49 protein-coding genes and 1 pseudogene (2 of these 50 only partly in view) are annotated in these 57,671 nt (G+C 58.2%); 27 read left to right on the top strand and 23 right to left on the bottom strand.

Annotated elements, in window-relative coordinates:
- The 8 genes and pseudogenes from N018_RS19710 to N018_RS19745 form a co-directional block, all read left to right on the top strand.
- On the top strand, window positions 1-300 hold the 3' portion of the coding sequence (locus tag N018_RS19710) for a PAS domain-containing sensor histidine kinase (protein ID WP_025390541.1). Its footprint begins 1,431 nt before the window's first position; the window shows 300 of its 1,731 coding nt (coding positions 1,432-1,731); the start codon falls outside the window, past its left edge; its stop codon occupies window positions 298-300.
- Entirely contained in the window at window positions 285-674 is a 390-nt protein-coding gene (locus tag N018_RS19715; RefSeq protein ID WP_024645615.1) for a response regulator, read from the top strand. The genes N018_RS19710 and N018_RS19715 overlap by 16 nt, the downstream gene beginning before the upstream one ends.
- A 9-nt stretch (window positions 675-683) precedes the next feature.
- Window positions 684-2,801, top strand: coding sequence for a putative bifunctional diguanylate cyclase/phosphodiesterase (locus N018_RS19720; protein ID WP_025390542.1), 2,118 nt, complete (start codon window positions 684-686; stop codon window positions 2,799-2,801).
- A 48-nt stretch (window positions 2,802-2,849) separates the two neighbouring features.
- Window positions 2,850-3,092, top strand: a pseudogene (locus tag N018_RS19725) (TolC family protein); the annotation flags it as partial.
- Between the two features lie 348 nt (window positions 3,093-3,440).
- Window positions 3,441-3,824: a glycine cleavage system protein GcvH gene (gcvH, locus tag N018_RS19730; protein WP_024645618.1), complete on the top strand. Its 384-nt coding sequence runs from the start codon at window positions 3,441-3,443 to the stop codon at window positions 3,822-3,824.
- Window positions 3,825-3,834: 10 nt separating this feature from the next.
- Window positions 3,835-6,699 (top strand): aminomethyl-transferring glycine dehydrogenase, encoded by a 2,865-nt coding sequence (gene gcvP, locus N018_RS19735; protein ID WP_025390543.1) that lies wholly within the window; start codon window positions 3,835-3,837, stop codon window positions 6,697-6,699.
- Between the two features lie 69 nt (window positions 6,700-6,768).
- Window positions 6,769-7,893 (top strand): glycine cleavage system aminomethyltransferase GcvT, encoded by a 1,125-nt coding sequence (gene gcvT / locus N018_RS19740; RefSeq protein ID WP_025390544.1) that lies wholly within the window; start codon window positions 6,769-6,771, stop codon window positions 7,891-7,893.
- Window positions 7,894-8,297: 404 nt separating this feature from the next.
- Complete coding sequence (locus N018_RS19745; protein WP_005891387.1) at window positions 8,298-8,510, top strand: cold-shock protein; 213 nt, start codon at window positions 8,298-8,300, stop codon at window positions 8,508-8,510.
- A gap of 163 nt (window positions 8,511-8,673) precedes the next feature.
- Here the strand turns inward: N018_RS19745 and lptG are convergent, their stop codons facing one another.
- Entirely contained in the window at window positions 8,674-9,735 is a 1,062-nt protein-coding gene (lptG, locus tag N018_RS19750; protein ID WP_024645621.1) for an LPS export ABC transporter permease LptG, read from the bottom strand.
- Complete coding sequence (gene lptF / locus N018_RS19755; RefSeq protein ID WP_024645622.1) at window positions 9,722-10,849, bottom strand: LPS export ABC transporter permease LptF; 1,128 nt, start codon at window positions 10,847-10,849, stop codon at window positions 9,722-9,724. The genes lptG and lptF overlap by 14 nt, the downstream gene beginning before the upstream one ends.
- A 318-nt stretch (window positions 10,850-11,167) precedes the next feature.
- On the opposite strand from lptF, the gene N018_RS19760 reads away from it, so the two are divergent.
- The 5 genes from N018_RS19760 to rlmF all read left to right on the top strand — a co-directional run bounded on the left by N018_RS19760 (window position 11,168) and on the right by rlmF (window position 17,729).
- Window positions 11,168-12,658 carry a leucyl aminopeptidase gene (locus N018_RS19760; RefSeq protein WP_024645623.1) on the top strand — a complete coding sequence of 497 codons (1,491 nt, stop codon included), beginning with the start codon at window positions 11,168-11,170 and terminating at the stop codon, window positions 12,656-12,658.
- A 59-nt stretch (window positions 12,659-12,717) separates the two neighbouring features.
- A complete protein-coding gene (locus N018_RS19765) occupies window positions 12,718-13,146 on the top strand; it encodes a DNA polymerase III subunit chi (RefSeq protein WP_025390545.1) in 429 nt (142 codons plus the stop codon).
- Between the two features lie 7 nt (window positions 13,147-13,153).
- Entirely contained in the window at window positions 13,154-13,600 is a 447-nt protein-coding gene (locus N018_RS19770; protein WP_024645625.1) for a hypothetical protein, read from the top strand.
- 153 nt (window positions 13,601-13,753) lie between these two features.
- Window positions 13,754-16,600, top strand: a complete 2,847-nt coding sequence (locus N018_RS19775) for a valine--tRNA ligase (protein WP_025390546.1) — start codon at window positions 13,754-13,756, stop codon at window positions 16,598-16,600.
- A 142-nt stretch (window positions 16,601-16,742) separates the two neighbouring features.
- Window positions 16,743-17,729, top strand: a complete 987-nt coding sequence (gene rlmF, locus N018_RS19780) for a 23S rRNA (adenine(1618)-N(6))-methyltransferase RlmF (protein WP_025390547.1) — start codon at window positions 16,743-16,745, stop codon at window positions 17,727-17,729.
- A gap of 147 nt (window positions 17,730-17,876) precedes the next feature.
- On the opposite strand, the gene N018_RS19785 is transcribed toward rlmF, so the two are convergent.
- Window positions 17,877-18,158, bottom strand: a complete 282-nt coding sequence (locus tag N018_RS19785; RefSeq protein WP_020292090.1) for an HU family DNA-binding protein — start codon at window positions 18,156-18,158, stop codon at window positions 17,877-17,879.
- 393 nt (window positions 18,159-18,551) lie between these two features.
- Here N018_RS19785 and yejK point away from each other — a divergent pair, with 393 nt between their 5' ends.
- Window positions 18,552-19,553, top strand: a complete 1,002-nt coding sequence (yejK, locus tag N018_RS19790; protein ID WP_024645628.1) for a nucleoid-associated protein YejK — start codon at window positions 18,552-18,554, stop codon at window positions 19,551-19,553.
- Window positions 19,554-19,558: 5 nt separating this feature from the next.
- Window positions 19,559-19,909, top strand: coding sequence for a glutaredoxin family protein (locus tag N018_RS19795; protein ID WP_024645629.1), 351 nt, complete (start codon window positions 19,559-19,561; stop codon window positions 19,907-19,909).
- Between the two features lie 111 nt (window positions 19,910-20,020).
- Here the strand turns inward: N018_RS19795 and N018_RS19800 are convergent, their stop codons facing one another.
- The 12 genes from N018_RS19800 to N018_RS19855 all read right to left on the bottom strand — a co-directional run bounded on the left by N018_RS19800 (window position 20,021) and on the right by N018_RS19855 (window position 34,405).
- Window positions 20,021-20,290 (bottom strand): PAAR domain-containing protein, encoded by a 270-nt coding sequence (locus N018_RS19800; RefSeq protein ID WP_025390548.1) that lies wholly within the window; start codon window positions 20,288-20,290, stop codon window positions 20,021-20,023.
- A complete protein-coding gene (locus N018_RS19805) occupies window positions 20,287-21,909 on the bottom strand; it encodes a type VI lipase adapter Tla3 domain-containing protein (RefSeq protein WP_195757150.1) in 1,623 nt (540 codons plus the stop codon). Before N018_RS19805 ends, N018_RS19800 begins: the two co-directional genes overlap by 4 nt.
- Before the next feature lie 65 nt (window positions 21,910-21,974).
- On the bottom strand, window positions 21,975-23,999 hold the full coding sequence (locus tag N018_RS19810; protein ID WP_025390550.1) for a T6SS effector phospholipase Tle3 domain-containing protein: 2,025 nt from the start codon (window positions 23,997-23,999) through the stop codon (window positions 21,975-21,977).
- Window positions 23,996-26,557: a type VI secretion system Vgr family protein gene (locus tag N018_RS19815; protein WP_025390551.1), complete on the bottom strand. Its 2,562-nt coding sequence runs from the start codon at window positions 26,555-26,557 to the stop codon at window positions 23,996-23,998. Before N018_RS19815 ends, N018_RS19810 begins: the two co-directional genes overlap by 4 nt.
- 390 nt (window positions 26,558-26,947) lie before the next feature.
- Complete coding sequence (locus tag N018_RS19820) at window positions 26,948-27,880, bottom strand: glutathione S-transferase family protein (RefSeq protein WP_025390552.1); 933 nt, start codon at window positions 27,878-27,880, stop codon at window positions 26,948-26,950.
- Window positions 27,881-27,944: 64 nt separating this feature from the next.
- Complete coding sequence (locus tag N018_RS19825) at window positions 27,945-28,286, bottom strand: GIY-YIG nuclease family protein (protein ID WP_024645631.1); 342 nt, start codon at window positions 28,284-28,286, stop codon at window positions 27,945-27,947.
- Window positions 28,279-28,770 (bottom strand): nuclear transport factor 2 family protein, encoded by a 492-nt coding sequence (locus tag N018_RS19830; protein WP_025390553.1) that lies wholly within the window; start codon window positions 28,768-28,770, stop codon window positions 28,279-28,281. Before N018_RS19830 ends, N018_RS19825 begins: the two co-directional genes overlap by 8 nt.
- A 73-nt stretch (window positions 28,771-28,843) precedes the next feature.
- A complete protein-coding gene (locus N018_RS19835; RefSeq protein ID WP_025390554.1) occupies window positions 28,844-30,073 on the bottom strand; it encodes an MFS transporter in 1,230 nt (409 codons plus the stop codon).
- A 168-nt stretch (window positions 30,074-30,241) separates the two neighbouring features.
- Window positions 30,242-31,006 (bottom strand): amino acid ABC transporter ATP-binding protein, encoded by a 765-nt coding sequence (locus N018_RS19840; RefSeq protein WP_024645634.1) that lies wholly within the window; start codon window positions 31,004-31,006, stop codon window positions 30,242-30,244.
- Between the two features lie 10 nt (window positions 31,007-31,016).
- Window positions 31,017-32,114: an amino acid ABC transporter permease gene (locus tag N018_RS19845; RefSeq protein WP_024645635.1), complete on the bottom strand. Its 1,098-nt coding sequence runs from the start codon at window positions 32,112-32,114 to the stop codon at window positions 31,017-31,019.
- A gap of 10 nt (window positions 32,115-32,124) precedes the next feature.
- Entirely contained in the window at window positions 32,125-33,306 is a 1,182-nt protein-coding gene (locus N018_RS19850) for an amino acid ABC transporter permease (RefSeq protein ID WP_024645636.1), read from the bottom strand.
- Between the two features lie 70 nt (window positions 33,307-33,376).
- On the bottom strand, window positions 33,377-34,405 hold the full coding sequence (locus tag N018_RS19855) for an amino acid ABC transporter substrate-binding protein (protein WP_024645637.1): 1,029 nt from the start codon (window positions 34,403-34,405) through the stop codon (window positions 33,377-33,379).
- A gap of 483 nt (window positions 34,406-34,888) precedes the next feature.
- Here N018_RS19855 and N018_RS19860 point away from each other — a divergent pair, with 483 nt between their 5' ends.
- A complete protein-coding gene (locus tag N018_RS19860; RefSeq protein ID WP_024645638.1) occupies window positions 34,889-35,548 on the top strand; it encodes an alpha/beta hydrolase in 660 nt (219 codons plus the stop codon).
- A gap of 115 nt (window positions 35,549-35,663) precedes the next feature.
- Window positions 35,664-37,124 carry an ATP-dependent RNA helicase RhlB gene (gene rhlB / locus N018_RS19865; RefSeq protein ID WP_050585967.1) on the top strand — a complete coding sequence of 487 codons (1,461 nt, stop codon included), beginning with the start codon at window positions 35,664-35,666 and terminating at the stop codon, window positions 37,122-37,124.
- A gap of 79 nt (window positions 37,125-37,203) precedes the next feature.
- On the opposite strand, the gene N018_RS19870 is transcribed toward rhlB, so the two are convergent.
- The 8 genes from N018_RS19870 to N018_RS19905 all read right to left on the bottom strand — a co-directional run bounded on the left by N018_RS19870 (window position 37,204) and on the right by N018_RS19905 (window position 43,512).
- Window positions 37,204-37,863 carry a DUF799 domain-containing protein gene (locus tag N018_RS19870; protein WP_024645640.1) on the bottom strand — a complete coding sequence of 220 codons (660 nt, stop codon included), beginning with the start codon at window positions 37,861-37,863 and terminating at the stop codon, window positions 37,204-37,206.
- Window positions 37,860-38,237: a DUF4810 domain-containing protein gene (locus N018_RS19875; protein ID WP_032632837.1), complete on the bottom strand. Its 378-nt coding sequence runs from the start codon at window positions 38,235-38,237 to the stop codon at window positions 37,860-37,862. Before N018_RS19875 ends, N018_RS19870 begins: the two co-directional genes overlap by 4 nt.
- Window positions 38,238-38,264: 27 nt before the next feature.
- The gene (locus N018_RS19880) at window positions 38,265-38,915 is read right to left on the bottom strand and encodes a CsgG/HfaB family protein (RefSeq protein ID WP_195757200.1); all 651 of its coding nucleotides are present in this window, start codon (window positions 38,913-38,915) and stop codon (window positions 38,265-38,267) included.
- A 260-nt stretch (window positions 38,916-39,175) separates the two neighbouring features.
- Entirely contained in the window at window positions 39,176-39,622 is a 447-nt protein-coding gene (gene moaE, locus N018_RS19885; protein WP_024645643.1) for a molybdopterin synthase catalytic subunit MoaE, read from the bottom strand.
- A gap of 2 nt (window positions 39,623-39,624) precedes the next feature.
- A complete protein-coding gene (gene moaD / locus N018_RS19890) occupies window positions 39,625-39,870 on the bottom strand; it encodes a molybdopterin converting factor subunit 1 (RefSeq protein ID WP_024645644.1) in 246 nt (81 codons plus the stop codon).
- Window positions 39,867-40,349, bottom strand: coding sequence for a cyclic pyranopterin monophosphate synthase MoaC (gene moaC / locus N018_RS19895; protein WP_024645645.1), 483 nt, complete (start codon window positions 40,347-40,349; stop codon window positions 39,867-39,869). Before moaC ends, moaD begins: the two co-directional genes overlap by 4 nt.
- A gap of 295 nt (window positions 40,350-40,644) precedes the next feature.
- Complete coding sequence (locus N018_RS19900; protein WP_024645646.1) at window positions 40,645-42,039, bottom strand: PhoH family protein; 1,395 nt, start codon at window positions 42,037-42,039, stop codon at window positions 40,645-40,647.
- Window positions 42,040-42,333: 294 nt separating this feature from the next.
- Complete coding sequence (locus tag N018_RS19905; protein ID WP_038401476.1) at window positions 42,334-43,512, bottom strand: polysaccharide deacetylase family protein; 1,179 nt, start codon at window positions 43,510-43,512, stop codon at window positions 42,334-42,336.
- A gap of 202 nt (window positions 43,513-43,714) precedes the next feature.
- Here N018_RS19905 and yaaA point away from each other — a divergent pair, with 202 nt between their 5' ends.
- The 10 genes from yaaA to N018_RS19955 all read left to right on the top strand — a co-directional run.
- Window positions 43,715-44,494: a peroxide stress protein YaaA gene (gene yaaA, locus N018_RS19910; RefSeq protein WP_025390556.1), complete on the top strand. Its 780-nt coding sequence runs from the start codon at window positions 43,715-43,717 to the stop codon at window positions 44,492-44,494.
- Between the two features lie 812 nt (window positions 44,495-45,306).
- Window positions 45,307-46,623: a nucleotide sugar dehydrogenase gene (locus N018_RS19915; RefSeq protein ID WP_024645649.1), complete on the top strand. Its 1,317-nt coding sequence runs from the start codon at window positions 45,307-45,309 to the stop codon at window positions 46,621-46,623.
- Window positions 46,624-46,723: 100 nt separating this feature from the next.
- The gene (gene alg8, locus N018_RS19920) at window positions 46,724-48,205 is read left to right on the top strand and encodes a mannuronan synthase (RefSeq protein WP_024645650.1); all 1,482 of its coding nucleotides are present in this window, start codon (window positions 46,724-46,726) and stop codon (window positions 48,203-48,205) included.
- Between the two features lie 40 nt (window positions 48,206-48,245).
- Window positions 48,246-49,418: an alginate biosynthesis protein Alg44 gene (locus N018_RS19925; RefSeq protein WP_024645651.1), complete on the top strand. Its 1,173-nt coding sequence runs from the start codon at window positions 48,246-48,248 to the stop codon at window positions 49,416-49,418.
- Window positions 49,419-49,420: 2 nt separating this feature from the next.
- Window positions 49,421-50,833: an alginate biosynthesis TPR repeat lipoprotein AlgK gene (gene algK / locus N018_RS19930; RefSeq protein ID WP_024645652.1), complete on the top strand. Its 1,413-nt coding sequence runs from the start codon at window positions 49,421-49,423 to the stop codon at window positions 50,831-50,833.
- Window positions 50,830-52,311, top strand: coding sequence for an alginate export family protein (locus N018_RS19935; RefSeq protein ID WP_025390557.1), 1,482 nt, complete (start codon window positions 50,830-50,832; stop codon window positions 52,309-52,311). Before algK ends, N018_RS19935 begins: the two co-directional genes overlap by 4 nt.
- 26 nt (window positions 52,312-52,337) lie before the next feature.
- Window positions 52,338-53,945 (top strand): mannuronan 5-epimerase AlgG, encoded by a 1,608-nt coding sequence (gene algG, locus N018_RS19940; protein WP_024645654.1) that lies wholly within the window; start codon window positions 52,338-52,340, stop codon window positions 53,943-53,945.
- Window positions 53,946-53,959: 14 nt separating this feature from the next.
- A complete protein-coding gene (locus tag N018_RS19945; RefSeq protein WP_025390558.1) occupies window positions 53,960-55,399 on the top strand; it encodes an alginate O-acetyltransferase AlgX-related protein in 1,440 nt (479 codons plus the stop codon).
- An 8-nt stretch (window positions 55,400-55,407) separates the two neighbouring features.
- Window positions 55,408-56,553, top strand: coding sequence for a mannuronate-specific alginate lyase (locus N018_RS19950; RefSeq protein WP_025390559.1), 1,146 nt, complete (start codon window positions 55,408-55,410; stop codon window positions 56,551-56,553).
- Between the two features lie 178 nt (window positions 56,554-56,731).
- Window positions 56,732-57,671: the 5' portion of an MBOAT family O-acyltransferase gene (locus N018_RS19955; protein ID WP_024645657.1), read on the top strand. The gene runs 617 nt beyond the window's last position; only the first 940 of its 1,557 coding nucleotides appear in the window; its start codon is at window positions 56,732-56,734; the stop codon falls past the right edge of the window.

The following is a 57,671-nucleotide window of genomic DNA, read 5'->3' on the forward strand; positions in this document are numbered from 1 at the left end:
GTATTTCCGCTGCCACCCGGTGACTACGAGCAGTTTCTGGAACTGAGCGTCAGTGACACCGGTATAGGCATCGCCCAGAGCGACATGAACAAGCTGTTCAAGGCGTTCAGTCAGATCGACAGTGGCCTGGCGCGTAAATTCGAAGGCACGGGGCTCGGTCTGGCGATGGTCAAGCAACTGGCCGAACTGCATGGCGGTAGCGTTGCGGTGGCCAGTGTCAAAGACTTGGGCGCGCGCTTCGTGGTCTGGCTGCCGATTCGCAAACCCGCTCCCAGGGAGGCGCAGTGGCTCACATCATGATCGTCGAAGATAACGCAGCCAACATGCGTCTGGCCCAGTTGCTGCTGACTAGCGCCGGGCATGTCGTGCTGTGTGCAACGGACGCCGAGACCGGCCTGAAACTGGCTCGCGAGCATCAGCCTGATCTGATCCTGATGGACATTCAGTTGCCGGAAATGGACGGCCTGAAAGCCACCTCATTATTGAAGAACGACGCCAGCACCGCAGCAATACCTGTGGTCGCACTGACTGCGATGGCGATGAAGGAAGACGAAGAGAAAATCCGCCTGGCAGGCTGCAACGCCTACATCATCAAGCCCCTGCGCTATCAGGAGTTGTACCGGGTTATCGATGCCCTCCTCGACAAAAGCCCGGCCCAACAGCCAACTACCTGAGCAGACGCCATGACCGAGAGCGCCGCAACGATCCTGATTGTCGATGACGATGTGCATGTACGGGACCTGCTGGAAGTTCTGCTGAAGAACCAGGGCTACCGCACGCTGACTGCAGAGTCGGGGCTAGTGGCGCTGGAGATGGTCGACCTTCATGCACCGGACCTGATCCTGCTGGACATCATGATGCCCGGCATGGACGGCTATGAGGTCGCCGAGCAACTGAAGGCCGGAAAAAACACGGCCAATATCCCGATCATCATGCTCTCGGCACTCGACGAGCAAAGCGCGCGTCTGTCCGGGCTTGAAGCAGGTGCCGAGGAATATCTCAACAAACCCGTGGACAGTGCCGAACTGTGGTTACGGGTGCGCAACCTGCTGAGACTCAAATCGTTTGGCGATTACCTGAAAAGCCACAGCCTGATTCTCGAAGAGCAATTGCAACAGCGCACCATCGATCTGGAACGCTTTCGTACGGTAATGGACGCTTCGGAAGATGCGATCTTCCTGATCAATCGCAACACCATGAGCCTGATCGAATTCAACCGCAGGGCCTGTCAGTTGCTGGGCTATACCGCCGAGGAACTGGCGCACAAGACGCCTGCAGAGCTGGGCGAAACCTCCATGGAGAACCTGGAGGTGGTGTACGACAAGATCATTGCCGGTAAAGGCCCCAGCGAACCGCTGGAAACCCAGATTCGGGACAAAAGCGGTCGCGATGTTGAAGTGGAAATTCACCGCCAGGCGTATCGCACTGGTGAAGACTGGGTGATCGTCGGCATCGTCCGTGATATCACCCGACGCAAGGAAAGCGATCAACGCCTGCTGACCATGGCCCACTACGACACGCTGACCGGCCTGCCGAACCGTGACCTGTTTTTCACCAGCCTGCAGATGGGCCTTACCCAGGCCGCCATAAGTCGCTGGAAGCTCGCGGTGCTGACCGTCAACCTGGACGGTTTCAAGAACATCAATGAAACCTGGGGCCACGTGCTGGGCGATCAGGTATTGCTGGAAGTCAGCCATCGCCTGTCGGAGTGCCTGAATGCCAGCGACACGCTCGGACGCGTGGACGGTGATCAGTTTGCGTTGATTCTGATGATCCGCGTCGGCCAGGCCGATACCCGCCAGACACTTGAGCGCATTCGTAAAGCATTGCGAGTGCCTTTTCTGGTCGAGGGTCAAAGCATCGTAATGACCGCCAGTATCGGCATCGCGCTTTATCCGGAAGACGGCGAAGACGCACACGAGCTGGTCAGACACGCGTACACCGCGATGAACAGTGCGAAGAAGATCGGCCCGGACACCTACCGGTTTTATACCGCGCAGATGAACGCAGACGTCTCGGCGCGCCTGGACCTTGAAGCCGCCTTGCGCGATGCCTTGGAAAAACACGCGTTCGAGATTGTCTACCAACCCAAGCTTAACCTCGTCACCGGCCAGATATGCGGGCTGGAAGCCTTGCTGCGCTGGCCGCGCCCAGGCCAGCAAGGCGTATCGCCGGCGGTTTTCGTTCCGGTACTGGAAAGCCTCGGGCTGATCGGTGAGGTCGGCAACTGGGTAGTCGATCGTGTCTGCGCCCAGATTGCGCAGTGGCAACGCTCGGGGCTGGGGCTGTTCCAGGTGGCAGTCAATATCTCCGGCCAGCAGATTTCCAACAGCAGCCTGGTCGCCGATATCCGTCAGGCGCTGATACGTCATCGGGTCGAACCGCAGTGGCTGGAAGTGGAACTGACAGAAAGCTCGCTGATGGAAAATACCTCTCACACCATTGCGACCCTGGAAACCCTGAGGGCCAGCGGGGTCAGTATTTCCATCGACGATTTCGGTACCGGCTATTCAAGTCTGGCGTACCTGCGCCGATTCCCTATCGACAAGCTTAAAATCGACATTGCTTTCATTCGCGAAGTGACCAGCAACCCACAGGACGCGGCGATTGCCCGAGCAATCATCGAACTGGCACACAGCCTGGGTCTGAAGGTCATTGCCGAAGGCGTGGAAACGCCTGAGCAACTGGCATTTCTGCGGAAAAATCAGTGCGATCAGATTCAGGGTTACCTGATCAGCAAGCCGCTGCCGCTAGCAGAGCTTGAAACGTTTTTAAGTACACCGAAAAAGCAGTTCGGGTAGCACCGCACCCGCCAGCGAACTGTCAGGACGTATCGTTCCTGGCAACGGCTAGGCGAGCTGGATTTGATTCAGGGCGAACTGAACACCCTGCAGGCCGACTTGCGTCGAGACCTGGCGTACGCAGACCTGCGTAACGCCTACGGTCAGATTTTCGCCAGTGCAGGTCTGGATCCGCTGCCGTCAGAGCTGCCGTCCACCAAGGTGCAGTCGATTGCAACCGCGCTGAATGCGCGGGAGTCACAATGGGAAGCAGGCAATATTTCCGTCGTCGCTGCCGTACCCAAGCCGTAGGCTTCTGCGAGATTTGGTATCCCTTCAGTGCCCATGCGCTTCTGGGTGTAACGCCCTCTGCTCTCCTCAGCGCACCCTCACCGCGCGTCTTCTGAAACGAAATCATTACAGCGTAATGATTTCGCTCCAGACCACTGCAACCCCTTGGTATCAAGGCGTTGATCAGAAAGGCATTTTCCACTGGCACTGATCTGTAGCGATTCCGCTACAGACATCAATCGCCCACCTCTCTCGTAAAACTTCAACCATTTGATTTAAAAGGAAAAATCAAATATGGCCGCGAAATTGCTAAGTCAAAGCCATTATGTTTTGCGCCAAGCGCGCCGCCTTATCATCCGAGGAGTCTGTATGAGCGAGTTGCGATTTACCGTTGATCACGAGTGGCTGCGTGCCGAAACCGATGGCAGCGTGACGGTTGGCATCACGCCGTACGCCCAAGAGTCGCTTGGCGATGTGGTTTTCGTACAGCTTCCGGAATTGCAGACCTACACTCAACACGCCGAAGTGTCGGTGGTGGAGTCGGTAAAAGCTGCCAGCAGCATCAACATGCCACTTGACGGTGAAGTGGTCGACGTCAATTCGGCGCTCGACGCTACGCCAGAGCTGGTCAACGAAGACGCGCTTGGCGCAGGCTGGTTCTTTCGCTTCATCCCGCAAGATGCCACGGCCATCAACGGCCTGCTGGATCAGGACGCCTACGACCGCCTGATCAAAGCCAACGCCGAAGCCTGAGGAGCACGCCATGACTGACCCTATTCAACTGACCACTGCCAACGAATTCATCGCCCGCCACATTGGCCCACGCGCTGACGACGAACAGGCGATGCTGCAAACGCTCGGTTTTGACTCCATCGAAGCGCTCAGCGATAGCGTGATTCCGGAAAGCATCAAGGGCACCAGCGTGCTCAACCTGCCTGCCGGACAGAGCGAAGCTGATGCGCTGGCGTCCATCAAAGCCATCGCCAGCAAGAACCAGCTGTTCAAGACCTACATTGGCCAGGGTTACTACAACACCCACACACCGGCCCCGATCCTGCGCAACCTGCTGGAAAACCCGGCCTGGTACACCGCATACACGCCCTACCAGCCAGAGATTTCGCAAGGCCGTCTTGAGTCGCTGCTCAATTTCCAGACCCTGATCAGCGACCTGACCGGCCTGCCGATTGCCAACGCCTCGTTGCTCGACGAAGCCACTGCAGCGGCGGAAGCGATGACGTTCTGCAAGCGCCTGAGCAAAAACAAGGGCAGCCAGCAGTTCTTCGCCTCCAGCCACTGCCACCCGCAGACCCTCGATGTATTGCGCACCCGCGCCGAGCCGCTGGGTATCACGGTTGTTGTCGCAGATGAGGCAGACCTGGGCGATGTCAGCGATTATTTCGGTGCGCTGCTGCAATACCCGGCCAGCAATGGCGACGTGTTCGATTACCGCGAGCTTATCGAACGTTTCCACAGTGCCAACGCGCTGGTAGCGGTCGCGGCGGACCTGCTGGCCCTGACCCTGCTGACCCCTCCAGGCGAGTTTGGCGCAGACGTGGCCATCGGCAGCGCGCAACGCTTTGGCGTACCGCTGGGCTTCGGCGGCCCGCATGCGGCCTATTTCTCGACGCGCGACGCATTCAAGCGTGATATGCCAGGCCGTCTGGTCGGTGTGTCGGTGGATCGCCACGGCAAGCAGGCCCTGCGCCTCGCAATGCAGACCCGCGAACAGCATATTCGTCGCGAGAAGGCCACCAGCAACATCTGCACCGCGCAAGTTTTGCTGGCCAACATCGCCAGCATGTACGCGGTGTATCACGGCCCGCGCGGCCTGACGCAGATCGCCAAGCGCGTTCATCAGTTGACGGCAATCCTTGCCGAAGGCTTGAGCCAGCTGGGCCTGAAAGCCGAACAAGCCTTCTTTTTTGACAGCCTGACGCTCGTTACCGGCAGCAAAACCGCCGCACTGCACGCCGCCGCCCGCGCCCGCCACATCAACCTGCGCGAGATCGACGATCAGCGTCTGGGCCTGTCACTTGACGAGACCACCTCGCAGTCGGCGGTCGAAACGTTGTGGGAAATCTTCGCCAGCGATGGTCAGAGCGTTCCGGACTTCGCCGCACTGGCGGACAGCGTTCAGTCGCGTCTGCCGACAGCCCTGCTGCGCCAATCGTCGATTCTCAGCCACCCGGTATTCAACCGCTATCACTCTGAAACCGAACTGATGCGCTACCTGCGCAAGCTGGCCGACAAGGACCTGGCGCTGGACCGAACCATGATCCCGCTCGGCTCGTGCACCATGAAACTCAACGCGGCCAGCGAAATGATCCCGGTGACCTGGGCCGAGTTCGGCAACCTGCACCCGTTCGCGCCTGCCGAGCAAAGCGCCGGTTATCAGCAACTGACCGATGAACTGGAAGCCATGCTCTGCGCCGCCACCGGTTATGACGCGATCTCGCTGCAGCCCAACGCCGGCTCGCAGGGTGAATATGCCGGTCTGCTGGCGATCCGCGCCTACCATCAGAGCCGTGGCGATCAACACCGTGATATCTGCCTGATCCCCTCATCGGCCCATGGCACCAACCCGGCAACTGCCAACATGGCGGGTATGCGCGTGGTAGTGACCGCCTGCGATGCACGCGGCAACGTCGACATCGAAGACCTGCGCGCCAAGGCCGTTCAGCATCGCGACCAGCTTGCGGCCATGATGATCACCTACCCGTCGACCCACGGCGTGTTCGAAGAAGGCATCCGCGAAATCTGCGCCATCGTTCATGACAATGGAGGCCAGGTGTACATCGATGGCGCGAACATGAACGCGATGGTTGGCCTGTGCGCGCCGGGCAAGTTCGGCGGCGACGTCTCGCACCTCAACCTGCACAAGACATTCTGCATCCCGCACGGCGGCGGCGGCCCTGGCGTCGGTCCGATTGGCGTCAAGTCGCACCTCGCACCGTTCATGCCCGGTCACGCTCGCATGGAGCGCAAGGAAGGCGCGGTCTGCGCGGCACCATTCGGCAGCGCCAGCATCCTGCCGATTACCTGGATGTACATTCGTATGATGGGGGGCGAAGGCCTCAAGCGCGCTTCACAACTGGCGATTCTCAACGCCAACTACATCTCGCGTCGCCTGGAAGAGCACTACCCGGTGCTGTACACCGGCACCAACGGTCTGGTGGCACACGAATGCATTCTTGACCTGCGCCCGATCAAGGACAGCAGCGGTATCAGCGTCGACGACGTGGCCAAGCGCCTGATCGACTTCGGTTTCCACGCGCCGACCATGTCGTTCCCGGTTGCCGGAACCCTGATGATCGAGCCGACCGAGAGCGAATCCCGAGAAGAGCTGGACCGTTTCTGCGACGCCATGATCAAGATCCGCGAAGAAATCCGTGCAGTCGAGGACGGCACGCTGGACAAGGAAGACAACCCGCTGAAGAACGCGCCGCATACCGCTGCAGAAATCGTCGGCCAGTGGAGCCACCCTTACAGCCGTGAACAGGCGGTGTACCCGGTCGCCTCGTTGATCGAGAACAAGTACTGGCCTCCGGTCGGACGTGTCGACAACGTGTTCGGCGACCGCAACCTGGTCTGTGCCTGCCCGTCCATCGAGAGCTATCAGGAAGCCTGATCGCCCCGCTGCCTGCCAGCGCCATTCATCCTGGCGCTGGCGTGTGGTTCGCCTAACAAGGAATTCAACATGTCCACCGATAAGCTGCTCACCACTCCGCTGCACGCCCTTCATCGCGAACTGGGCGCAAAGATGGTGCCTTTCGCTGGCTACGACATGCCCGTGCAATACCCGGCTGGCGTGATGAAGGAACACTTGCACACCCGCGCTCAGGCCGGACTGTTCGACGTCTCGCACATGGGGCAGATTCGCCTTGGCGGTGCAGGTGCTGCAAAGGCGCTGGAAACCCTGGTGCCGGTCGACATCATTGATCTGCCGGTCGGCATGCAGCGCTATGCGATGTTCACTAACGAATCCGGCGGCATCCTCGACGACCTGATGGTCGCCAACCTCGGTAACGATCAGTTGCTGCTGGTGGTCAACGCCGCCTGCAAGGAGCAGGACCTTGCGCACCTTCGCAAGCACCTGGCCGGTCAATGTACGATCGAGCCGCTGTTTGAAGAGCGCGCCCTTCTCGCATTGCAGGGACCGGAGGCCGTGACGGTGCTGGCACGCCTTGCACCCGAAGTCGCGAGCATGACCTTCATGCAGTTCATCAGCGTCACGCTGCTGGGCGTTCAGTGCTTCGTCAGCCGCTCGGGCTACACCGGCGAAGACGGCTATGAAATTTCAGTTCCGGCTGAGCAGGCAGAAGCCTTGGCGCGGCGCTTGCTCGATGAGCCGGAAGTCGCTCCTATCGGCCTGGGCGCGCGTGATTCGCTGCGTCTGGAAGCCGGCCTGTGTCTGTACGGCCATGACATGGACACTCAAACGTCACCGATTCAGGCCAGCCTGTTGTGGGCGATCTCCAAAGTACGCCGCGCTGATGGCGCGCGCGCGGGAGGCTTTCCGGGTGCCGAGCAGATTTTTGCCCAGCAGCAAAACGGGGTGGACAAGAAGCGCGTCGGCCTGCTGCCGCAGGAGCGCACGCCGGTACGTGAAGGCACGCAGATCGTCGATGCACAGGACGCAGTCATCGGCACAGTGTGCAGTGGTGGCTTCGGCCCAAGTCTGGGCGGCCCGCTGGCGATGGGTTATCTGGACAGCCAGCATGCAGCACTGGACACAGAGGTCTGGGCCATGGTGCGCGGCAAGAAAGTTCCAATGCGAGTGACTAAAATGCCTTTCGTTGCGCAACGTTACTTCCGCGGCTAAATAAAGGCGTCAAAAAAATAACAACCTGTAGTGCTCTGCGTTCGCTGTTCCCAACGACTTAATTCCATCGGGAACAGCGAACGGCTTATGCAAAAAATGCACCTATAAAGTGCAAAATATTATAGCGAGCCTGCGCCCGCACTTTATCGGTGAATGCGGACAGAATATTGCTGAAGCCCCCGTAAACAGGGTACGAAGCAGGCAAACGGCGGGGGCTTGTTTTTGTAACTGGAGTTGGCGTAGAGTTTCTGAACTGTGTTTGCATGGGTCGCTGAATCTGGACCTGGGCAGTAGCTCTAGGTTGCTACAACCCGTTCTACGTTTCTTACTTCCTGCAACCAGCCCCAGTACTCTTTCCTGTGAAAGAGGCTGTCATTAATTCAAGCGTCAAAGGAAATAAGAAAATGGCTGAACGTCAGAGCGGTACCGTCAAGTGGTTCAACGACGAAAAAGGTTTTGGTTTTATCACTCCTGAGAGCGGGCCGGATCTGTTCGTGCACTTCCGGGCGATTCAGGGTAATGGCTTCAAGAGCCTGAAAGAAGGCCAGAAAGTTACCTTCGTTGCAGTACAGGGCCAGAAAGGTCTGCAGGCTGACGAAGTTCAGGCTGAAGGCTAAGCGCCGCCTTTTCAGGCTGTACACAAAAAGCCTCTGGCCTCTCTGCCAGAGGCTTTTTTGCATCTGCGTTCAGGTAACGCAGCGAACTTCGGCGTCAACTGGCGTTAACCATCGCCCATGAAAAAGCCGACTCGCAGTCGGCTTTTTCAGTGACGCTCCGCCCCTATCCGGCGCGGCGCAGCAGCAACACGCCTGCCAGCGCGCAGGCCGCCGCAGGTAGCAGCACTGCCAATAGCGGCGGGAAGCCGAACAGCAGACTCGACGGGCCCAGCAGGTCCTGAATGATGCGGAAGGTAAAGCCAACCACAACACCCGTGAATACCCGCTGGCCCAGCGTTACAGAACGCAACGGGCCGAAGATGAACGAAATGGCCATCAGTACCAGCGCCACGGTAACGGCCGGTTGCAACACCTTGGTCCAGAACGCCAGCCAGTAGCGGCCATTGCTCAGGCCCTGATCAGCCAGGTAATGGGAATAACTCCAGAGACCGCTGATCGACAGCGACTCGGGCGGCATGATCACCGTACTGAGCAATTGCGGGCTCAGTGATACATCCCAGCGCTCGTCCGGCGTGTTAACGACTTCGGTGCTGCCTTCATTGAATTTCGTCGTGGTAACTTCCTTCAATTCCCAGTAATCGGTCTTGAAGTGGGCTTCCTTGGCGAAACTGGATGTCAGCATGTGACGCTGATCGTCGAAGCGATAACGCGTCACACCCAGCATCAACCCATTGGGCTGTACCGTATTGATATGGATGAATTCATTGCCCTGCCGGTGCCACAGGCCATGCCGGGCGCTTTGCGCATCGCCCGAGCCCTGGGCCAGAGAACGTGCCGCCTGGGCCTGGTTCTCGGCGTAGGGAGCGACGTACTCGCCCACCAGTACGCCGGAAATCATCAGCAGCAGCATTGGCTTCATGACCGCCCAGACGATGCGCCCGATGGACACACCGGCGGCGCGCATGATGGTCAGCTCACTGCTGCTGGCCAGCGTCCCCAGACCGATCAGACAGCCGATCAGCGCGGCCATCGGCAAAGTGTCGTAGACACGGCGCGGCGCGGTCAGCATGACGTAGCTGAGGGCATCCAGCAGCGTGTAGGTGTCGCTGATGTCGCCCATCTCGTCGATGAACGCGAACAATGAAACCAGGCCCAGAATGATCCCCAGAACCGCGAGGATGGCCAGCAGCACGCTTTTGCCGATGTAACGATCAAGCTTGACCACGAGTCACCTCCGTGACGCTACGACGACTCGCCATCTTCAGCCGTATAGGCTCCCAATAGAACAGCACCAGACCGATAGACAGGTAGATCGCGTGCACCCACCACATTCCCAGACTGAGCGGCAGCTTGCCTTTCTCCAGCGAACTGCGCACCGAGATCAGAATGGCCAGATACGACATATATAGAAGGATCGCCGGAAGCAGCTTCAGGTAGCGGCCCTGACGCGGATTGACCCGTGACAGCGGAATGGCCATCAAGGTCACGATGAACACCGACAGCGGCAGCGATATACGCCACTGCAGCTCGGCGACGGAACGCGCTGCCGGATTGCCGAACAATTCACTGGTCGGGATGGCTTCACGGTCGGTGATTTCTTCGCTGATTTCAGGCTTGGGCAGCGCCGCGCCATAAGTGTCGTACTTGATCACGCGGTAATCAGCAGCGCCTGGAGTACCGTCGTAGCGATAGCCGTTTTCCAGAATCAGGAAACGACTGCCATTGGGCTGGACCTCCTGATGCCCTTTCTCGGCCACCAGCACGGTGATGCCGTTGTCCTTGCTCTTGTCACTGGCCGTGCGCTTTTCAGAAATGAACACGCCCGCCAGTTGCGAGCGATCCTCCGACAGCTCCTTGGTGTAGGTGATACGCGTGCCGTCTCGCAATGCCTGAAAACGACCCGGCACCAGCGTGTCGAATTCGGTCATGGCATCCTGCTGATTGATCAGTTGCGAAAACTGCGCAGCGCCCTGTGGAGCCAGACTGAAACTCAGCCAGGCGACCACCAGACCGACCAATGCTGCCGGGCCCATGGTAATGGCAAGCAGACGCTGCTGGCTCATGCCGGTTGCGGCCAGCACGGTCATTTCACTTTCCAGATACAGACGGCCATACGCCATAAGGATGCCGAGAAACAGCCCCAGCGGCAGAATCACCTGCAGAAAGCCCGGCAGGCGGAAGCCCATGATCATGAACAGCACGCCCGGATCAAGCGCACCGGAAGCGGCCTGCGCCAGGTACTTGATGAACCGCCCACTCATGATAAACACCAGCAGCACGGCGCTGATCGCGCTCAGGGTAAGCAGCACTTCTCGGGACAGATAACGAAAGACAATCAAACCAGACACTCCAGGGTTGTCAGGCTCAGGCGGCCAAACAGGGAAAATTGTGAGCCACGGCAACCGGAAATTCACACCTGCAAAAGGCGTGGGCATCAAAAAATATGCGGCATTATCCTGTGATTGTGCGTTTCTGTCACTGCACACCGGGGATAGTTCGCACATACAGGTAAAGCAGGCGGCTCTGCGGGGTTGTCAGCAGTCGTGCAGCGGGGTCAAACTGCAAGGCTTAGCGCGGCCATCGCCCTTGAGAACACCCAGGCCCTGCCGCAAACATTATTCATATTGCGACTCTCATCGCCTATTCGGGGACCCCACATGGAATTGGTTGTTAAAAGCGTAAGCCCAGAAACCTTGAAAACCGCAACGCTGGTGGTCACCGTCAGTGAAAGCCGTGTGTTGGTCGGCGCTGCCCAGACCGTCGACACCCTCAGCGGCGGCGCTATCTCCGCCGTTCTGAAGCGCGGCGACCTGGCGGGCAAGTCAGGCCAGAGCCTGCTGCTGACCAACCTGCCCAACATCAAGGCCGAGCGCGTACTGCTGATCGGTACCGGCAAGGACGGCGAGCTGTCGGACCGTCAATTGAAGAAACTGGTCGCTGGCGTTCTCTCTTGCCTCAAAGGCCTGGGCGGCAGCGATGCAGCGATTGCGCTTGATGACCTGTCCGTCAAGAACCGCGACACCTACGGCAAGGCTCGTCTGCTGGTCGAGGCGCTGGCCGATGGAGAATACGTCTTCGACCGTTTCAAGACCCAGAAAGCCGAAGTTCGCCCGCTGAAGAAAATCACCCTGCTGACTGACAAGATCAGCGTAGCCGACGTCGAACGTGCCTCAGCTCATGCTCAGGCGATCGCCACCGGCATGGCACTGACCCGCGACCTGGGCAACCTGCCACCGAACATCTGCCACCCGACCTATCTGGGCGAAGAAGCCAAGGCACTGGGCAAGGCACACAAGAACCTGAAAGTGGAGATTCACGACGAGAAGAAACTCGCCGAACTGGGCATGGGTTCGTTTCTCGCCGTAGCACAGGGCAGCGCCCAGCCACCGCGCCTGATCGTCATGAACTATCAGGGCGGCAAGAAAGGCGACCAGCCCTTCGTACTGGTCGGCAAAGGTATTACCTTTGACACTGGCGGCATCAGCATCAAGCCTGCCTCGGGCATGGACGAGATGAAGTTCGACATGTGCGGCGCCGCCAGCGTGTTCGGCACCCTGCGTGCCGTGCTGGAATTGAAACTGCCGATCAACGTGGTGTGTATTCTGGCCTGCGCCGAAAACATGCCGAGCGGCACCGCCACGCGCCCGGGCGACATCGTCACGACCATGAGCGGCCAGACCGTCGAAATCCTCAACACTGACGCCGAAGGCCGTCTGGTGCTGTGTGATGCATTGACCTATGCCGAACGTTTCAAGCCACAGGCCGTAATCGATATCGCGACCCTGACCGGCGCCTGCGTGGTTGCGCTGGGCGGCCACACCTCCGGCCTGCTGGGCAACAATGACGCGCTGATCAATCAATTGCTCGACGCGGGCAAACAAGCGGATGACCGTGCCTGGCAGTTGCCGCTGTTTGATGAATATCAAGAGCAACTGGACAGCCCGTTCGCCGACATTGCCAACATCGGCGGTCCGAAAGGCGGCACTATCACCGCAGCCTGCTTCCTGTCGCGTTTCACCAAGGCCTACGAGTGGGCGCACCTGGACATCGCCGGCACCGCATGGCTGAGCGGCGGCAAGGACAAAGGCGCCACTGGGCGTCCGGTTCCGCTGCTGACCCAATACCTGCTCGACCGCGCTGGCGTTTAAAAACAGCAACCCTGGCGTATCGGCCTGACCGTCGATACGCCACAGGTTCCGGACCGCACATGACTCAAGTCGATTTTTACATCCTGCCAAGCGCAGACCCTACTGCCCGCCTGGACTTTGCCTGCAAGCTCACGGAAAAAGCCTGGCGCCTCGGCCACAGGGTCTACCTGCATTGCAGCGATGCAGCGCAACGTGAAGACCTCGACGCACGACTCTGGCGCTTCAAGGGAGAAGTATTTCTGCCCCATGGCGACGCCGAGCTCGATCACGACGCGCCTGTCGTGCTGGGCCTGGGCGATGACTCGGGCGCGCACGACGATCTGCTGGTCAACCTCGACCTGAACATCCCGGCCTTTTTCACCCGTTTCGCCCGCGTGGCAGAAGTGGTTGTCGAAGACCCGGCCATACGCCTTGCGGCACGCGAGAGCTTCCGCGCCTACCGCGAACAGGGCTATCCTCCGCAAGATCACCGACTGCAGCGTCTTTGAGGACCCGATGGACACTTCAAAAAAAGCTGAATCCGCGCATTTGCTGGACGACCTCGAGTCGATCCGCCAATTGCTCGGCGATGACGCCACACACTCCCCTCTGCTGACCGACACGGTGCATCGTGAAGGGCAAATTCCGCTGCTGTTCGATATGGTGGGCACCCGGCCTGCATCGACACACCCGGAAGACGTTAACGAAGACGACATCCCGACCCTGACGCCGGATGTGCAGGCTGCGCCTGTCGAACAATTACAGCCCCCTCAGCAGGCACCCCAGGCTCAAACGCAGCCCAACCCCGATGCGCTGCTACATATGGACAGCGAACTGCGTGCCGCCGCGCAATTGATCATGCAGGACGTGATCGACGACTTCGCGCCGCACATCGAAACCGAAATCAAGCGTCGGCTCGAAGCGAGAATGGAGCGACTCATCGCGGCAGCCAAAGGCAGTTAAGGCAACGACAAGCCATGAGCTGCAAGCTGCAAGTAAAAGCAACAGCTCTCCTCTTGATGCCTGCAGCTTACAACTGCTTTTATGGCCTGCCACGGCCCGCAAGGGCTATACTTATCGGCTTTCCCGAATTAATGCCACAGGTTCCCCCCGCGCATGGACAAGACCTACCAGCCGCACGCCATTGAAACTTCCTGGTATCAGACCTGGGAGTCCGAGAATTACTTCGCTCCGCAAGGTGCGGGTGACTCGTACACCATCATGATCCCGCCGCCGAACGTCACCGGCAGCCTGCACATGGGTCACGGTTTCAACAACGCGATCATGGACGCGCTGATCCGTTTCCGTCGCATGCAGGGTCGCAATACCCTGTGGCAACCGGGTACCGACCACGCCGGTATCGCCACGCAGATGCTGGTGGAGCGTCGTCTCGAAGCACAAGGCATCAGCCGTCACGAGCTGGGCCGCGAGAAGTTTCTGGACAAGATCTGGGAGTGGAAGGCCGAGTCCGGTGGCAACATCAGCCGTCAGATCCGTCGCCTGGGTTCGTCGGTCGACTGGACCCGTGAGCGTTTCACCATGGACGACGGCCTGTCCGACGCTGTGAAAGAAGCCTTCGTGCGCCTGCATGAAGACGGCCTGATCTATCGTGGCAAGCGACTGGTCAACTGGGACACCAAGCTGCACACCGCGATTTCCGACCTCGAAGTGGAAAACCACGACGAGAAAGGCCATCTGTGGAACCTGCGCTATCCACTGGCTGACGGCGCAAAAACCGCTGAAGGCCTGAATTACCTGATCGTCGCCACCACCCGCCCGGAAACCATGCTCGGTGACGCCGCTGTTGCGGTGAACCCGGAAGACGAGCGCTACAAGGCACTGATCGGAAAATTCGTCGAACTGCCGCTGGTTGGCCGCCGCATTCCGATCATCGCCGATGATTACTGCGACCCTGAATTCGGCACCGGCTGCGTAAAAATTACCCCGGCTCACGATTTCAACGACTACGAAGTCGGCAAGCGCCATAACCTGCCGCTGCTGAACATCTTCGACAAGAATGCCAGCGTTCTGCCTGCTGCTCAGGTGTTCAACCTTGATGGCACGCTGAACGAAAGCGTCGACGGCAGCCTGCCTGCGGCCTACGCCGGCCTTGACCGTTTTGAAGCCCGCAAACAGATCGTTGCTGCATTCGACGCCGCTGGCCTGCTGGTCAGCGTCGATGATCACGCGCTGAAAGTACCGAAAGGCGACCGCTCCGGCACCATCATCGAGCCGTGGCTGACGGATCAGTGGTACGTGTCCACCAAACCGCTGGCCGAACCTGCGATTGCCGCTGTCGAAGACGGCCGTATAGCGTTCGTGCCCAAGCAGTACGAAAACATGTATTTCTCGTGGATGCGTGACATCCAGGACTGGTGCATCAGCCGTCAGCTCTGGTGGGGCCACCGCATCCCGGCCTGGTACGACGAGTCCGGCAAGGTCTACGTCGGCCGCGACGAAGCCGAAGTGCGTGCCAAGCACAATCTTGCTCCCGAGGTTGTGCTGCAACAGGACAACGACGTACTCGACACTTGGTTCAGCTCGGGGCTGTGGACCTTCTCCACGCTCGGCTGGCCGGAAAAGACCAAAGCGCTGGAAACCTTCCACTCCACCGACGTGCTGGTCACCGGTTTCGACATCATTTTCTTCTGGGTCGCCCGGATGATCATGCTGACCATGCACCTGGTGAAGAACGAGGACGGCACACCGCAAGTTCCGTTCAAGACGGTTTACGTCCACGGCCTGGTGCGTGATGGTCAGGGCCAGAAGATGTCCAAGTCCAAGGGCAACGTCCTCGACCCGCTGGACATTGTTGACGGTATCGACCTGGAAACCCTGGTGCAGAAACGCACCAATGGCCTGATGCAGCCGCAACTGGCGAAGAAGATCGAGAAGCAGACCCGTCAGGAATTCGCCGATGGCATCGCCAGCTACGGCACCGACGCCCTGCGCTTCACCTTCTGTTCTCTGGCATCCACCGGTCGTGACATCAAGTTCGACATGGGCCGCGTGGAAGGCTACCGCAACTTCTGCAACAAGATCTGGAACGCTGCACGCTACGTGCTGGACAAGGGCGAAGACTGTGGTCAAAACGGCGAACCCGTCGAGCTGTCGCTGGCTGATCGCTGGATCATCTCGCAACTGCAACGCACCGAAGCCGAAGTGACCCGTCAACTGGATCAATTCCGCTTCGACCTCGCCGCGCAGGCGTTGTACGAGTTCATCTGGAACCAGTATTGCGACTGGTATCTGGAGCTGTCCAAGCCCGTGCTGTGGGACGAAACCGCACCGGTCGAGCGTCAGCGCGGCACGCGTCGCACGCTGGTGCGCGTACTGGAAGTCGCGTTGCGCCTGGCGCATCCGTTCATGCCGTTCATCACCGAGGAAATCTGGCAGCGCCTCGCGCCGCTGGCCGGTGTGGAAGGCAAGACCATCATGCTGCAGCCTTGGCCAGTGGCCAACGAAGCGCGCATTGATCAGGCTGCCGAAGACGACATCGAATGGCTCAAGGGCCTGATGCTCGCCGTGCGTAATATCCGTGGCGAGATGAACATCGGTCCGGGCAAGCCGCTGCAGTTGTTCCTCAAGAATGTCAGCGCCGAAGACCAGCGTCGCCTGAGCGAAAACGATTACCTGCTCAAGAAGCTGGCCAAGCTCGAATCCATGACCGTACTGACCGAAGGGGCCGAGGCGCCGTTGTCGGCCACCGCACTGGTGGGTGACATGGAAGTGCTGGTGCCGATGGCCGGGCTGATCGACAAGGGTGTCGAACTGGCGCGCCTGGACAAGGAAATCCAGCGCCTGCAAGGCGAGGTGCAACGTGTCGGTGGCAAGCTGTCCAACGCAGCATTCGTCGACAAGGCACCACCTGAAGTCATCGCCAAGGAACGCGCCAAGCTGACCGAAGCCGAACAGGCACTGGGCAAACTGGCCGAGCAACACGCACGCATAGCCAGCCTGTAAGGTGGCCAGACAAGCCAGCCCCTATCCGGGCTGGCTTTTTATTATCTGAAGTTCTGCACTGACTTATTCGCGAGCAAGGCGTATCGCCGCCTTGCTCGCGAATAAGCCAGGCCACTCAACAGCACGGCTGAAAATCGAACCCATGACCGATACCCCAAAACCACCGCGCAAAAAACCTCAGCGGGCAGTAAAGCCTGCCGCGCCGCGTGAAAAGGCCACCTTGCACCCACGCAATCGGCATCAGGGGCATTACGATTTTCCGAAGCTGATCAAATCCAGTCCCGAGCTGGCAGCTTTCGTGATTCTCAATCCTTACGGCAAGGAAAGCATCGACTTCGCCAACCCGCAGGCGGTACGGGTATTCAATCGTGCATTACTCAAGTCGTTCTATGGCATCGCGCATTGGGATATTCCGGCGGATTATCTGTGCCCGCCGATTCCGGGGCGTGCGGACTACCTGCACTTTCTCGCTGACCTGCTGGCCGAAGACAACGCCGGTGTGATCCCGCGCGGGCCGTCGGTCAAGGCACTGGATATCGGCACGGGCGCCAACTGCATCTACCCGCTGCTGGGACACAGCGACTATGGCTGGCAATTCGTGGGCTCGGACATCGACACCACCGCCATCGCGGCTGCGACCACCATCGTCAAAGCCAACGGCCTGCACAAGGCGATCACAGTGCGCCAGCAGAGCCATCGCAAACAAATCCTGCTGGGGTTGCTCGACAACACCGAACGCTTCGCTGTGAGCCTCTGCAACCCGCCCTTCCACGCCTCGCTGGATGAAGCGCAGCGTGGCAGCCAGCGCAAATGGCGCGCGCTGGGCAAAGCCGATCCCAAGCGCAAACTGCCGGTGCTCAATTTCGGTGGCCAATCTCAGGAATTGTGGTGCGAAGGCGGCGAGATCGGCTTTGTGACCCAACTGATTCAGGAAAGCGCCAAACTGCCCGGCCAGGTGGTGTGGTTCAGCACCCTGGTCTCCAAGGCAAGCAACCTGCCTCCGATCCAGAGCGCCCTGAAGAAAGCCGGCGCGCTTGAGGTAAAAGTCGTGGAAATGGGCCAAGGCCAGAAACAAAGCCGCTTCGTGGCCTGGACCTTTCTCGACAAGGCACAGCGCACGAAGGTCTGACATTTGACTATCGTGCCAATGCTCTGAAGCGTCGGCATGCCGTTCTGGACGCTCTGCGTCCGATGCTGCGCGAGGCATCTGACCGAGCGCCCACAAAAAAGCCGTGCCCGGTTAACCGGTGCACGGCTTTCTACAGCAAGCGGGCGCTTACTTGTTGATCGAGTCGCTCAGCACTTTGGCTGGTACGAACTTGATAACTTTCTTGGCAGCGATTTCGATGGCGGCGCCAGTCGAAGGATTGCGACCGGTACGCGCTGGACGCTCTGCAACTTTCAGTTTGCCGATACCTGGCAAAGTGATTTCCACGCCGTTTTCCAATTGGTCGGCAACAATTTGGCCCAATTGCTCAAGAGCATTACGCGCGGTGGTTTTTGGCGCGTCGATGGCTTCAGCGATATCGGCGATCAATTGGTCTTTAGTAAGAGCCATGGTGGTGTTCCTTCCCTATCAAATTCATTTGGATTGCAGAGCGCAACGTCGGCCAGTAGCCAGGCAAAAAACCTCACCAACCGCTAGCAGCCACGATTAATCGCGAAAGTGTAGATACTGAAACCGGGTAATGGTTCGGCCTACGTGTACACAATCTGCATGCTTGACGCGCTAAGTGCGCAAGACCGCGCAAAACTAGCACAGAGCCGGGCAAATATCCGCTCCTACCTATCCTTTTGGTCAGGTTTTGATGGCAATTGCACAAAAAACGCTCAGCGAGCGTCGTTCAAACGTGAAAACCAGCCGGATCAAGGCCGGCAGGCACAGGCGTGCGTTACACTTGGCGCATTGCAACGAGCTGCACGCTCTTCACCTTTTTCAGCCGAGAAGCCCATGCCGATCCGCCATTGCATTGTCCACCTGATCGAGAAGAAACCCGACGGTACGCCCGCTGTTCTCCATGCCCGCGACTCTGAACTCGCCGAATCCCAGGCAATCGAAAACATGCTGGCTGACCTCAATGAAAGTTATAACGCCAAACAGGGCAAGGCATGGGGCCTGTTCCATCCCGAGTCTGGCGCGCATCCTTTCAGCGGCTGGCTGAAAGAATACATCGACGGCGGCAGCGACTTCACAGCGTTCTCGCGAGTGGCCGTCGAGCACCTGCAGAAGCTTATGGAAGAATCCAATCTGTCAGTGGGCGGACACGTTCTGTTTGCCCATTACCAGCAAGGCATGACCGACTACCTGGCCATCGCCCTGCTGCACCACAGCGAAGGCGTGGCAGTGAATGCCGAACTGGACGTGACCCCATCCCGGCACCTGGATCTCGGCCAACTGCACCTTGCAGCCCGAATCAATATTTCCGAGTGGCAAAACAACAAGCAGTCCAAGCAGTACATCTCGTTCATCAAAGGCAAGAATGGCAAGAAGGTCTCGGAGTACTTCCGCGACTTCATCGGCTGCCAGGAAGGCGTGGACGGCCCGGGCGAAACCCGCACCCTGCTCAAGGCGTTCAGTGACTTCGTCGAAAGCGAAGACCTGCCAGAGGATTCGGCGCGCGAGAAGACCAAGACACTGGTCGACTACGCCAGCAGCCAGAGCAAGATGGGCGAACCGATGGGCCTCGAAGAGCTGTCCGAACTGATCGACGAAGAGCGCCCGCGCGCGTTCTACGATCACATCCGCAACAAGGACTACGGCCTGTCCCCGGAAATCCCGGCGGATAAGCGCACCCTCAATCAGTTTCGCCGCTTCACCGGTCGCGCTGAAGGTCTGTCGATCAGCTTTGAAGCCCATCTGCTGGGCGACAAGATCGAATACGACGAGACGGCAGGCACCTTGATCATCAAAGGGCTGCCAACCCAACTGACAGACCAGTTGAAGCGACGGTAACCCGCATGCTGATGCGCACCCTCAAGAAGTTTGCCCTGATCATGCTGGTCGTGGTCATTTACCAGAACTGGGGCAGAATCGAGCATTTCGTCAGTCCTCCCCCTGCAGACGTCGTACAAAGCTACAGCCAGGCAAAAGTAGTGATGTACTCCACTGACTGGTGCGGCTACTGCAAACAGACCCGGCGTTTTCTGGACAGCAAGGGGATTGCGTATCAGGAGTTCGACATCGAGAAGTCCGAACAAGGCCGCAAGGCTTATGAGGCACTGGGCGGTAGAGGCATCCCGCTGATCGATGTCAACGGCACCCTGATCCGGGGTTTCGCCCCGGATGAGATATTGGCGGCGTTGAAGTAGGACGAAAACCAGAGTAATGCGTGAAGCACATACATGTGCGCCGTGCAGGTCAGACACTGGAGCGTCAGCCTTCGCTGCTTTGCTTTGTTCCGGCCAACAACGATTTTAGGCCTATAACACCCGCACATCCATAGCATGGCTGGCTACACCCTGACAGCCGCACGCCAGCCGATGGCCGTGCAGCACCATCGGGATGCCGTTCAGTTTTCGGGAGGGGTGGCCTTCGATAAAGGCGAACTCACCCGAATGAAGCGGGCAGGTGGCTTTGTCGCCTAGCACCGCCGGTGGCTTGCCGTTGATGGTGTAGGTGCCTGCCAGTTGGCAGGAGACCACTCGGCCACCACTGCTGGTGGTGTCGCCCAGGTAGACCGGATAGCTCACTTTGCAGATGCCCCGCCGGTTGGCGAGCCGAAGGTGAACGGATCTGCGCCACGGTTCTGGCTGTTCCTCGATTTACGGGCCTCATCGGGCGGGCGGACCATTTGTACGGTCAGGCTGCCATCTGTGCCTGCATATACCACAGCACTGACGCCACCGTCCTTGTAACTGGCGATGGTCGCCAGATTGATCTCGACCAGCGCACCGCTGACACCGGTGTTACCCAGACGACGACCGATGTCGTAACCCTCTTCGACATTGCCCAGTTCAAGACCGTGGCCGTCCTTGTTCAGGTCATGCAGGGCGTTGTTCAGGGCGATTTCGGCTTCCGGGTTGTTCGTGCTGTCGTAGAACACCCGCACAGGTTTTTGACCGTCGGGCAAGGTGTCCAGCGCTTGCACCCAGGCGGCTTGCAGCGCTTTGCCTTGCAAGGCAGGTTTCAGGCGCTTGCCGTTTTCATCCTGCATGGGCGCCTTGATCGGACGATGCAGGTAGCCGAGCACCGGCGCAGCATCGAACTCTTTGACCTGATTCTGACCCCAGCGAATGGGTAACCAGGGGGAGGGCTCGAAATTGCCGGGACCACGGTTGCTGATGGTTTTCCAAAGGGTGGGGAGTTGGGCTTTCCAGTAGGCTGTGGACATGGTGCCGGGGGCGTAGGGGGTTTCAACGCCTTTGGCGCTCTCCGCGCTTTCATACCAGTCCACGAATGCTTTATCACGGTTCCAGTAAAAAGCCCAAAGCTTGCCCAAGTCCGTCCCCTTATTCTGGTTGTCCTCTGCTTCATTGGTGGCGTAAGGACGAATATAGCGGTCTACTCGATCCGAGCGGGTGACAAGTATGCCTGTCATGCTTTCGAATATTGTGGGGACGACTTGGGCGTTTTTTGGCAGGCCGGGGGTACCACGTTTACGGTAAATATCTCGTGTGACATCGCCGTCCTGACTAACGATCAACGCTTGTGGGACCTTCGGATTATCATTGAAGAACTGAAACAGTCGTTCGATCATGGCCTGAGCATGGCTGGTGCTCTCATCGTCTTGCCACAGGAAGAGTGTAACTCCCAGGGTTGCCGCATTACGGCCGGCGTTAATCAGGTTTGCGGCTCTGTAGGGTTTTTCATAGGGGTTAGGAGGGCCGAGCGCAAACACTGGAATTGGCCAGTACGCTACTGATTCGCTCGCTGAATGTTTGAAAGCGACTTTTATCTTTATATCTGCGCTGATCTCTCTTGAGTCCAGCGAAGGGTCATAGTCCATAGGATCTCGTGAGAAGACAGAGATGAAATTGTTGTGTTTCTTTTTTATGACATCCCAGATTTCAGACTGATGATCTTTATAAATGCCTACTCCTGCACCTCGGATCTCCAGCGAATAGGTCCGCTCTCGAGATGCCTGCTGCTCTGCATTCTGAGTAATTACTGTGGATTTGTAAGCGGCCAGTTCCGTTTTTTCGTGAGCGACCGCCTTTCCCCACCAATGTCCGCTGTAAGCCAGCAGAGCGGTACCCAAGATCCCTGCAATACCCAAGCGCAGTACTGAGTGCAGATCACGAAGTTCCATGTTGGTCTCCTGTGCTTTCAAGTAAACAATCAGAACAAAGCCGAACCACAGAGTCAGCATTATTCCGATTGTCCAGAGGTAGGGCTTAAGTTTTGGACGCAGCGAAGATTTTTGTCCTGTAACTCTCACTGCTCAACTCCTTTATCCAGCGAGCCTTTTACTAAGGGCGGGGGGGACAGCGGCACTACACCATAAGGTGGAAATATACCTTTTTTATAATACTGATGACCGGCCTTTACCAATGCCTGGGCTCTTGGGCTAAGGCGCTCCCAGCCAGGGGATTGGGTGGTGGCGAGAAATTTTCTTTCATCCATTTTCCAATCCGCAATCGCCACCAGAACATCACACACCGCCGGATCATCCAGGCATTTGGCCTGACCGATAGCGATGTCCATCGCAGTTACCCACCGGTGGTTTTCCGGACTGCGGAGTAATCCAGAGTGATAGGAGTTGGTTTCCCATTCATCGGGGGCATCCTGCATGCGTTTGCGGGCCTCTTCTGGTGTTTGCTCGCGCTCATGATAAGAGCTGGAGTCCGTGTCAGAGCTTACTTTTCGAACCGCACGCGTGTGCTTTTCCGGGTCGTTGGACAATGAGTTGAATGTGTCGAGTGCCTGCTGCCGAGACATGTTAGGGGCGTCATATTCGGGTGGCATTCTCACCCAAGGAAACTTGGCAGCGTCTTTCCCTAGTGCGACGCCTTTCCCAACGTCGTCAGGTCTGTCTTTGCCTGATGTTGTAGGTGTCCCTTTTATTGCTTCGCCGCCAAACATTTGCGGTTCATGAGGGGGGGTCAATGCCTCGGCATTGATAAGGCGCTCTTGTCCTGAGGACACTGGTGCCTGAGAAGCGAGTCCAACGAAGAAGGAACCGCCTGGGTAACGGCTCTCGCCTTCCGCACGCAGTGGTTCTGGCTGGGGGGGCTTGCCCACCAACACAGGCTCTCCATCGCGATGGCGTTTAGTCCACATCCGCTGATAGAAACGTATTGTCTGCAGCACCATCATTGCCATTCGCCCATCCGGCAAGGCGTCAGGTACGCCATAAGTGCCGATGCCTTGCACGTCGTCCAGTGCGACCGTTGTGTCATCAGGGCAAAAATAAAGATACACCTTGCCGCGATTATCGCGTTCGGGGAAAACAACCAGATTGCCAACCTGATTCTTTCGGGTGCCTTGAGCAGGTGACCATTTAGGGCCGCTTCGGCCGCAATAGGTCTTGACGTTTCTCAGGTCTGACAAGGGTGGCTTTGCATGAGGCGTTTTTGTAACCCCGGTAACGATATTGATCAGTGTTGAGAGTGTGTCTTGATCTTTAGGGGTAGCCTTGGGTAGCACGCTATAAGGCGAGTCGACCATGATCACTGTGTCTGCGCAGCGTTGGCCCTCATCAATCAGCAAGGCTTGCGCCAACAGCGTTATGAGGGTGCCCTGGCTGTGGCCCATAATCGTGATGGTTTCATCGGGAGAAATGCGACGAATTTCACGTACCAGCATGGCCAGGCGGTGTGCCGCCATCACTAAGTAGTGCCGTGGTGGCGCTTTACCGAAATACAAGGAATTGTCCGGTTTCATGAACTCGACAGTGCCTGTTTTAAAGTCTGGCTTGAAACCCTCACCGTACATGTCTTGCAGGTTGTTTGTGGCATTGGCGAAAAAGCCACCGCCTTTGGCAAAGTGACGATCCAGACGGTTGCCGTTGATGTCCTGAAACTGATTACGCATTCTGGTCGGTTCGCCGGCGTCATCGCGCTTGATATCTTCCGGCGCTGCTCGGTATCCCCAGTAAAAAGGTATAAGGAGGCTGCGGGTTTTAGGATCATCTGTGTCGCGCCGGTAAAGGTAGGTGTCAGGATCATCAAGTATGGCTTTCTGATCACTGTCCCTTTGCTCGTAGGGGACTTTTCCGGCTTCTTTGTATTTTTCCCCATACCGCCCCGCCACCAGATCCGGCCGATCCAGCCGCTCATTCACCCCCTGACACAGCCCCGTCTCCACCGACTCATAAGAAGCCCCCGGGTCATTCACACCGTGCAGAAAGATCACCACGCCCGGCAGGTCGGCGGGCACTTCCATTTTGCAGGTGGTGTTGAGGTTGGGGATCAGCCGCGTATTGCCTTGGGCAACGGCGTATTCATCGGCGCCGTTCATTGGGCGCCTCCTTTGGGTGCGCCGCTGCGTAATGCAGAGACTTGTGCCTGATGCATCATTTCGCGTTCCACTCGCTCTGTCAGTCCGCCTGCGTCCGTCAGTCCTTTCACCGTGCTGCCATCTTCCAGTTTGATTTCATAAGAGTGATCCGCCGCTGCCCGCGGGCTTTGTTCGCTGTGGCCGGGGTAGTGGAAGGTGACCTGCTGGGCGGCGGGGTCGCGGCCGAACGAGGGGAGCGCAGCGCTGTCGGTCTTGGGGCCGATCCAGTCGTGTTCGCTGGCGTGTACGGTGACCTTGCCTTGCGAGCCGATTTCGACGCCGCCGCCAATCTTGATGTAACTGCCGTCATCGGCGACCAGGCGAATGGTCGGTGCGGTGATGAGCACTTCGCCGTCAACGGCCGAAACGTGCAGGCTTTTCTGGGCAGTGAGGGCGATGTCGTCTTCCTGGGCCTGCACCAGCACCTTGCCGCGGTTGGCGATGACGCTGATGCCTGCGTCCTGAGCGAAGGCCGACAGCCCTTTGCCCGCTTGCAGGTGCATGGCTGCGCCGCTGGTCAATTGCAGGTTGTTCTGCGCGGTGGTGTCGTGATGTTCGCCGGCATAGTGAACCTGCGAGCGCGGCGTGGCACTGGCGATACCAGCGGCGGCGGTCATTGCCATGACCGGGTCGCCCAGGCCGTTGCCGTCTGGCGCGGGCCACTGATCGAGCGACTGGCGCAAGGCATCTATGCCTTTAACATCCACCGCCTGGCCGCCGCGAGCAGCAGCGGTTTCGCCAAGGGATTTGAACAGTTCGCCGCACTCGGCCAGCAGCTTGAGCAGCTCTTCGCGATCCAGCTGTGAGCCTTTTGCGTCGGTGCGCGCATAGGTGGTCAGCAACATGCCCTGCGCGGCACGCAGCGCAATGGCGGCATCGGTACGCAGCTCTGCGCCGTTGCCACGCGGCTGGGCGGTGCCGTCGGTGCGCGGGTCGGTCAGTTTGCCCAGGTTGAGGGCCGTGGCCTGATGGGTCGTGCCCATGCGTGCGCGCAGCGAACCGGGCGTGTCATCGAACAGCAATTCATTGAAACCACTGCCTTGGTGTTCCTGGGTGCGGATCCCCGACAGCGTGCGGTTGCCCGGCAGCCCCGAGGCCTTGCTGAAGCGCGGCGGCAGGTTATGGTTGTTGTAGAGCACCGAAGTGACCAGAGGCCGGTCGATGTCGCCTGCCAGAAACGTCACCAGCACTTCCTGGCCGATGCGCGGCATGAACTGATGACCGAAGCCGCTGCCCGCGCTGGGCATTGCGACCCTTAGCCAGGTGGTGCCCTGCGGCAGACTGTCGCCGCGCTGCCAATGGAATCTGACCTGTATGCGCGCCAGCTCATCGGTAAACACTTCTTCGCCTTCCGGCCCGACCACAATCGCACTGAGCGGGCCGTGGACCAATGGTCGTGGTGCGGTAATCGGATGGCGATAGGGAATCTTGTGGCGAATGCACTCGAACTCGTTTTTATAGCCCGCGTCTTCATCCGACAGGTAGTTATTGCGGCCCTCGTGCTTGACCGATAACAGCAGAAAACGGCGGTCTTCGACAGCGCCGCGGTCATGGTCGAAATGCTGGGTCAGTTCAAAGGTATGGCCGGGGTACATGGCGCGGCAGTTGCTGTTGCCGGTGAAGGTCTTGCCCTGTACTTCGATGGCTTCCAGGCGCTGACGCACCAGGCGTTCACCGTCATTGAACGTGCCGTGGCTGTAGTGATCAAGCACGTCATACACTTCGTATGAATCGACGTTGCCCTGCTTATTGAGACTGGGCATGCCGACAGGCAACGGGTTACGGGGTTGCTTGTAATCGAATGTCTGAATGGACATGCGCCCCGATTGCAGACGTCGATGGCTGCGCCATTCAGTAATCGAGTCTGCTGTCTCGGTAACGGACGCCGTGTGGTAACGGATTTTCGGCTGTTGCGGCAGCGGCAATAGATCACGGGAGTGATCAAGAATGATCAGGGTGTGTTTTTCTTCGTTGTGATCGAAATAGAAGAAAAGCCCTTCGTGTTCCAGCAGCCTCAGAACAAACGCCAGATCGCTTTCACGGTATTGCGTGATGTAACTGTGCGTCTTGAGCGGCTGGCTGAGTTGGAACTCGAAGTCGGGCAATGCGCCGTAGGCTGCAAATACGGTACGGATAACCGCTTCGATTGTCTGTTCCTGGAAAATCCGCGAGTCGATACGCCGCGAAAGCATCCACAGCCAAGGGCTGAGTGTGGCGCTGTAGCGGGCCAGACCACCGTCGCTGCCTTGCAGGCTGAACATGCTGATGTAGCCATTAATGTAGCGCGCTTCGCCCGTGGTCAGCTCTATTGCCAGTCGCGCGGGTTGGCCGATCTGCGACTTCAGTTCCAGACTGGCGTCGCGACTGATCATTGACAACTCAAAACTGAACAGTTCGGACAGACCTTCAGTGCCGGTAAACTTTTCCAGCAAGAGTTCCTGTTCGTTACGGGCAACAGTTGTGAGCGTAATCAAGCGACGGTTTTGCGGCGAAAACAGGGCTGTTAGATCCATTAACATTTTTGCTCTTCTTATATATACAGCCAGCACCTCTTTCCGGTTGAGCGTGCTTATATAGAGAGGTGCGGAAGTCTATACGCTTCTGTCCGGGCTCACACCATGAAATTACAAGCGTGCGTTACCAAACAAAGGTACTACTTATGCAATGTTGAACGACTGTGCGCTGGAGAGCAGGAGTGTCGGCCATGTCATAAGATGCTGTAGTTCTCTTCTTACGGAGCAATCTCTTGAAAAATATACAGGCTACAAAAAGTACGCAGCCTGAATCAACAAGGGAAACCAGTGGCAGGCAGTAGCCTTGAGAACGCGGAAAGTAGTAAGTGGCGGGACGAGCAGATGGCGGATGTCAATGACTGAGAGCTGTTGCAGCCAGCTCTCGATACATTACGCTCAGCGCTTCTCTATCCGATACCCCATTCTCGGGAAGTGTACGTGCACGACACCCGCACGATCGTCCTCGCGGCGCAGGATCAGTTCTTCACGCCCGGTAAATACCAGCTCGCCTTCAACCGCTTCGACGCCATAGTCGACCGCAGACACCGCAACCTTGTCACCCGCCTTGAAGCCGTTTGGATCGACAAAAGTTTCCTCGGGCAGCGGCGCAGGCGTGGCGTTTCTGGCAATTTCGATGGCATCGGCCGCGCTAAGGTCGGTAAAGGTGCCATGACCAAAACCCAGCACGCGTCCCAGCCAGGCGCTGACACTTGGATAATCATCGACAAACTGCGCAGTCACCGGTGTCTGTTTCAGGAACCACAGCGTGTGGGCGACCGAAAAGTCGGCGATGGAAGGTTGGCCAAACAGGAAATCGCCACCGCGCGACAGCTGCAATTCCAGCCGTGACATGAGCGTCGGCCATTGGTGTTTGACCTGCTCGACTGGCGGGCGCGACGCAGTGCCACCGTTGAACAGCGTGGAACGGTCGGCGACGAAGGCCTTGGCGGCGTCCGGCGGCACTTTGGCGAAACGCACAGCCATCGATTCAGGCTGAAACACCAGGCTCACGGCATGCAGGAACAGCACCGAGTCGGCCCACGCAGCCAGACCGGCAACCGCAAACTCCTGACCTGACAGAAAGAACGCGGGCGAGGCTTTTTCCTGCTCCAGACGCCGTGCCATCAAAGCTGTATCGCAGTAGATATCCGCACCGGCCTGCAACACCGGCGTTCGGCGATAGCCGCCGGTCAATGCAGTCAGGTCAGGCTTGGGCATGATCGAAGGGATGGTCACCGAGCGCCATGTAAGGCCTTTGAAACCCAGCATCAGACGGGCTTTTTCGGCAAACAGCGACGTGGGGTAGTGGTGAAGGATCAACTCGGACATGTTCAGCCTCTGTGCACATGGGAAAAACACAGCTTAACCCGCAGCACCCTGCCCGCACACAGCCTCAAACTGATGGGACGGCATCACGCTCCTGTATTGATGACTTTGCGTAGCTGGCAGCCAACGCCTCTTTGGCGCTTTTTTTGAGCTTCTTGATCAGCCGCTCGTGGCGCAGCGCCTCGCCTTTGCTGGTCCATTGTTCAACGTAGACCAGTGCCATCGCCGGGCTGGAGCAGAAAAAGCGTGCGCCCTTGCCTCTCTGGTGCGCAGCGAACCGCCGCTGCGGATCATCACTGATGCCGCAGTACAGCGAGCCGTTGGCAGCGCGCACCAGATAGACAAACCAGGGTTTGCCAACCGCCTGTTCGTCCATCGACACACTCGCGGTGCTGGCGACCTCAGGCACGGCGGCTCTCTGAAAATGTTTTCAGGCCCTTGAGCGCCTGAGCCCTGACGGCATTGCGCACCAAAGGCGTCCAGCCAAGCAGCAGGCCCTTGAAACCCAGAGCCTGACGCGACCAGCGCCACATATCGAAATGATCACGATGCTCGCAGATCTTGCCATCACGAAACACGAATCGAGCCTGAATATCGTTGACCACCGTGCGCCCGGTCTGACTGAACAGATACGTCGCCACCCAATGTGCACTGCCAGCCTGGTCATCGGCTCGCACCTGATCGAAGACCACCGAGAAATTCTTCGCTCGGGAAGTCAGCATGCGCCACATGTCACCCACCTGAGCGCCGCGCAACTCACCAAAGGCAGGGTCGCTGAACAGCACGTCATCGGTATAACAGGCGCTCATCGCCTCGGCATCCAGCTGCGCGAATGCCTCATAAAAGCGGGTAATCAGTGCGCTGTTGGCCTGACTTTGTTCTTCGTAGTTCATGCGTGCACATCCCTTGGCGAATTATCCGTGCACGATAAGCGGCGCCGCGGAAAATGGCGAGAGGTTGATGGCCTTACACCTTCTCGCTGCTCACCTGCACATGCAACGCCCGACCCGCACACAGGCCGGCGATCATCGCGCCGATGCCGAGTACCGCGAAGATCCAGCCAATCGCGTTCCAGCTGCCAGTCATGTCGTGGACCACGCCGACCGCAAACGGACCGGCCGAGGCGATGGTGTAGCCGAAACCCTGCGCCATGCTCGACAGGTTGGCTGCCACGTGAGAGTCCCGCGAGCGCAGGACGATCAAGGCCAGCGCCAGGCTGAAGGTGCCGCCCTGCCCGATCCCCAGCAGAATCGCCCAACCCCACAGCCCGCCAAGCGGCGCATACAGGCAGCCGAACAACCCGGTCAGGGTCAGCGACATGACCAGCATTATCGCCAGCCGCTGATCCTTGCCGCGTGTGGCCAGGTACGGTATGGCCAACGCGCTGACGACTTGCGCAATGATCGAGCCGGACAGCAGCAGTCCGGCCTCGGTCGGCGTCATGCCACGGCCAATGAGGATGGATGGCAACCAGCCGAAGACGATGTACGACAGCGACGATTGCAGGCCCATGTACAACGTGACCTGCCAGGCCAGCGGATCACGCAGCAGGCCTCGCACTCGATAGACGTCGCGATGTGCGCCATGCAATTCACGTGTCTGCGGATACCAGAGCAGCGCGGCGATCAGTGCCGGAATCAACCAGAAACCCAGGCCAATCTGCCAGCTTCCATCGAAGTACTGACTCAGCGGCACCGCCGAACCGGCGGCAATGGCGGCCCCCAGACACAGCGCCATGGTGTAGACACCCGTCATTGCACCGGCCTTGTGCGGAAAATCACGCTTGACGATGCCTGGCAGCAATACACCGACAACGCCAATGCTCGCACCCGCCAGCAAACTGCCGGAGAACAGCCCGATTTCGCCAAACAGGCTACGCAGCGCCAGTCCTGTGGCCAGGGTCATGAGCGCCATCAGCACTACGCGCTCGCTGCCGAAGCGGCGGGCCAGCATCGGCGCCAGCGGCGCGAACAGGCCCAGACACAGCACCGGCAAGGTGGTCAGCAGACCGGCTTCGGCAGCCGACATGCCCAAGCTGTCGGACACGTCATTGAGCAGCGGCGCAATGCTGGACAACGCGGGACGCAGATTGAGCGCGACCAGCACCAGACCCAGCAGCAAAAGCCAGGGGCGTTTCAGAACAGGATGGGCTTGAGCAGAATTCGCTTGGGGGCTGGTTTGAGCCTTGGCAGTCATCGGTTTCTCGGTAATCAGGTATGTCGACCCGTTTCAGGGGGGCGGTATCCTGTTGGAGAATCATCTTGAATACAAGGTTCAGCTGAAATTGCATACCGGAAGAACGGCGAGATAAGGCGTAAAAAAACCGGGCGCCTGGCCCGGTTTTCTTGTGCAGCAACTACTGACTCAGTGAATGATCTGGCTGAGGAACAGCTTGGTACGGTCACTCTGCGGATTGTCGAAGAAGTCGTTCGGCGCAGCCTGTTCGACGATTTCGCCTTTATCCATGAAGATCACGCGGTTGGCCACGGTGCGGGCAAAGCCCATTTCGTGGGTCACGCAAAGCATGGTCATGCCCTCTTCTGCCAGACCGACCATGGTGTCCAGAACCTCTTTCACCATTTCCGGGTCGAGTGCCGAGGTCGGCTCGTCGAACAGCATGATTTTCGGCTTCATGCACAAGGCACGGGCAATCGCTACACGCTGCTGCTGACCGCCGGAAAGCTGGCCCGGAAACTTGTGGGCCTGCTCCGGAATACGCACACGCTCCAGATAGTGCATGGCGATTTCTTCAGCCTTCTTCTTCGGCATCTTGCGCACCCACATCGGTGCCAGCGTGCAGTTCTGCAGGATGGTCAGGTGCGGGAACAGATTGAAGTGCTGAAACACCATGCCGACTTCACGGCGGATGGTTTCGATCTGCTTCAGGTCGGAAGTCAGCTCGGTGCCATCGACAACGATGCGGCCTTGCTGATGCTCTTCCAGACGGTTGAGGCAGCGAATGGTGGTGGACTTGCCCGAGCCCGACGGGCCGCACAGCACGATACGCTCGCCCTGACGCACGTTCAGGTTGATGTCCTTGAGCACATGGAACTGGCCGTACCACTTATGGACGCCCTCCATGCGGATCATGCCTTCAGCGCCCAGGGGCTTATTGATAACTTCACTCATCACAAAACTCCTAACGCTTGTGGCCTGTGTCCAGCTTATGTTCCAAATGCATGGAATAGCGGGACATACCGAAACAGAAGATCCAGAACACCAGGGCCGCGAAGACGTAGCCTTCGGTGGCCATACCCAGCCATGCCGGGTCGGCGGTGGCTTGTTTGACGCTGTTGAGCAGGTCGAACAGGCCGATAATGATCACCAGGCTGGTGTCTTTGAACAAGGCAATGAACGTGTTGACGATGCCGGGAATGACCATCTTCAACGCCTGCGGCAGAATCACCAGACCCATGCTGCGCCAGTAGCCGAGGCCCATCGCCGAGGCCGCTTCGTACTGACCTTTAGGGATGGCCTGCATGCCACCGCGCACCACTTCGGCAATGTACGCCGACTGGAACAGGATGACGCCGATCAGCGCCCGCAGCAGTTTGTCGAAGTTCATGCCTTCAGGCATGAACAGCGGCAGCATCACTGAAGACATGAACAGCACAGTGATCAATGGCACGCCGCGCCAGAACTCGATGAACGTCACACACACCACACGCACAGCGGGCATGTTGGAACGACGACCGAGCGCCAGCAGGATACCCAATGGCAAGGCCCCGACGATACCCACGGTGGCAATCACCAGGGTCAGCATCAGACCGCCCCACTGGCTGGTTGGTACGTTGGTCAGACCGAACGCGCCGCCATGCAGCAAATAGAACGCGACAACCGGGTAGATCACCAGGAAGCAGATGCCGTAAACAGCCTTGCGCGGAAACTTCGAGATGAACAGCGGCGCAGCACCGACAATCGCCAGGATTGCGGTCAGATCGACCCTCCAGCGCAGCTCATTGGGAAAGTAGCCGTACATGAACTGACCGAAACGCTGCTCGATGAACACCCAGCAGGCGCCCGCCTTGGTGCAGTCTTCCTTGGTCGTGCCGATCCAGTTGGCGTCCAGCAGGGCCCAACTGAGAATCGGTGGCACGACCAGATAGATCAGATACAGCGAGAACAGCGTCAGCAGGGTGTTGATCCAGCTGGAAAACAGGTTCTGCCGCATCCACGCCACTGGGCCGAACACTTTGCCCGGTGGTGGCATATCAGGTTTGAAAGTATGAGTTGTCATGCGCTTTTCCTCACCGCTCGATCAGCGCAATGCGCTTGTTGTACCAGTTCATCAGCATGGAGATGCTGATACTGATCGCCAGGTACACACTCATGGTGATGGCAATGACTTCAATCGCCTGCCCGGTCTGGTTGAGTACCGTACCGGCAAACAGTGAAACCATTTCCGGGTAACCGATGGCGGCTGCCAGCGACGAGTTCTTCGCCAGGTTCAGGAACTGACTGGTCAACGGCGGGATGATCACTCGCAAAGCCTGCGGAATGATGACCTTGCGCAGCGTCGGCCCTGGACGAAGACCCAGAGAGCGGGCCGCCTCGGTCTGACCGTGGCTGACGGACTTGATGCCCGAACGCACGATTTCAGCAATGAATGCTGCGGTGTAGATGGTCAGTGCCAGGGTCAGGGAAATCAGCTCGGGGATCAGTACCCAGCCACCTGAAAAGTTGAAACCTTTGAGCTGCGGCAGCTCCCAATGCACCGGGCTGCCGAAAATCAGCATGCTCAGGCCTGGAATCACCAACAACAATGCCAGGCCGACCCAGAACTTGTGGAACGGCTGGCCGGTGGCCTCGAAACGCTTGTTGGCCCAGCGCACCATCATCACGATCGCGATCACCGCGACAACGATGCTGATCAGGAACGCCCAGGCACCGTCGGCAGGCAAGGCTCTGGGCATATTGAGCCCGCGGCTGCTGACGAAGAACATGTCCAGATAGCCATGCGCCTGACGCGGACCGGGCAGCGTCAGGAATACAGCGGTGTACCAGAACAGAATTTGCAGCAGTGGCGGAATGTTGCGGAAGACCTCGACATAAACGGTCGCCAGCTTGCTGATCATCCAGTTCGGAGACAGGCGAGCGACGCCAATGACAAAGCCCAGCAAGGTCGCCAGAACAATACCGATAACCGACACCAGCAAGGTATTCAGCAAGCCGATGACGAACACACGGGCATAAGTGTCCGATTCGCTGTAGTCGATCAGGTGCTGAGCAATACCGAAACCGGCACTGTTCTCAAGAAAACCGAAACCCGAGGTGATACCACGGTGTTGCAGATTGGTCTGGGTGTTGTCGAAGATGAACCAGCCCAACGAGATCACCGCCACGACGGTGATGATCTGAAATAACCACGCGCGCACTTTCGGATCGCTCAGCGTGAGCTTTTGCTTGGGTGCGACGATTTGCTTTTCCATGAAAGGCCCCAGGAAAAATCCAACAGAACAACGCCCGACAGGCTGAAAAGCCTGCCGGGCGCCGGGTCAATCAACGAATAGGTGGAGCGTACTGAATGCCACCGGCATTCCACAGAGCGTTTTGGCCACGCTTGATTTTCAGCGGGGTGTTTTCGCCCAGGTTGCGTTCGAACACTTCGCCGTAGTTACCGACTTGCTTGACGATCTGTACGACCCAGTCCTTCGGCAGTTTCAGGTCCTTGCCGTAAGTACCGTCGGCACCCAGCATACGGGCTACGTCAGGGTTCTTGGTCGACTTGGCTTCAGCTTCGACGTTCTTGGAAGTGATCTTGGCTTCCTCGGCGTTGAGCATGGCGAACAGGGTCCAGCGAACAATCGAGAACCACTCTTCGTCGCCTTTACGCACGACAGGGCCCAGCGGCTCCTTGGAAATCACTTCCGGCAGAACGACGTAATCGTCCGGCTTGGCCAGCTTGCTGCGCTGTGCGTAGAGCTGCGACTGGTCGGAAGTCAGCACGTCGCAACGGCCGCCTTCCAGCGACTTGGCGCTTTCGTCGGAGGTGTCAAAGGTGATCGGCGTGTATTTCAGGTTGTTCGAGCGGAAGTAGTCGGAGACGTTCAGCTCGGTGGTGGTACCGGCCTGGATGCAGATGGTCGCACCGTCCAGTTCCTTGGCGCTTTTGACGCCCAGTTTGTTGTTCACCAGGAAGCCGATACCGTCGTAGTAGGTCACGCCGGTGAACACCAGACCCATGCCCGCATCACGGGAGCTGGTCCAGGTGGTGTTACGCGAAAGAATGTCGATTTCGCCGGATTGCAGAGCCGTGAAGCGCTCCTTGGCGTTCAACTGGCTGAACTTGACCTTGGTAGCGTCACCGAATACGGCGGCCGCTACGGCACGGCAGACATCAGCGTCAATACCAGTGATCTTGCCGGTAGAGTCCGGAACGGAAAAACCTGGCAGGCCATCGCTGACGCCGCACTGTACAAAGCCTTTCTTCTGGATTGCGTCAAGGGTGGCGCCTGCGTTTGCAGCCCCGGCCACACCGAAGGCGGCGAGCGCCGTGACAACAGCAAGGGTGGATTTCAACATCTTCATTCAAAAACTCCATTTTGCTCTTTGTTGTGTGGAAGCCTCAGTCCCATCGCACCTTTGTGAGGCGTTTGTGACCCGTGCTGGCTTATTTTTGGGTCATGCGGTACCGAATATGAATATCGAGTCACCGGCAGGAGCGCCCTGCCATTGCTCTTCGTCATTCAGAATCGGTCCCCTGGACTGAAACCTCATGATTTCCCGAACCAGAGAGGGACGGGTCGAACCGTGCCGCGAATCCTGACGCAGGAACTCCCGGGCCGCTTTTCGATCGCTACAAGTAATAGCCTTATAGTGTTACCGAACGATGAGCGCGCCTGGACTCCAGTGCTGCTGTAGCAAAGCCCGTACCAGCATGCTGGCTATGTTGAATTAGCGACAGGTCAAGCCAAAAACTTGTAGTCTTGCGACATCTTCGTTCACTTTTAATCTAGCGGCGCACCTTAATAATGCGCTTGAAAAGTGCCAGCGCACACAAATGGAGCAGTCATGAGCGAACCTTTGATCATCGAACCTTCCGCCACCGTCGACGCCTGCGTTATATGGCTGCATGGGCTGGGTGCCGATCGTTATGATTTCCTGCCGGTTGCCGAACAGTTGCAAGAGTCGTTGCGAAGCACCCGCTTCGTCCTGCCCCAGGCCCCGACGCGTGCAGTAACTGTGAACGGCGGCTATGAAATGCCAAGCTGGTATGACATCAAATCCATGAGCAGCGAAGCCCGCGCCATTGATCACGATGAGATGGAAGCCTCGGCGCAGCAGGTGCTGGACCTGATCGAGCAGCAGCGCGACAGCGGTATCGACCCGGCGCGAATATTTCTCGCAGGCTTTTCCCAGGGTGGCGCGGTAGTGCTGCACACGGGCTACAAACGCTGGCAAGGTCCGCTGGGAGGTGTGCTCGCGCTCTCCACTTATGCCCCCACATTCAGCAACCAGATGACACTGTCGGCGAGCCAGCAGCGCACCCCGGCCCTCTGCCTGCACGGGCAACATGATGAAGTGGTGCACAACGCAATGGGACGCGCTGCCTACGAGCATCTCAAGGCCCAAGGTGTAACCGCACATTGGCAGGAATACCCAATGGGCCATCAAGTGTTACCGCAGGAAATCCATGACATCGGCGTCTGGCTGGCTGAAAAGCTTCGTTGACATCGCCGCACACCCCTGAAACAGACCTCTTCTGTAGCTCGCCATGGATGGCACTACGCCGAGCACGGTTCTTGCTTTACACTGCCCGGCGTACATTCCTTAACCAATCGACGAGATGACCGTGCTCAAAGCACTTAAAAAGATGTTCGGTAAGAGCGAGGCTGAGCAACGCGCGCCTATACCGACAGCCTCCATCCCTGCTTCCCCTTCGCCCGTCACAGGCGACCAACCGGATCATGCTGCCCAGACTCAGGCTCTGGACACCGTCAGCGAGCCCTCCAAAGCCAGAGCGCCGCGTACCGACAAACCACGGGCCGAACGCCCGCGCCGCGAACGTGTGGCCAAACCGCCCGCGCCGCAATGGAAGCTCGAGGATTTCGCCGTCGAGCCGCAGGAAGGCAAGACCCGCTTCCACGACTTCAACCTTGCACCCGAACTGATGCATGCGATTCAGGATCTGGGTTTCCCGTACTGCACGCCCATCCAGGCGGGTGTGCTGGGTTTCACCCTCAAGGGCAAGGATGCAATCGGCCGCGCACAGACGGGCACCGGCAAGACTGCTGCCTTTCTGATCTCGATCATCGAGCAGTTGACCCAAACGCCACCACCGGCAGAACGCTACATGGGTGAGCCGCGCGCACTGATCATCGCGCCAACCCGTGAGCTGGTGGTGCAGATCGCCAAGGATGCCGCCGACCTGACCAAGTACACCGACCTGAACGTCATGACGTTCGTCGGCGGCATGGACTTCGACAAGCAGCTCAAGCAGCTTGAAGCCCGCCATTGCGACATCCTGGTCGCCACGCCAGGCCGCTTGCTGGACTTCAACCAGCGCGGCGAAGTGCATCTGGACATGGTCGAAGTGATGGTGCTCGACGAAGCCGACCGCATGCTGGACATGGGTTTCATCCCGCAGGTCCGGCAGATCATTCGCCAGACACCGCACAAGGGCGAACGCCAGACCCTGCTGTTCTCCGCGACCTTCACCGAAGACGTGATGAACCTCGCCAAACAGTGGACCACTGATCCCTCCATCGTCGAGATCGAGTCGCTGAACGTGGCCAGCGATAACGTCGAACAGCATATCTATGCCGTCGCCGGTGCCGACAAATACAAGCTGCTGTACAACCTGGTGACCGACAACGGCTGGGAACGGGTCATGGTCTTTGCCAACCGCAAGGACGAAGTTCGCCGTATCGAAGAACGTCTGGTACGCGACGGCGTCAACGCTGCGCAGTTGTCGGGCGACGTACCTCAGCACAAACGCATCAAGACTCTGGAAGGCTTCCGCGAAGGCAAGATTCGTGTACTGGTTGCCACCGATGTGGCGGGTCGCGGCATTCACATTGATGGCATCAGCCACGTGATCAACTTCACCCTGCCAGAAGTACCGGACGACTACGTGCACCGTATCGGGCGTACCGGTCGTGCAGGCGCCGACGGCGTGTCCATCAGCTTTGCCGGCGAGGACGATTCGTATCAGTTGCCCGCCATCGAAGAGAAGCTGGGCCGCAAGATCAGTTGCGAGACACCGCCGACTCATTTGCTGAGACCCGTGGTGCGACACACCACCTGACAGATTCAGCGCAATAAAAAAGCGCAGCCTTTACGGGCTGCGCTTTTTTTGTGCCTGACAGACATCAACTGCGTGAACGTCAGTCGGTGCCGTACTTCGGCGAGCGCGGGCCATAGAGTATGCCCGCAGGCCTGCCCGCAGAGAGCAGGCGGTTGCTGGCTATCCCGGCAATAGGATGACCGGCATCGGTCGAGCTGTTGATGATCTGCTTGACCGCCGCGGTAATCAGCATGCCCACCAGACCGCCGCCGCTGTTATTGCCGCCCTCTTCACTGGACGCCGACGCTGTACCGGTCCACAACGCGGTGCCGGTACGCAGATCAACCAGCTTTGCCGTGACCGTCACGACGGTCTGGCTGCTGATGACCACGTAACTAGTGCCGTATTGCTTGACCGTGATGTACATCGCGGCATCGGCACCGAAGATCTCGCGCAGCTTGGCGGGCGATGTCGCCTGAATATCATTGGCGTTGGTCAGGCCGTTGTTGCGAAAGGTCTCGTCAACCAGCGCGACCGGCAACACGTAGTAGCCAGACTCGGCCAATGGATAGGTGACCTGCGAGAAAGTGCTGTACGTCGCCTTGACGTCAGGCGACTCGTTGACCGGCGGCAGCACCAGAATCGAACGCGGCTTGCTTTCCTTGAAGGCCGAGTAGTCCACTGTCGGCGGTGTGACGCAACCTGATAGCAGGGCAACGGCGAACAGGCTGAACGCAATTTTCAGATGACCGAGGTTCATTTGGCGACTCCTGCGTGAGCGTTCTTGAGCAGGAAGTCCATGTACGTGGCCGACTCGGGAAACAGCGTCTTTTCCGTGCGCAACTCCTGAACCATCTGGTCATCCTTGCCAATGCTGCCGTACAGCATGCCCAACTGAGCGTGATAGCCCGGCGGCGGCGTTGCGTTGGCAGCACGAATTTTCTGCAGGTCTTCTTCGAGTTTGGCGACCTGAGCTTCCTTGGGCTCGCCCTCGTTTTTGAAATACTCGTACACCTCAGGCTGATAACTGCCCCACTGGTACAAGGTTTTCGGCTGCTGGGCACAGCCCGTGACACAGGCACCGGCTACCAGAAACATTGCGACACTGCGCAACGAAACACTACTACTGTTCATGATCACCACAAATTCCCTTTTGAACTATCAGTTGGCAGTCGGTTTCCAGGCACCGCTGTCGAGTGCACGTACCATATTGTTGACGGCTTCACGCATGGCCAGGTCCAGAACCTTGCCGTTGAGTGTCGAGTCATAGCTGGCGGTGCCGCCAAAGCCGATGACTTCACGATTGGAAAGCTCGTACTCGCCCGCGCCCTGAGTCGAATACACCACTTCCGAGGTGCTGATATTGACGATATTCAGCGCAACCTTCGCGTAGGCAATCTGGGATTTGCCGCGGCCCAGCAGACCGAACAACTGCTGATCACCGACTTCCTTGCGACCAAACTCGGTCACGTCGCCCGTCACTACGTAGTCAGCACCTTTCAAGCGCTGGGCCGTGGACTTGATAGTGGCTTCCTGCTTGATCTCTTCCATGTTGTCGCGATCCAGCACACTGAACCGGTTGGTCTGCTGCATATGGGTGATCAGGATGGTCTTGGCCTGACCGCCAAGCCGATCAACGCCGTCGGAAAAGATCCCGCGCATATAGCTTGAGCGGTTATCGAACTTGCCGACCGCAACCGGATAACGTGCACCGGCATAGGCAACACCGGCACTTTCAACCTTTGTCACAGGCAGAGCCCGCGAACTTTCCGTGGCACAACCAGCAACCAGCACTAACGCCGCTGTCGTCATCCCTGAAACCAAAACCTGCTGAAGTTTTTTCACATTCTGCTCCGAGCGTTTAAGAAAACCTGTCCGCAACGTGACGCTCGCAAAAGCGATCACGTTCGGAGAATTATTGAATAGGGACTGGCCAACGCCACAGGACGCCTTTCCTCGGCCGGCATGATAGCCGGAAGCCATCCGCACCTGTATCAGGAAGATACAATTAGATGAAATAGAGGGAGGGAGGTCACACTTTCAGGCAAAACATACGGAATGCACTGGTTACACTACCAGCGCCGTGCTGCCGCCTGATCGCTGTCGCGGCCCTCAACCCACTGCGATCCCTGAGCAGTATTTTCCTTCTTCCAGAACGGCGCACGGGTCTTGAGGTAGTCCATGACGAAATCACAGGCTTCGAATGCCGCCTGCCTGTGAGCGCTGGCAACGCCGACAAAGACAATCGGCTCACCCGGTTCCAGCGCGCCCACTCGATGGATCACGTCGACGTTCAGCAAGGGCCAGCGCTGCCTGGCCTCTTCGACGATCTTCGCCAGTGCTTTCTCGGTCATGCCCGGGTAATGCTCCAGAAACATGCCGGACACCTCGCGACCTTCGTTGAAGTCACGCACGTAACCGACAAAACTGACCACTGCGCCGATGCCCAGGTTGGCAGCGTGCAGCGCGTTGACTTCAGTGCCGGGATCAAAGGCCGCCGCCTGCACGCGAATCGTCATGATCAGCCTCCGGTCACAGGTGGAAAGAACGCGACTTCATCGCCATCAGACAGTGGCTCGGTCGGTTTGCACAGCTCCTGATTACGAGCGCACATAAGGTTTTGCTCGGCCAAAACCTGCCAGGCCTCGCCGCGCTGCACCAGCGCCTGGCGCAGTGCGTCCAGCGTGACGAACTCGCCTTCGACAGACTCGCTGTCCAGGCCCAGTGTTTCGCGATAGCGGGCAAAGTACTGAACCTGAATCTTCATGGCGTCTGCACCGGGTCTGCAATGAAATGACCGCTCTTGCCGCCGAGCTTTTCCAGCAGCCGCACCGACTCGATGACCATGCCGCGATCCACCGCCTTGCACATGTCATAAATGGTCAACGCCGCAATACTGGCGGCAGTCAGCGCCTCCATCTCCACACCGGTCTGCCCGGCCAGCTTGCAGCTCGCGCTGATCCGTACCGCATCATCGCCTTCGGCAGCGAGGTGGACTTTGATGCTGGTCAGCATCAGCGGATGGCACAGCGGGATCAGATCGCTGGTTTTCTTGGCTGCCTGAATACCGGCAATACGCGCAACAGCAAATACGTCGCCCTTGGGATGACCACCGCTGACGATCATTTGTAGCGTGGCGGGTAACATCCGCACCAATGCTTCAGCCACAGCCTCACGGGACGTCACGGCTTTATCGGTGACGTCGACCATATTGGCGCGACCCTGGGAATCGAGATGAGTGAGCACAACGTTACTCCTTGGCAGAAGCAAGGAAGTGTAGAGGGTGTGGCAGTTACACGCTACAAGCGTTGGGCTGCAAGCACTCAGCGTTATATACAAGTCTTGAAAGGCACGGAAATCCGGCTTCTGCCCGGAGGGCACAGGAGCGAACCTGTTCGCGAAGGCTATGTTTCGGGCGACGAATCATTTAGGGATGAACAGCTTTCTTCGCAGACAAGTCCGCTCACACGCCCTTCGGGCAGAATCAAAAGCTGCAAGCGAGGGACTCACTTGCAGCTTGCCGCTTGAAGCTGCTTTTCAGCTAAAGATGACTCTCCGCATACTCGGCTAGTATCGAGCGTGGCACGCCTTGCAGGGTGATGTGCACGCCGTTCGGGAAGTCTTTGAAACGCTCCGTCAGGTAGGTCAGGCCGGAACTGGTGGCTGACAGGTAGGGGGTATCGATCTGCGCCAGGTTGCCCAGACAGACCACTTTTGAACCGGCACCGGCACGGGTGATGATGGTTTTCATCTGGTGTGGAGTCAGGTTCTGGCATTCATCGATCAGGATCAGGCTTTGCTGGAAGCTGCGGCCTCGAATGTAGTTAAGGGATTTGAACTGCAACGGCACTTTGCTGAGGATGTAATCGACGCTGCCATGGGTGTTTTCGTCATCCATGTGCAAGGCTTCGAGGTTATCGGTAATCGCGCCAAGCCAGGGTTCCATCTTTTCCGCCTCGGTGCCAGGCAGAAAGCCGATTTCCTGATCCAGACCCTGAACGCTGCGCGTGGCGATGATGCGGCGATAACGCTTGGTGACCATGGTCTGCTCGATGGCAGCCGCCAGCGCCAGGATGGTTTTACCCGAACCCGCAGCGCCCGACAGGTTGACCAGATGAATATCCGGGTCGAGCAAGGCAAATAGCGCCAGCCCCTGATAGATGTCCCGAGGCTTCAGGCCCCAGGCTTCCTGATGCAGCAAGGGTTCCTGATGCATGTCGAGAATCAGCAACTCATCGTTCTTGACGCCCTTGATCCAGCCGACGAAACCCTGTTCGTCGATGATGAACTCGTTGATATGAACGGCCGGCAGCATTTCGTTGAGCTGCACGCGATGCCAGGTGCGGCCCCGTTCCTGACGGGTATCGACCTTGTTGACGCGGTCCCAGAAGGAGCCGGTCATTTCGTGGTAGCCACGGGACAGCATTGAAACGTCGTCCACCAGCTGGTCGGTGCTGTAATCCTCGGCAGCAATGCCGCAGGCTCGCGCCTTGAGGCGCATGTTGATGTCTTTGGTCACCAGTACGACGCTCAAGTCCTTGTTGCGCGCGTGCAGGTCAATCAACTGATTGATGATGATGTTGTCGTTGAGGTGCTCGGGTAAAAGACTGTTGGGTTCCTCACGCTTGCTCATCAGGATGGACAGAAAACCCTTGAAAACACCGGTGCCACGATCAATGGGCACGCCCTTTTCAACTTCTTCAGGATTGGCTTCTCCGAGGGTCTTGTCGATCAGGCGGATGGCCTGACGGCATTCGGCGGCGACCGAGTGTTTACCGGCCTTGAGCTTGTCCAGTTCCTCCAGAACTGTCATGGGAATGGCGACGTGGTGTTCTTCGAAATTCAACAATGCGTTTGGATCATGAATCAGTACATTGGTATCGAGCACGTAAAGGATTGGCTGGTTAGTGGAAGGGCTGCGTCCGTGATCATCCATACTCGCTCACCTTTGTAGAAGCCAGGCGACGCAGAACCACGACAGTGCTGCGCCACGAAAAGGCCGCCGGATTCTTCCCTTCAGGCAGGGGAGAAATGTCGCTCAAGGTGGGTCTTGGAAGACGCCACCTGTGTTGCAGGTTTCGGCGGTCTGTATTCGTAATACAGCAAAAGGGATGACAGAAAAAAGCGCTTTGATCGTTTTTTAAGGTTTATTTCACAGGCTGACGAATAGGACTTGGCGGACGTACCCGGCACGTTTAAAGTCGGAAGTCCGCCCACGCCGAATCAGCCCTCATTCCCCGTCCGGCGCAGCCTCTTCGCTGCTCTCCAGCCCTTGTTCCATGGGCGTTTCAGAGATATTTCGGCAGTCATCCCAGATCAACTCGCTTTGCGCGGTGTTGGCCAGCAGCAACGGCAGTGCAGACTGCGCCTTGTTGGCCACGTCATGGAACACGACCGTTCCCTTGCGCCAGAGCAGCATGAGCGTCAGCGCCCGGTCACCGACCTGCTCTGCCGTGAGCCGTCCGCTGTCGTCCTGCGCATCGATATTCCACAGCGACACCCGCAAATGCTGGGCGCGGAAGAAGTCGCCGCTGTCGGCACGCCGGTGACCATAGGGCGGGCGAAACAGCGGCACGAAGTTATCCGGCAAAACGTGCTGCACAAGGGTGGCGCTACGTTGCACCGAATCCTGCCAATCCAGCCACTGGCTGTGCGAACGGTACTCCCAGCCCTGAATACCCACACACTGCTGGCGATAGAGTGATTGCAGACTGACGGCCGACGTCGCGTCCAGACGCTCCTGCAGGTTCTTGCCCAGCACGAAGAAGGTGGCGTTCATTTTCTGCTGGCGCATGAAGTCGGCCAGCCAGTCGGTCCCGCCGTCCGCCGGGCTCGGGCCGCTTTCAAAATTGAGCATGAACGTGCGATCAGGCATTTCATCGCCGCTCATCTCGTCGGAGTTGTAACGCTCGATTTCGCTACTGGTCTGCGGGAACAGCGCCGCCATGAACAGTAATTCGTTCAGGTAGCGTTGATGAAAAATGGCTCCGGGCCTGGCCCAGGAGGCATAGAACGAGTCGTTCGCCACCTGGTACTCCTCGGCACGCTGACGCAACTGATCCATGTCTTCGACCAGTACACAGAAGTTGGCATCTTCTTCACAGCTCTTCTGCGCAGCCTGATAGTTCTCCAGCAAACGCAGCCACAGGCGATGACGAACCACATTCAGTGAAGACACGTTGACGAAGCGCAGGCCGAGACGCTGCTTCAGCCCCTCCTCGTCCAGTTTCTCACTGAGGTACAGCTCATGTGCAAAAGAGAGAATTTCGGCGCGTGAAGCAACGTCGAACAACGCAGGCGTCTCCAGACGCTCGGGCCACACACTGCGGTCGATGGTGGCAATAATTGGCGCTGCCGCCTGAGCCTGAAGCCAGAACAGACTCGCACACACTGCTAAAACAATACGCAAACCCGACGCCCTCTTGATCAGCCTTCAACGCGATGACCGGCGCGCCACTATAGCTGAAATAGCCATGGCTTCTTATGTCGGCACGCATACAAAGGCCGGTTTCAGTACGCGGCTCTATATAACGCAGCCTCTATTGCCACCATAGCTGGAGTCAAGCGCCGTCACCCCCTAGAATCCTCCGACGATCAAAGGAGACGACTTCATGCTGATGGTGATTTCCCCCGCGAAAACTCTCGATTTCGAGACACCGCCCACGACCGGCCGCTTTACTCAGCCACAGTATCTGGAGCACTCGCAGGAACTGATCAGTCAGTTGCGAGAGCTGACCCCGGCGCAGATCGGCGAACTGATGCACCTGTCCGACAAGCTCTCCGGGCTGAACGCGGCGCGTTTCGGCAGCTGGGACCCGGCCTTCACACTCGACAACGCCAAACAGGCACTGCTGGCCTTCAAGGGCGACGTATACACCGGCCTGCAGGCCGAAACGCTGAGTGACGCGCAGCTCGACTATGCCCAGAACCACTTGCGGATGCTCTCGGGCCTGTATGGCCTGTTACGCCCACTGGACCTGATGCAGCCTTATCGCCTGGAGATGGGCACTCGACTGGCAAACGCACGCGGCAAGGACCTCTATGCATTCTGGGGCACGCGTATCAGCGAATGGCTGAATGAAGCGCTGGCCGATCAGGGCGACGACCTGCTGCTGAACCTGGCATCCACCGAATATTTCTCGGCAGTCAAGCGCTCGGTGCTCAAGGCGCGGATCATCGACACCGAGTTCAAGGACCTGAAGAACGGTCAGTACAAGATCATCAGCTTCTATGCCAAGAAGGCACGCGGCATGATGAGTCGCTTTGTTATAGAAGAGCGTATCAATACGCCGGAAGCGCTAAGGGCATTCGATGTGCAGGGCTATCGTTATAACAGCGAACAATCAACGCCTGACAAGTTAGTGTTTCTGCGCGACTCCCCGGACCACTAACAGCGTCAAAATTGTGTAACAGCCTGCTGTTACACATCCAAACGCCTCGTCTCAAAGCCAGTAACGACAACATAGTGACGCCAGAGAAACGTCAAAATAAAACCTTCATGTTCCCCGCGCCTTTCCCCTCAAAAAATATTCAATTTTTTTAAGCAGTGGCCTTTTGGTTACTAGATACAGTAGCACTTTCATACTAATCCTTGCGCAGGCCCCGCCCACTAAGGCTTTCATGATAGCCCCCCCGATTCCGTATTGTCCTTTGTCACAGCCTTGACACATCAAAAATGGTAAATCAGGACGAGCGGCCCGGAACTAATTACGATCTGAGGTGCTCCTACATCCCGTAACAATTCAGGCTCAAGCTGTAAGAGATCACTTACAGGTTGTCTGGGCGCACGGGAAGTACCGACAAGGAAGCTCGATCAATATGATCCGATGTCAGGTATCAGAAACACGATCACATCACTAGTTGATGTTGGTAGACGGACGAAACGCCGACAGGTGCGATGCGCAGGATTCGATAAGGATAGCCACGGCTCTAAACCGCGGCTTTCCAACCGAGGTCCGCCATCGATCGTCAGACAGGAGTGGTTTACTACATCCAAGGAGAGCAGGGCCCTGCCCGCTGGCCAGGTCACTTGCCGCTTGCACTTAGTGTCATTTGAGTTCGCCTCGTTTATTTAGGCACTCACTCATTAAATATGCCTGTGTTAGTTAGACGGCTCTATTAGCTGCCTCTACTGACGCGTGACATCTGCTGGCCAAAATTAATATCCAGCCAATCTATGGCGTGAAAAATCGAGGAGAATACGATGCGTATCAGCATATTTGGTTTGGGTTATGTAGGTGCCGTCTGTGCCGGTTGCCTTTCTGCACGTGGTCACGACGTAGTGGGTGTGGATATTTCCAGCACCAAGATTGACCTGATCAATAACGGCAAGTCGCCTATCGTTGAACCGGGCCTGGAAGAACTGCTGCAAAAAGGTCTTGCCACCGGCAAACTGCGCGGCACTACTGACTTCGCTGAAGCCATTCGCGCCACTGACCTGTCGATGATCTGCGTCGGCACGCCGAGCAAGAAAAACGGCGATCTGGAACTGGATTACATCGAATCCGTGTGCCGTGAAATCGGTTATGTCCTGCGCGACAAAGCCACTCGCCACACCATCGTTGTTCGCAGTACTGTTCTACCCGGCACTGTCGCCAACGTGGTTATCCCGATTCTGGAAGACTGCTCCGGCAAGAAAGCCGGTGTTGATTTCGGCGTTGCGGTAAACCCTGAATTCCTGCGTGAAAGCACCGCGATCAAAGACTACGACCTGCCACCGATGACGGTGATCGGCGAGTTCGACAAAGCATCGGGTGACGTTCTGCAATCGCTGTACGAAGAACTCGACGCACCGATCATCCGCAAGGACATCGCCGTTGCGGAAATGATCAAGTACACCTGCAACGTGTGGCACGCCACCAAAGTGACCTTCGCCAACGAAATCGGCAACATCGCCAAAGCAGTCGGCGTCGATGGTCGTGAAGTGATGGACGTTGTCTGCCAGGACAAGGCACTGAACCTGTCCCAATACTACATGCGCCCAGGCTTCGCCTTCGGCGGCTCCTGCCTGCCGAAAGACGTTCGCGCCCTGACCTACCGCGCCAGCAGCCTGGACGTTGAAGCTCCCCTGCTCAACTCGCTGATGCGCAGTAACACGTCGCAAGTTCAGAACGCGTTCGACATGGTCGCCAGCTACGACACCCGCAAGGTTGCACTGCTGGGTCTGAGCTTCAAGGCCGGCACTGACGATCTGCGCGAAAGCCCGCTGGTAGAGCTGGCCGAAATGCTGATCGGTAAAGGCTTCGAACTGAGCATCTTCGACAGCAACGTTGAATATGCCCGCGTTCACGGTGCCAACAAGGACTACATCGAATCGAAGATTCCGCACGTTTCGTCGCTGCTGAACTCCGACTTCGACCAAGTCATCGACAACTCCGACGTGATCATTCTGGGTAACCGCGACGAGCGTTTCCGCGCCCTCGCCAACAAGACCCCGGAAGGCAAGCGCGTCATCGACCTGGTGGGTTTCATGGCGAATGCCACCACCGAAGACGGTCGTGCCGAAGGTATCTGCTGGTAAATCAGCCGCAAGCCACAAGCGCCAAGCTCCAGGCCACAAGCTCAAGCCAACTGCTTGCAGCCTGGGGCTTGAGGCTTGCAACTGACTTAGGGATACGATTATGCAGAGGCTCAAGCACGGCCTGCTTCAGGCCGCCGGTTGGCTGTTCTATCTGAGTTTATTGATGGGCATTGCTACTGCATTGCCTACAAGTATCTTCGACTCGCAGTCGAAGAACTTTATTTTCCTGATTGGTGCCGTCGGTATCTGGCGCTACTCAATGGGAATCACGCACTTCGTGCGCGGGATGATTTTCCTGTACATCGTTTACCCGCACTTGCGCCGCAAGGTTCGCAAGCTGGGCAGCGCTGCAGATCCGTCCCATGTGTTTCTGATGGTCACCAGCTTCCGTATCGACGCACTGACCACAGCGCAGGTCTACAACTCGGTCATCCGAGAGGCGATTGATTGCGGCCTGCCGACCACCATCGTCTGCTCGCTGGTGGAAATGTCAGATGAGCTGCTGGTCAAGAGCATGTGGGCGAAGTTCAACCCGCCAGAACGCGTCAAGCTCGACTTCGTGCGTATTCCGGGTACCGGCAAGCGCGATGGCCTGGCCTATGGCTTCCGCGCCATCTCGCGTCACTTGCCCGACAGCCGCGCAGTGGTTGCGGTCATCGACGGTGACACGGTGCTCAACGAAGGTGTGGTCGCCAAGACCGTGCCGTGGTTCCAGCTGTTCGACAACGTTGGCGGTCTGACCACCAACGAGTTCTGCGAAGTGCGTGGCGGCTACATCATGAGCGAGTGGCACAAGCTGCGTTTCGCCCAGCGTCACATCAACATGTGTTCCATGGCGCTGTCCAAGCGCGTGTTGACCATGACCGGTCGAATGTCAGTGTTCCGCGCCACCGTGGTCACCGATCCCGAGTTCATCGCCGACGTGGAAAGCGATTCGCTCAACCACTGGCGCCTGGGCACGTTCAGGTTTCTGACCGGCGACGACAAGTCCAGCTGGTTCAGCCTGATGCGCCTGGGTTACGACACGTTCTACGTGCCGGACGCGGCGATCAACACCGTGGAGCATCCGCCCGAGAAGAGCTTCCTGAAAGCCAGCCGCAAACTGATGTATCGCTGGTACGGCAACAACCTGCGTCAGAACTCACGCGCACTGGGCCTGGGCGTTCGTCGTCTGGGGATTTTCACCAGCATCGTGTTGTTCGACCAGCGAGTGTCGATGTGGACCTCCATCCTCGGCCTGACCGTCGCCCTCATCGCCAGCTTCAAGTATGGCGGCGCGTTTCTGCTGATGTACTTGCTGTGGATCGGCATGACTCGCCTGATCCTCACCCTGCTGCTGTCCCTCTCGGGACACAGGATCGGGCCTGCCTACCCGATCATTCTCTATTACAACCAGATCGTCGGCGCCCTGATGAAGATTTACGTCTTCTTCCGCCTGGACCGCCAGTCCTGGACACGCCAGGACACCAAACTCAGCCGCGACATGGCCAGCTTTCAAGGCTGGTTCAACACGTGGTCGTCGCGAACCATGACTTTCTCGGCTGGCACCATCTTCGTCGCCGTGCTGTTGACGATGGTTTGACCGGACCAACGGATTAATTGCTTAAGTAGGAAAAATAGCCATGAATACAGCCGTGAATGCGAACGTCGTACATGAATCCGAAGCCCAGCGCCAACACGCCCGGATCAAGATCCCTGCCAAACTGCGCCTGCTGAATGATCAGCCAAACGCGCCACTGGTACGTGTCGAAGACCTGTCGGCCGGCGGTCTGAGCTTTGTTGCTCCGTCAGGACAGAAATTCAGCGAAGGTCAAATCGTCAAAGGACGCCTGCAGTTCATCATCGACAACCTCGGCCTGGCCATGGACGTCGATCTGCAGGTCCGTTCGATCGACAACGCCAGCAACCGTATCGGCTGCCAGTTCCAGAACCTGGAACCTCAGGACATTGCGACCCTGCGTCACTTGATCACCTCGCACCTGTCCGGCGAAGTCGTGACCCTGGGCGAAGTACTGGCTACGCTGCAGCGCGATAACTTCACCAAAGCACGCAAGGTCAAAGGCAAGGACAGCGGCATGTCGGCCCTGGGTCGTCTGCGCGCAGTGACCTTCAGCCTCGGCATCTTCATTGTCGGCCTGGCGGCTTTCGGTTTCATCTTCAAGACCGTCTACGGTCTGTACTTCGTCAGCCACGCATCGGCGGGTCTGGTGTCGATTCCGAGCATGGACGTCACCATGCCACGCGAAGGCACCGTGCAGAGCCTGGTCGGCCCGAACGGCGAAGCCACCAAAGGCGCGCCACTGGCAACCTTCAACACCAGCATGCTGGAAATGCTCAAAGGCAGCCTGACCGGTGAAGACCTGCAGCCTGCCAAGATCGAAGAACTGTATGGCAAGCAAATGAGCGGCACGCTCACCAGCCCGTGCGACTGCGTTGTCGGTCGTCAGTTGGTTGCCGACGGTCAGTTCGCGTCCAAGGGTCAGGTGATCTTCCAACTGGTACCGCGCAATGCACCGGCTACTGTTGAAGCGCGCTTCACCTATCGCCAGTTCAACGACGTCAAGCCAGGCACGCGTGTCAGCTTCCAGATCGCAGGCGAAGACCAGTTGCGCACCGGCAAGATCATTAGCAGCACCAACCTGAGCAATACCGATCTGTCCACCGACATCCGCGTGCAGATCCAGCCTGACGAAACCCTGAGCAGCTCGCTGGCAGGTCGCCCTGTTGAAGTAGTCAGCGATCGCGGTCCGTCCATGAACTGGCTGCTCGACAAAGCCATGGCTGCGGGTCTGTAACCATGAGCAGCCCACTACGACGCCTGTCGACCCCCACGCTATTGAGCCTCGCTGTCGCGCTCGGCCTGAGCGGCTGTGCCGGCCTGCCTGATCAACGCCTTGCCAATGAAGCCCTGAAAAATGGTGACACTGCGCTGGCGGAGCAAAACTATCGGCAGCTGGCGGACCTGGGCTACAGCGATGCACAGGTCGGCCTCGCCGACATTCAGGTGAGCACCCGCGACCCGGCCCTGCTCAAGCAGGCCGAGGCCACTTATCGTGCCGCGGCAGAGACTTCGCCTCGTGCGCAGTCTCGCCTGGGTCGCCTGCTGGCGGCCAAGCCCGACGCTACCGAAGCCGAACACCGCGAAGCCGAAGGCCTGCTGAAAAAAGCCTTCGCCAACGGTGAATCCGGCACGCTGATCCCGCTGGCCATGCTGTATCTGCAATACCCGCACACCTTCCCGGAAGTGAATGCGCAGCAGAAGATCAGCGAGTGGCGCGCAGCAGGTTATCCGGAGGCCGGTCTGGCTCAGGTGCTGCTATACCGCACTCAAGGCACCTACGCGCAGCATCTGGATGAAGTCGAAAGCATCTGCAAACAGGCGCTGTCGGCAACTGACATTTGCTACGTCGAACTGGCCACGGTCTACCAGACGCGCGGCCAGGCCGAGCAACAGGCGGCACTGATCGAGAAGCTCAAGAGCGAACATGCTGCCGGGCGCGTCAATGCTCAGCGAGTCGACAGCGTAGCGCGCGTACTGGGCGACTCCACCATTGGTACGCCGGACGAAAAAACCGCTCAGCAATTGCTGGAAAGCGTTGCGCCGGGCTACCCGATTTCCTGGGTCACGCTGGCCAAACTGCTTTACGACTTCCCCGAACTGGGCGACGTCAACAAGATGATGGAATACCTGAACAATGGCCGCGCAGCTGACCAGCCACGCGCCGAGCTGCTGCTGGGCCGCCTGTATTACGAAGGCAAATGGGTCACGCCCGACGCCTTCAAGGCCGAGGAACACCTGAAGAAAGCCACGGCAACGGAAATCTCTGCCCATTACTACCTTGGTCAGATCTACCGTCGCGGTTATCTGGGTCAGGTCTATCCACAGAAAGCTGTGGACGAGCTGCTGACCGCCGCCCGTGGTGGCCAGAACAGCGCCGATTTCGCCCTCGCGCAGTTGTTCTCGCAGGGCAAGGGCACCAAGCCTGATCCGGTCAATGCCTGGGTATTCGCCCAATTGGCGTTGACCAGTCAGACCCCGCAAGCCACCGAGCTTGCCGAGGCCCTCAACACCCAACTGCCGCCTGAAAAGCTTGCCACCGCCAAAGACCTGTTGGCACGCGAGCAAAAAGTCCGGGGCGCTACCGCCACTCAGAACGTGATGGCAACGCAGGCCCTGCAAGAAGAAAAAGACGGTGAGGAAGCACTATGAAGTTGAATCCCCTGATGGCCGCCGGCATGGGCCTTGGCTTCACCCTGTTGTGGGCCTGCCCGACGCTGGCAGCGCTGACCGAACAACAGAATTTCGGCATCGAAATCAAAGCCACGGCACAGGCCGAGGATGATCGCGATCTGGGCACCCGTTCGGGCGGCGACGTCAACGGTGTGGGCCTGGACCTGCGTCCCTGGGTTTACGGCGAGCGTGGTGACTGGAGCGCCTACGCCATGGGCCAGGTGGTCACCGCCACCGACATCATTCAGACCGACCCGCTGGAGCAGAGCAACGCTGACGGCAGCGGCACCCAGACCTCACGCGGTACTGCCAGCGAGCGTGAAACCGACAAAACCTACGCCGGGCTGCGTGAATTCTGGATCGGCTACAGCGGCTTCACGCCCTACCCCGGCGAGATCCTGAAAGTCGGTCGCCAGCGCCTGCGCAATGACGACGGCCAATGGCACGATACCAACATCGAAGCCATCAACTGGTCCTTCGACACTACGCTGCTGCGTGCTGAACTGGGTGCTGCCCAGCGTTTCAGCGAATACCGTACCGACTTGACCGAATTGGCACCTGACGACGAAGACCGCAAGCACCTGTTCGGCTCGGTCAGCTATCAGTGGACACCGGGCCATTGGGCAGGCATTCGTGCGCATCACAGTGCTGACGATGGCAAGCTCAAGTCGCAAGGCCAGGTGCTCGACGATCTGGACAAGACTTCCAACGGCGATCTGACCTGGGTGGGCTTGCAGGCCGACAGCGATGCTTACAACTATCGCAGCAACGCCAATCAACTCAACTACTGGGGCAGCCTGACCTGGCTGAACGGCACGCGCGACGAAATCGGCGTGACTTCTGCCCCCAACGACCAGTTTATCGCCGGTGAAAAGAACAGCCGTGACATGAACGGCTGGGCCACCGACCTGGGCCTGCGCCTGCGTCTTGATCCGCAGTGGCAAGTCGGTGCGGCCTACTCGCGCGCCAGCAGGGATTACGTCCAGAACGGCCTCGAAAGTAACCGTTCCAACTGGACCGGCACGCGTTCGCGCATCCACCGTTTCGGCGAAGCCTTCCAGGGCGAAATGGCCAACGTGGAAACCGGCTCGCTGTTCGCCTCCTGGCAGATGAACGAGGAATACGACGCATCGCTGATCTACCACAAGTTCCGTCGTGTAGACGGCAACACCGGTATCGGCGGCTCGGGCATCAACGCGGTCAATGACAACCGCGACGGTACGTTCAGCTCGCTGCCACTGGAAGACGGCAGCAAGGACCTGGGTCAGGAAATGGACTTGGTCGTGACCAAGTACTTCAAGCAAGGCCTGCTTCCCGCTTCGCTCAGCCAGTCGTTTGATGAACCGTCGGCACTGGTGCGCTTGCGCGCAGGTGTCTTCAAGCCTGGCGACGCTTACCAGAGCAACGTGGACAGCTACATGCACCGCGCTGTTGTCGACGTCATCTGGCGCTTCTGATGCAAAACGCCATAGGAGTGCGAGAGATGAACAGTCAAGCTAGCAACCGGCGCAGTCGCAACTGGTCACATGCCCTGCTCGAAAGCGCAGTGCTGACCGGCGCCCTGCTGATGGCCAGCAGTGCTGCGCTGGCCAATGCGCCTGTCGTCCCCGAGACCCCGAAACTGGTCAAGGGCCTGCAGCAGGCCAAGACTTACACCATCACCAGCCCGCCCACCGCGCCGCTGGAAATAGCCAAGCCGGTACTGCCCGACCTCAAGGGCTACACCGCCGAGGCCGCCCTGAAAAAGATTGTGCGCAACAAGCCGGGCAAGGTCACCGTTTCGCGAATGATGGAAGAAACCGGCCTCAAGGAATTCATCGGCGGCGATAACAAGATGGCCGAGTGGGTCAACCGTCAGCGGGGCATCCCTCAGGCCATCATGATTTCCGACGGCTACGTGAGCCTGCAGGATCTGGCGAAAAAGGTTCCGAAGCAGTTTCTCGATGAGGTGTCGCCGGGTGTCTACGTAGCGCGCCTGCCGATCCTGGTCAAAGAGACCGGGATCTTCGAGATCGACAGCAAAACCAAGGAATTGCGCCTGTCTCAGGAGAAGGGCTCATTCATCGTCAGCGAAGGCAAGATGCTGATCACCCACACTCAGGTCAACGCCTGGAGCGAGGCTCGCAACGGCTTTGCGACTTATCGCAAGCCCGACGAGTTTCGTCCGTTTCTGCTGACCTGGGGCGGCTCGGAAACCTGGATCGCCAACAGCAAAATGGCAAGCATGGGCTACAACCAGAGCAAGTCGTACGGCATCAGTATTTCCCAGTACACGCCGAACACCGCGAAGGTTCTCAAGCGTCCCGAGCCCACCGGTTGGATCATCGATTCTGAATTCTCGGACATGTGGTACGGCTTCTACTGCTATGAAACCCGTGACTTCGTGGTCAAGGGCAACACTTACCGCGACAACATCGTTTACGGCATTGACCCGCATGACCGTTCACACGGTCTGATCATCGCCGAGAACGACGTGTACGGAACCAAGAAGAAGCACGGGATCATTATTTCCCGGGAAGTGGACAACAGCTTCATCTTCCGCAACAAGAGCCACAACAACAAATTGTCCGGCGTGGTTCTGGACCGTAACAGCGTCGGCAACATCGTCGCTTACAACGAGATTTATCAGAACCACACCGACGGCATCACCCTGTACGAAAGCGGCAACAACCTGCTGTGGGGCAATCGCGTCATTGCCAACCGCCGCCACGGTATCCGCGTGCGTAACAGTGTGAACATCAAGCTCTACGAAAACGTCGCCACCGCCAACGGTTTGATGGGCGTCTACGGCCACATCAAGGACCTGAGCGAAACCGACCGCGACATCGATCTCGACCCGTTCGACGCTCAGGTATCGCTGATCGTGGTGGGTGGCGAACTGGCCGGCAACGGCTCTGGACCCCTGTCCATCGACTCACCATTGAGCGTCGAGCTGTATCGCGTCTCGATGCTCATGCCGACCAAAGAAGTGGGCATAAGCCTCAACGGTGTCCTCGGTGATCGCCAGGACGAAATCCTCGACCTGTTGGTACGCCAGAAGAAAGCCGTATTGATCGACCCGGTCGAAAGCCAGACCGAGCTGCAGGAATGAGGAAGGGTATTGCTATGCACGCACATTTGATCAAGCTGTTGAGTCTGTCCAGCCTCACCGCCGCGTTGATGGCCGCCGCCGGTGTAGCTCGCGCAGACGACTCGCCAGCACCAACCTTCAAGGCCGAGCCATGCTGCAGCCTGTGCCCGGCCGCGCATGATGCAAAGAACTATGTTTCGCGTTATCAGCAGAACTTCACCACGCTGATCCAGGCGCAGGGTGACTGGCTGGTCCGTACTCAGGAAGACCTGCGCACCGAGTTCGATACCACGCCCGCAGGCTACCGTCGCCTGAAAGAACTGCACGATGCGTTCAAAAGCAAAGGCGTCGAGCTGGTGGTCGTCTATCAGCCGACCCGTGGCCTGGTGGATCGCAACAAACTGTTCCCGGCTGATCGCGAGAAGTTCGACTACGACAAGGCACTGAAAAACTATCAGGCCATGCTCGGGCGCTTCAGCAAACTCGGTTATTGGGTCCCTGACCTGTCGCCGTTGACCAATGAGCAACAGGCGCATGACTTCTACTTCCGCGGTGACCAGCACTGGACACCGTATGGCGCTCAACGCACCGCGAAGATCGTCGCCGAAACCGTGAAAAAGATCCCGTCCTATTCCGGTATTCCGAAGCGTGAGTTCGAAAGCCACATTAGCGGACGCATGGGCAAGAACGGCACCTTGCACAACATGGCAGGCCAATTGTGCGCCACCAGCTATGCCGTGCAGTACATGGACCAGTTCAGTACCGAACCCAAGGGTGAGGCGGGCGACGGTGATCTGTTCGGTGACTCCGGAAACCCGGAAATCACCCTGGTCGGCACCAGCCACAGTGGCAAAAACTACAACTTCGGCGGCTTCCTTCAGGAAGACCTCAGCGCCGACGTGCTGAACGTAGCGTTCCCTGGCGGCGGTCTGGAAGGTGCGATGTTGCAGTACCTGGGCAGCGAAGACTTCCAGAAGCGTCCACCGAAGATTCTCATCTGGGAATTCTCGCCGCTGTATCGCCTGGACCAGGAAACCATCTATCGCCAGATGATGTCTCTGCTGGACAACGGCTGCGAAGGCAAGCCGGCGGTCATGAGCGCCAGCACGACCCTCAAGCCGGGCACCAACGAAGTACTGGTCAACGGCAAGAACGGTATCAAGGACATCCGCAACGGCAGCAATCAGATTGATATCAAATTTGACGACACGTCGGTGAAAACCCTTCAGGCCAGACTCTGGTACATGAACGGTCGCCACGAGGATCTGAAAATCGAGAAACCTGAAACCTCCGATACAGATGGACGTTTTTCGTTCGAATTGCGCGAAGACGAGGACTGGGCCAACCAGCAATTGCTGGCACTGGAAATCCAGGGACCGGAAGCAGGCACGGCTCCACAGAAAGTCGAAGCCAAAGTATGCAAACGCAACGTGTTCCCGGGCGTCGCGAAACACAACGCTCAAGCCGGACTATGAGGTGAATAATGCAGACTCCTAAACTGATCCGCCCTACCCTGCTGTCGATGGCAATCCTGTCATCGATGGCCTGGGCTGCAGGCGCGTCCGCCGCGCTGGTTCCACCCAAGGGTTACGACGCTCCCATCGAGAAGATGAAGACTGGCGATCACAACTTTACCTGTGAAGCCATTCCCAAGCCGTACACCGACAAGCTGGTTTTCCGCAGTAAATACGAAGGTTCGGACAAGGCCCGTGCAACCCTCAATGCGGTATCCGAAGAAGCGTTTCGCGACGCGACCAAGGACATCACCGACCTTGAGCGTGGCGTCAGCAAAATCGTGATGCAGTACATGCGCGACGGTCGTCCGGAACAGCTCGACTGCGCGCTGAACATGATGACCACTTGGGCCAAAGCCGATGCGCTGGAGTCCCGCGAGTTCAACCACACCGGCAAGTCCATGCGCAAATGGGCACTGGGCAGCATGTCGTCCGCCTACCTGCGCCTGAAATTCTCCGAATCGCGTCCGCTGGCCAATCGTCAGCAGGACGCACAGATCATTGAAGCCTGGTTCAGCAAGCTGGCCGATCAGGTGGTCAGCGACTGGAGCAATCTGCCGCTGGAAAAAATCAACAACCACTCTTACTGGGCTGCCTGGTCGGTGATGGCAACTGCCGTCGTAACCAACCGCCAGGACCTGTTCGATTGGGCCGTCAAGGAATTCAAGGTCGCCGCCAATCAGGTGGACAAGGACGGTTTCCTGCCCAACGAGATGAAGCGTCGCCAACGTGCGCTGTCGTATCACAACTACGCCCTGCCGCCGCTGGCCATGATCGCCAGCTTTGCCCAGGCCAACGGTGTGGATCTGCGTCAGGAAAACAACGGTGCCTTGAAACGTCTGGGTGACCGTGTTCTGGCCGGCGTCAAAGACCCTGCATCGTTTGCAGAACATAACGGTGAAAAACAGGACATGACGGACCTGAAGAAAGATCCGAAATTCGCCTGGCTCGAACCGTACTGCTCGCTCTACAACTGCGGCCCGGATGTGCTGGAAGAGAAACACGAAAAGCAGCCATTCAAGACCTTCCGCCTGGGCGGCGACCTGACCAAGGTCTACGACCCGAGCCATGAAAAAGGCGGCAAAGGCGACAAGGGCGATAACGTCAGTGAGTGATGCGCCGTTGTAGGAGCGGACTTGTCCGCGAAGACGCAGGTCCAGGCGATGCATCCATAAAACAGGATCTCGCCTGACCCGCTTCGCGAACACGCTGTGAAGTGATTTACCCCCTTTTTCAATGGGGGGTTTGGGGGGGCTTTGAGCCCTTGAATGTTGGACCAACGGAGAGATAAGGATGGTTTTCTCATCCAACGTGTTCCTGTTCCTGTTCATGCCGATATTCCTCGGCTTGTACTACCTGAGCGGGCAACGCTATCGCAATCTGCTGCTGCTGATTGCCAGCTATATCTTCTACGCCTGGTGGCGTGTCGACTTCCTGGCCTTGTTCATCGGCGTGACGGTCTGGAACTACTGGATCGGCCTCAGGGTCGGCGCGGCCGGTGTACGGACCAAACCGGCGCAGAAATGGTTGCTGCTTGGCGTGATCGTGGACCTGTGCATCCTGGGCTACTTCAAGTACGCCAACTTTGGCGTGGACAGCATCAACGCCGCCATGACCTCCATGGGTCTGGAACCGTTCATCCTGACGCATGTGCTGTTGCCGATCGGTATCTCGTTCTATGTCTTCGAGTCCATCAGCTACATCATCGACGTGTATCGCGGCGACACGCCAGCTACCCGCAACCTGATCGACTTTGCAGCCTTTGTTGCGATCTTCCCGCACCTGATTGCAGGCCCGGTACTGCGCTTCCGCGATCTGGCGGACCAGTTCAACAACCGCACACACACACTGGACAAGTTCTCTGAAGGCGCCACGCGATTCATGCAGGGCTTCATCAAGAAAGTGTTCATTGCCGACACCCTGGCAGTGGTCGCCGATCATTGCTTCGCGCTGCAGAATCCGACCACGGGCGATGCCTGGCTCGGCGCGCTGGCCTACACCGCGCAGCTGTACTTCGATTTTTCCGGTTACAGCGACATGGCCATCGGCCTGGGCTTGATGATGGGTTTCCGCTTCATGGAAAACTTCAAACAGCCGTACATCAGCCAGTCGATCACCGAGTTCTGGCGTCGCTGGCACATAAGCCTGTCCACCTGGCTGCGTGATTACCTGTACATCACTCTGGGCGGCAACCGTGGCGGCAAGTTCGCGACCTATCGCAACCTGTTCCTGA

Source organism: Pseudomonas syringae CC1557 (assembly GCF_000452705.1).
GTDB lineage: Bacteria > Pseudomonadota > Gammaproteobacteria > Pseudomonadales > Pseudomonadaceae > Aquipseudomonas > Aquipseudomonas syringae_F.

What these genes read in the sequence shown, in the direction of transcription:
- N018_RS19870 (WP_024645640.1), bottom strand. Translation starts at nt 37,863, where the DNA reads ATGAACCTCGGTCATCTGAAAATTGCGTTCAGCCTGTTCGCCGTTGCC.
- N018_RS19915 (WP_024645649.1), top strand. Translation starts at nt 45,307, where the DNA reads ATGCGTATCAGCATATTTGGTTTGGGTTATGTAGGTGCCGTCTGTGCC.
- N018_RS19900 (WP_024645646.1), bottom strand. Translation starts at nt 42,039, where the DNA reads ATGGATGATCACGGACGCAGCCCTTCCACTAACCAGCCAATCCTTTAC.
- N018_RS19835 (WP_025390554.1), bottom strand. Translation starts at nt 30,073, where the DNA reads ATGACTGCCAAGGCTCAAACCAGCCCCCAAGCGAATTCTGCTCAAGCC.
- N018_RS19820 (WP_025390552.1), bottom strand. Translation starts at nt 27,880, where the DNA reads ATGTCCGAGTTGATCCTTCACCACTACCCCACGTCGCTGTTTGCCGAA.
- algG (WP_024645654.1), top strand. Translation starts at nt 52,338, where the DNA reads ATGAACAGTCAAGCTAGCAACCGGCGCAGTCGCAACTGGTCACATGCC.
- gcvT (WP_025390544.1), top strand. Translation starts at nt 6,769, where the DNA reads ATGTCCACCGATAAGCTGCTCACCACTCCGCTGCACGCCCTTCATCGC.
- N018_RS19880 (WP_195757200.1), bottom strand. Translation starts at nt 38,915, where the DNA reads ATGACGACAGCGGCGTTAGTGCTGGTTGCTGGTTGTGCCACGGAAAGT.
- N018_RS19860 (WP_024645638.1), top strand. Translation starts at nt 34,889, where the DNA reads ATGAGCGAACCTTTGATCATCGAACCTTCCGCCACCGTCGACGCCTGC.
- N018_RS19950 (WP_025390559.1), top strand. Translation starts at nt 55,408, where the DNA reads ATGCAGACTCCTAAACTGATCCGCCCTACCCTGCTGTCGATGGCAATC.
- moaD (WP_024645644.1), bottom strand. Translation starts at nt 39,870, where the DNA reads ATGAAGATTCAGGTTCAGTACTTTGCCCGCTATCGCGAAACACTGGGC.
- N018_RS19855 (WP_024645637.1), bottom strand. Translation starts at nt 34,405, where the DNA reads ATGAAGATGTTGAAATCCACCCTTGCTGTTGTCACGGCGCTCGCCGCC.
- algK (WP_024645652.1), top strand. Translation starts at nt 49,421, where the DNA reads ATGAGCAGCCCACTACGACGCCTGTCGACCCCCACGCTATTGAGCCTC.
- yaaA (WP_025390556.1), top strand. Translation starts at nt 43,715, where the DNA reads ATGCTGATGGTGATTTCCCCCGCGAAAACTCTCGATTTCGAGACACCG.
- N018_RS19805 (WP_195757150.1), bottom strand. Translation starts at nt 21,909, where the DNA reads ATGCTGACTCTGTGGTTCGGCTTTGTTCTGATTGTTTACTTGAAAGCA.
- N018_RS19760 (WP_024645623.1), top strand. Translation starts at nt 11,168, where the DNA reads ATGGAATTGGTTGTTAAAAGCGTAAGCCCAGAAACCTTGAAAACCGCA.
- rhlB (WP_050585967.1), top strand. Translation starts at nt 35,664, where the DNA reads ATGACCGTGCTCAAAGCACTTAAAAAGATGTTCGGTAAGAGCGAGGCT.
- N018_RS19850 (WP_024645636.1), bottom strand. Translation starts at nt 33,306, where the DNA reads ATGGAAAAGCAAATCGTCGCACCCAAGCAAAAGCTCACGCTGAGCGAT.
- N018_RS19770 (WP_024645625.1), top strand. Translation starts at nt 13,154, where the DNA reads ATGGACACTTCAAAAAAAGCTGAATCCGCGCATTTGCTGGACGACCTC.
- N018_RS19785 (WP_020292090.1), bottom strand. Translation starts at nt 18,158, where the DNA reads ATGGCTCTTACTAAAGACCAATTGATCGCCGATATCGCTGAAGCCATC.
- N018_RS19815 (WP_025390551.1), bottom strand. Translation starts at nt 26,557, where the DNA reads ATGTTAATGGATCTAACAGCCCTGTTTTCGCCGCAAAACCGTCGCTTG.
- N018_RS19745 (WP_005891387.1), top strand. Translation starts at nt 8,298, where the DNA reads ATGGCTGAACGTCAGAGCGGTACCGTCAAGTGGTTCAACGACGAAAAA.
- N018_RS19775 (WP_025390546.1), top strand. Translation starts at nt 13,754, where the DNA reads ATGGACAAGACCTACCAGCCGCACGCCATTGAAACTTCCTGGTATCAG.
- gcvH (WP_024645618.1), top strand. Translation starts at nt 3,441, where the DNA reads ATGAGCGAGTTGCGATTTACCGTTGATCACGAGTGGCTGCGTGCCGAA.
- N018_RS19935 (WP_025390557.1), top strand. Translation starts at nt 50,830, where the DNA reads ATGAAGTTGAATCCCCTGATGGCCGCCGGCATGGGCCTTGGCTTCACC.
- N018_RS19830 (WP_025390553.1), bottom strand. Translation starts at nt 28,770, where the DNA reads ATGAACTACGAAGAACAAAGTCAGGCCAACAGCGCACTGATTACCCGC.
- N018_RS19925 (WP_024645651.1), top strand. Translation starts at nt 48,246, where the DNA reads ATGAATACAGCCGTGAATGCGAACGTCGTACATGAATCCGAAGCCCAG.
- N018_RS19945 (WP_025390558.1), top strand. Translation starts at nt 53,960, where the DNA reads ATGCACGCACATTTGATCAAGCTGTTGAGTCTGTCCAGCCTCACCGCC.
- N018_RS19765 (WP_025390545.1), top strand. Translation starts at nt 12,718, where the DNA reads ATGACTCAAGTCGATTTTTACATCCTGCCAAGCGCAGACCCTACTGCC.
- N018_RS19845 (WP_024645635.1), bottom strand. Translation starts at nt 32,114, where the DNA reads ATGACAACTCATACTTTCAAACCTGATATGCCACCACCGGGCAAAGTG.
- N018_RS19720 (WP_025390542.1), top strand. Translation starts at nt 684, where the DNA reads ATGACCGAGAGCGCCGCAACGATCCTGATTGTCGATGACGATGTGCAT.
- yejK (WP_024645628.1), top strand. Translation starts at nt 18,552, where the DNA reads ATGCCGATCCGCCATTGCATTGTCCACCTGATCGAGAAGAAACCCGAC.
- alg8 (WP_024645650.1), top strand. Translation starts at nt 46,724, where the DNA reads ATGCAGAGGCTCAAGCACGGCCTGCTTCAGGCCGCCGGTTGGCTGTTC.
- gcvP (WP_025390543.1), top strand. Translation starts at nt 3,835, where the DNA reads ATGACTGACCCTATTCAACTGACCACTGCCAACGAATTCATCGCCCGC.
- N018_RS19795 (WP_024645629.1), top strand. Translation starts at nt 19,559, where the DNA reads ATGCTGATGCGCACCCTCAAGAAGTTTGCCCTGATCATGCTGGTCGTG.
- N018_RS19840 (WP_024645634.1), bottom strand. Translation starts at nt 31,006, where the DNA reads ATGAGTGAAGTTATCAATAAGCCCCTGGGCGCTGAAGGCATGATCCGC.
- N018_RS19875 (WP_032632837.1), bottom strand. Translation starts at nt 38,237, where the DNA reads ATGAACAGTAGTAGTGTTTCGTTGCGCAGTGTCGCAATGTTTCTGGTA.
- rlmF (WP_025390547.1), top strand. Translation starts at nt 16,743, where the DNA reads ATGACCGATACCCCAAAACCACCGCGCAAAAAACCTCAGCGGGCAGTA.
- N018_RS19810 (WP_025390550.1), bottom strand. Translation starts at nt 23,999, where the DNA reads ATGAACGGCGCCGATGAATACGCCGTTGCCCAAGGCAATACGCGGCTG.
- moaE (WP_024645643.1), bottom strand. Translation starts at nt 39,622, where the DNA reads ATGACGATTCGCGTGCAGGCGGCGGCCTTTGATCCCGGCACTGAAGTC.